The 57,671-nt window shown below is 39.4% G+C and carries 58 protein-coding genes and 1 tRNA gene (2 of these 59 cut by a window edge); 51 read left to right on the plus strand and 8 right to left on the minus strand.

The window, feature by feature from the left end; all coding sequences use genetic code 11:
- A protein-coding gene (locus VB083_RS03135) for an endonuclease III domain-containing protein (protein ID WP_307880019.1) crosses the window boundary here: on the plus strand, positions 1-417 show its 3' portion. 318 nt of this gene lie to the left of the window's left edge; the window shows 417 of its 735 coding nt (coding positions 319-735); its start codon lies beyond the left edge, outside the window; the stop codon is at positions 415-417.
- A gap of 65 nt (positions 418-482) precedes the next feature.
- Here VB083_RS03135 and VB083_RS03140 read toward each other — a convergent pair whose 3' ends face one another.
- Both VB083_RS03140 and VB083_RS03145 read right to left on the minus strand, forming a co-directional pair.
- Positions 483-797 (minus strand): YerC/YecD family TrpR-related protein, encoded by a 315-nt coding sequence (locus VB083_RS03140; RefSeq protein ID WP_213690184.1) that lies wholly within the window; start codon positions 795-797, stop codon positions 483-485.
- Positions 798-815: 18 nt separating this feature from the next.
- Positions 816-1,856 (minus strand): pyridoxal phosphate-dependent aminotransferase, encoded by a 1,041-nt coding sequence (locus VB083_RS03145; RefSeq protein ID WP_213690183.1) that lies wholly within the window; start codon positions 1,854-1,856, stop codon positions 816-818.
- A 164-nt stretch (positions 1,857-2,020) separates the two neighbouring features.
- Here VB083_RS03145 and VB083_RS03150 point away from each other — a divergent pair, with 164 nt between their 5' ends.
- The 31 genes from VB083_RS03150 to VB083_RS03300 all read left to right on the plus strand — a co-directional run bounded on the left by VB083_RS03150 (position 2,021) and on the right by VB083_RS03300 (position 31,791).
- A complete protein-coding gene (locus VB083_RS03150) occupies positions 2,021-3,193 on the plus strand; it encodes an HD-GYP domain-containing protein (RefSeq protein ID WP_213690182.1) in 1,173 nt (390 codons plus the stop codon).
- A gap of 104 nt (positions 3,194-3,297) precedes the next feature.
- The gene (gene efp / locus VB083_RS03155; protein ID WP_213690181.1) at positions 3,298-3,870 is read left to right on the plus strand and encodes an elongation factor P; all 573 of its coding nucleotides are present in this window, start codon (positions 3,298-3,300) and stop codon (positions 3,868-3,870) included.
- Between the two features lie 21 nt (positions 3,871-3,891).
- Entirely contained in the window at positions 3,892-4,314 is a 423-nt protein-coding gene (locus tag VB083_RS03160) for a CD1247 N-terminal domain-containing protein (RefSeq protein WP_213690180.1), read from the plus strand.
- Between the two features lie 20 nt (positions 4,315-4,334).
- Entirely contained in the window at positions 4,335-4,883 is a 549-nt protein-coding gene (locus VB083_RS03165) for an Asp23/Gls24 family envelope stress response protein (RefSeq protein WP_213690179.1), read from the plus strand.
- Positions 4,884-4,959: 76 nt separating this feature from the next.
- Positions 4,960-5,448, plus strand: coding sequence for a hypothetical protein (locus VB083_RS03170; protein ID WP_213690178.1), 489 nt, complete (start codon positions 4,960-4,962; stop codon positions 5,446-5,448).
- Positions 5,449-5,928 (plus strand): transcription antitermination factor NusB, encoded by a 480-nt coding sequence (nusB, locus tag VB083_RS03175; RefSeq protein WP_374047598.1) that lies wholly within the window; start codon positions 5,449-5,451, stop codon positions 5,926-5,928. It begins immediately after the preceding gene.
- A complete protein-coding gene (xseA, locus tag VB083_RS03180) occupies positions 5,894-7,117 on the plus strand; it encodes an exodeoxyribonuclease VII large subunit (protein WP_213690176.1) in 1,224 nt (407 codons plus the stop codon). Before nusB ends, xseA begins: the two co-directional genes overlap by 35 nt.
- 5 nt (positions 7,118-7,122) lie before the next feature.
- Complete coding sequence (mtnA, locus tag VB083_RS03185; RefSeq protein ID WP_213701116.1) at positions 7,123-8,127, plus strand: S-methyl-5-thioribose-1-phosphate isomerase; 1,005 nt, start codon at positions 7,123-7,125, stop codon at positions 8,125-8,127.
- 22 nt (positions 8,128-8,149) lie between these two features.
- Positions 8,150-9,391: an adenosylhomocysteinase gene (locus tag VB083_RS03190; RefSeq protein WP_213690175.1), complete on the plus strand. Its 1,242-nt coding sequence runs from the start codon at positions 8,150-8,152 to the stop codon at positions 9,389-9,391.
- Between the two features lie 5 nt (positions 9,392-9,396).
- The gene (locus VB083_RS03195; protein WP_307880020.1) at positions 9,397-10,677 is read left to right on the plus strand and encodes an amidohydrolase; all 1,281 of its coding nucleotides are present in this window, start codon (positions 9,397-9,399) and stop codon (positions 10,675-10,677) included.
- 25 nt (positions 10,678-10,702) lie between these two features.
- A complete protein-coding gene (gene alaS / locus VB083_RS03200; protein ID WP_213701076.1) occupies positions 10,703-13,348 on the plus strand; it encodes an alanine--tRNA ligase in 2,646 nt (881 codons plus the stop codon).
- Position 13,349: 1 nt separating this feature from the next.
- A complete protein-coding gene (gene ruvX / locus VB083_RS03205) occupies positions 13,350-13,766 on the plus strand; it encodes a Holliday junction resolvase RuvX (RefSeq protein ID WP_213690172.1) in 417 nt (138 codons plus the stop codon).
- Positions 13,767-13,769: 3 nt separating this feature from the next.
- Positions 13,770-16,346: a DNA mismatch repair protein MutS gene (mutS, locus tag VB083_RS03210; protein ID WP_213701077.1), complete on the plus strand. Its 2,577-nt coding sequence runs from the start codon at positions 13,770-13,772 to the stop codon at positions 16,344-16,346.
- On the plus strand, positions 16,333-18,075 hold the full coding sequence (mutL, locus tag VB083_RS03215) for a DNA mismatch repair endonuclease MutL (protein ID WP_213701078.1): 1,743 nt from the start codon (positions 16,333-16,335) through the stop codon (positions 18,073-18,075). The genes mutS and mutL overlap by 14 nt, the downstream gene beginning before the upstream one ends.
- The gene (miaA, locus tag VB083_RS03220; RefSeq protein WP_213701079.1) at positions 18,075-19,031 is read left to right on the plus strand and encodes a tRNA (adenosine(37)-N6)-dimethylallyltransferase MiaA; all 957 of its coding nucleotides are present in this window, start codon (positions 18,075-18,077) and stop codon (positions 19,029-19,031) included. The genes mutL and miaA overlap by 1 nt, the downstream gene beginning before the upstream one ends.
- 8 nt (positions 19,032-19,039) lie before the next feature.
- Positions 19,040-19,864 (plus strand): 4-hydroxy-3-methylbut-2-enyl diphosphate reductase, encoded by an 825-nt coding sequence (gene ispH, locus VB083_RS03225; protein ID WP_307880075.1) that lies wholly within the window; start codon positions 19,040-19,042, stop codon positions 19,862-19,864.
- 23 nt (positions 19,865-19,887) lie between these two features.
- Entirely contained in the window at positions 19,888-21,402 is a 1,515-nt protein-coding gene (locus VB083_RS03230) for a S1 RNA-binding domain-containing protein (RefSeq protein WP_213690168.1), read from the plus strand.
- Positions 21,403-21,484: 82 nt separating this feature from the next.
- On the plus strand, positions 21,485-21,985 hold the full coding sequence (def, locus tag VB083_RS03235) for a peptide deformylase (protein WP_213690167.1): 501 nt from the start codon (positions 21,485-21,487) through the stop codon (positions 21,983-21,985).
- Complete coding sequence (gene fmt / locus VB083_RS03240; protein ID WP_213690166.1) at positions 21,982-22,911, plus strand: methionyl-tRNA formyltransferase; 930 nt, start codon at positions 21,982-21,984, stop codon at positions 22,909-22,911. The genes def and fmt overlap by 4 nt, the downstream gene beginning before the upstream one ends.
- A complete protein-coding gene (locus VB083_RS03245) occupies positions 22,904-23,656 on the plus strand; it encodes a hypothetical protein (RefSeq protein WP_213690165.1) in 753 nt (250 codons plus the stop codon). Before fmt ends, VB083_RS03245 begins: the two co-directional genes overlap by 8 nt.
- A 23-nt stretch (positions 23,657-23,679) precedes the next feature.
- Complete coding sequence (locus VB083_RS03250) at positions 23,680-23,898, plus strand: 4Fe-4S dicluster domain-containing protein (RefSeq protein ID WP_213690164.1); 219 nt, start codon at positions 23,680-23,682, stop codon at positions 23,896-23,898.
- Positions 23,899-23,921: 23 nt separating this feature from the next.
- Complete coding sequence (gene vorB / locus VB083_RS03255) at positions 23,922-24,986, plus strand: 3-methyl-2-oxobutanoate dehydrogenase subunit VorB (protein WP_213690163.1); 1,065 nt, start codon at positions 23,922-23,924, stop codon at positions 24,984-24,986.
- A gap of 14 nt (positions 24,987-25,000) precedes the next feature.
- A complete protein-coding gene (locus tag VB083_RS03260; RefSeq protein ID WP_213690162.1) occupies positions 25,001-25,747 on the plus strand; it encodes a thiamine pyrophosphate-dependent enzyme in 747 nt (248 codons plus the stop codon).
- A 12-nt stretch (positions 25,748-25,759) separates the two neighbouring features.
- Positions 25,760-26,323, plus strand: a complete 564-nt coding sequence (locus VB083_RS03265) for a 2-oxoacid:acceptor oxidoreductase family protein (RefSeq protein WP_213690161.1) — start codon at positions 25,760-25,762, stop codon at positions 26,321-26,323.
- Positions 26,324-26,863: an NUDIX hydrolase gene (locus VB083_RS03270; protein ID WP_323401733.1), complete on the plus strand. Its 540-nt coding sequence runs from the start codon at positions 26,324-26,326 to the stop codon at positions 26,861-26,863. It begins immediately after the preceding gene.
- A gap of 51 nt (positions 26,864-26,914) precedes the next feature.
- Positions 26,915-27,802 carry a tyrosine-type recombinase/integrase gene (locus VB083_RS03275; RefSeq protein WP_213690159.1) on the plus strand — a complete coding sequence of 296 codons (888 nt, stop codon included), beginning with the start codon at positions 26,915-26,917 and terminating at the stop codon, positions 27,800-27,802.
- 17 nt (positions 27,803-27,819) lie between these two features.
- Positions 27,820-28,653 carry a purine-nucleoside phosphorylase gene (locus VB083_RS03280; RefSeq protein ID WP_213699376.1) on the plus strand — a complete coding sequence of 278 codons (834 nt, stop codon included), beginning with the start codon at positions 27,820-27,822 and terminating at the stop codon, positions 28,651-28,653.
- Positions 28,646-29,953, plus strand: coding sequence for a thymidine phosphorylase (locus VB083_RS03285; protein WP_213690157.1), 1,308 nt, complete (start codon positions 28,646-28,648; stop codon positions 29,951-29,953). Before VB083_RS03280 ends, VB083_RS03285 begins: the two co-directional genes overlap by 8 nt.
- On the plus strand, positions 29,953-30,879 hold the full coding sequence (locus VB083_RS03290; protein ID WP_307880023.1) for a M23 family metallopeptidase: 927 nt from the start codon (positions 29,953-29,955) through the stop codon (positions 30,877-30,879). The genes VB083_RS03285 and VB083_RS03290 overlap by 1 nt, the downstream gene beginning before the upstream one ends.
- A gap of 11 nt (positions 30,880-30,890) precedes the next feature.
- Positions 30,891-31,385, plus strand: a complete 495-nt coding sequence (locus tag VB083_RS03295; RefSeq protein WP_213690155.1) for an NUDIX hydrolase — start codon at positions 30,891-30,893, stop codon at positions 31,383-31,385.
- Positions 31,386-31,398: 13 nt separating this feature from the next.
- Entirely contained in the window at positions 31,399-31,791 is a 393-nt protein-coding gene (locus tag VB083_RS03300) for a translation initiation factor (protein ID WP_213690154.1), read from the plus strand.
- A 41-nt stretch (positions 31,792-31,832) separates the two neighbouring features.
- On the opposite strand, the gene VB083_RS03305 is transcribed toward VB083_RS03300, so the two are convergent.
- Together VB083_RS03305 and VB083_RS03310 are read right to left on the minus strand one after the other, a co-directional pair.
- Positions 31,833-32,387: a rubrerythrin family protein gene (locus VB083_RS03305; protein WP_213690153.1), complete on the minus strand. Its 555-nt coding sequence runs from the start codon at positions 32,385-32,387 to the stop codon at positions 31,833-31,835.
- A 586-nt stretch (positions 32,388-32,973) separates the two neighbouring features.
- Positions 32,974-33,570, minus strand: a complete 597-nt coding sequence (locus tag VB083_RS03310) for a hypothetical protein (protein WP_323401734.1) — start codon at positions 33,568-33,570, stop codon at positions 32,974-32,976.
- Positions 33,571-33,787: 217 nt separating this feature from the next.
- Between VB083_RS03310 and VB083_RS03315 the strand changes: the two genes are divergently transcribed.
- Positions 33,788-34,354, plus strand: a complete 567-nt coding sequence (locus tag VB083_RS03315; RefSeq protein WP_323401735.1) for a site-specific integrase — start codon at positions 33,788-33,790, stop codon at positions 34,352-34,354.
- Positions 34,355-35,157: 803 nt separating this feature from the next.
- Positions 35,158-35,943 carry a Bro-N domain-containing protein gene (locus VB083_RS03320; protein WP_323401736.1) on the plus strand — a complete coding sequence of 262 codons (786 nt, stop codon included), beginning with the start codon at positions 35,158-35,160 and terminating at the stop codon, positions 35,941-35,943.
- Between the two features lie 1,282 nt (positions 35,944-37,225).
- Here the strand turns inward: VB083_RS03320 and VB083_RS03325 are convergent.
- The 3 genes from VB083_RS03325 to VB083_RS03335 form a co-directional block, all read right to left on the minus strand.
- Positions 37,226-37,453: a hypothetical protein gene (locus VB083_RS03325; protein WP_303862080.1), complete on the minus strand. Its 228-nt coding sequence runs from the start codon at positions 37,451-37,453 to the stop codon at positions 37,226-37,228.
- Positions 37,454-37,484: 31 nt separating this feature from the next.
- Positions 37,485-39,275, minus strand: coding sequence for a site-specific integrase (locus VB083_RS03330; protein WP_323401737.1), 1,791 nt, complete (start codon positions 39,273-39,275; stop codon positions 37,485-37,487).
- 164 nt (positions 39,276-39,439) lie between these two features.
- A tRNA-Sec gene (locus VB083_RS03335) sits at positions 39,440-39,538 on the minus strand.
- Between the two features lie 171 nt (positions 39,539-39,709).
- Between VB083_RS03335 and VB083_RS03340 the strand changes: the two genes are divergently transcribed.
- Both VB083_RS03340 and VB083_RS03345 read left to right on the plus strand, forming a co-directional pair.
- On the plus strand, positions 39,710-40,954 hold the full coding sequence (locus VB083_RS03340; protein WP_323401738.1) for a Zn-dependent hydrolase: 1,245 nt from the start codon (positions 39,710-39,712) through the stop codon (positions 40,952-40,954).
- A 20-nt stretch (positions 40,955-40,974) separates the two neighbouring features.
- Positions 40,975-41,466 (plus strand): QueT transporter family protein, encoded by a 492-nt coding sequence (locus VB083_RS03345; protein WP_307880026.1) that lies wholly within the window; start codon positions 40,975-40,977, stop codon positions 41,464-41,466.
- Between the two features lie 27 nt (positions 41,467-41,493).
- Here the strand turns inward: VB083_RS03345 and cysS are convergent, their stop codons facing one another.
- On the minus strand, positions 41,494-42,909 hold the full coding sequence (gene cysS / locus VB083_RS03350; RefSeq protein WP_213690150.1) for a cysteine--tRNA ligase: 1,416 nt from the start codon (positions 42,907-42,909) through the stop codon (positions 41,494-41,496).
- Positions 42,910-43,030: 121 nt separating this feature from the next.
- Here cysS and VB083_RS03355 point away from each other — a divergent pair, with 121 nt between their 5' ends.
- From VB083_RS03355 to VB083_RS03425, 15 genes are all read left to right on the plus strand, one after another.
- The gene (locus tag VB083_RS03355; protein ID WP_213701086.1) at positions 43,031-44,506 is read left to right on the plus strand and encodes an excinuclease ABC subunit UvrC; all 1,476 of its coding nucleotides are present in this window, start codon (positions 43,031-43,033) and stop codon (positions 44,504-44,506) included.
- Positions 44,484-45,593, plus strand: coding sequence for a bifunctional diaminohydroxyphosphoribosylaminopyrimidine deaminase/5-amino-6-(5-phosphoribosylamino)uracil reductase RibD (gene ribD, locus VB083_RS03360; RefSeq protein ID WP_307880027.1), 1,110 nt, complete (start codon positions 44,484-44,486; stop codon positions 45,591-45,593). Before VB083_RS03355 ends, ribD begins: the two co-directional genes overlap by 23 nt.
- The gene (locus tag VB083_RS03365) at positions 45,575-46,225 is read left to right on the plus strand and encodes a riboflavin synthase (protein WP_213690147.1); all 651 of its coding nucleotides are present in this window, start codon (positions 45,575-45,577) and stop codon (positions 46,223-46,225) included. Before ribD ends, VB083_RS03365 begins: the two co-directional genes overlap by 19 nt.
- Before the next feature lie 37 nt (positions 46,226-46,262).
- Entirely contained in the window at positions 46,263-47,504 is a 1,242-nt protein-coding gene (locus VB083_RS03370; RefSeq protein ID WP_213701088.1) for a bifunctional 3,4-dihydroxy-2-butanone-4-phosphate synthase/GTP cyclohydrolase II, read from the plus strand.
- A 21-nt stretch (positions 47,505-47,525) separates the two neighbouring features.
- On the plus strand, positions 47,526-48,011 hold the full coding sequence (gene ribE, locus VB083_RS03375; RefSeq protein WP_213690145.1) for a 6,7-dimethyl-8-ribityllumazine synthase: 486 nt from the start codon (positions 47,526-47,528) through the stop codon (positions 48,009-48,011).
- Entirely contained in the window at positions 48,011-49,291 is a 1,281-nt protein-coding gene (gene serS / locus VB083_RS03380; protein WP_213695630.1) for a serine--tRNA ligase, read from the plus strand. Before ribE ends, serS begins: the two co-directional genes overlap by 1 nt.
- A 148-nt stretch (positions 49,292-49,439) precedes the next feature.
- Positions 49,440-51,191, plus strand: a complete 1,752-nt coding sequence (locus VB083_RS03385) for a WecB/TagA/CpsF family glycosyltransferase (protein ID WP_323401739.1) — start codon at positions 49,440-49,442, stop codon at positions 51,189-51,191.
- A gap of 7 nt (positions 51,192-51,198) precedes the next feature.
- Complete coding sequence (locus tag VB083_RS03390; RefSeq protein WP_213690143.1) at positions 51,199-51,657, plus strand: CBS domain-containing protein; 459 nt, start codon at positions 51,199-51,201, stop codon at positions 51,655-51,657.
- Positions 51,650-51,973, plus strand: coding sequence for a hypothetical protein (locus tag VB083_RS03395; protein WP_213690142.1), 324 nt, complete (start codon positions 51,650-51,652; stop codon positions 51,971-51,973). Before VB083_RS03390 ends, VB083_RS03395 begins: the two co-directional genes overlap by 8 nt.
- Before the next feature lie 59 nt (positions 51,974-52,032).
- The gene (locus VB083_RS03400) at positions 52,033-53,940 is read left to right on the plus strand and encodes a V-type ATP synthase subunit I (RefSeq protein WP_213695629.1); all 1,908 of its coding nucleotides are present in this window, start codon (positions 52,033-52,035) and stop codon (positions 53,938-53,940) included.
- Complete coding sequence (locus tag VB083_RS03405) at positions 53,925-54,143, plus strand: ATPase (RefSeq protein WP_013048378.1); 219 nt, start codon at positions 53,925-53,927, stop codon at positions 54,141-54,143. The genes VB083_RS03400 and VB083_RS03405 overlap by 16 nt, the downstream gene beginning before the upstream one ends.
- 11 nt (positions 54,144-54,154) lie before the next feature.
- Positions 54,155-54,796, plus strand: a complete 642-nt coding sequence (locus VB083_RS03410) for a V-type ATP synthase subunit E (protein WP_213690140.1) — start codon at positions 54,155-54,157, stop codon at positions 54,794-54,796.
- Positions 54,753-55,799 carry a V-type ATPase subunit gene (locus VB083_RS03415; RefSeq protein WP_213690139.1) on the plus strand — a complete coding sequence of 349 codons (1,047 nt, stop codon included), beginning with the start codon at positions 54,753-54,755 and terminating at the stop codon, positions 55,797-55,799. The genes VB083_RS03410 and VB083_RS03415 overlap by 44 nt, the downstream gene beginning before the upstream one ends.
- Positions 55,800-55,825: 26 nt before the next feature.
- Positions 55,826-56,092, plus strand: a complete 267-nt coding sequence (locus tag VB083_RS03420; protein ID WP_213690138.1) for a cell division protein — start codon at positions 55,826-55,828, stop codon at positions 56,090-56,092.
- Positions 56,093-56,102: 10 nt separating this feature from the next.
- Positions 56,103-57,671, plus strand: the 5' portion of a protein-coding gene (locus VB083_RS03425) for a V-type ATP synthase subunit A (RefSeq protein ID WP_213695628.1). It continues 198 nt past the right edge of the window; only the first 1,569 of its 1,767 coding nucleotides appear in the window; the start codon lies at positions 56,103-56,105; the stop codon falls past the right edge of the window.

Raw genomic sequence — 57,671 nt, forward strand, 5'->3', positions numbered from 1 at the left:
GACATCAAATCTAAACGAATGAAAGACATTCTTGAGGCTGTAAAGGCTTCTTTTGGCTCATATTCAATAAAGGCATTACGAGATAAAAGCTCTGAGGAGGCCAGATATTTTCTTTCTAGACTGCCTGGAGTGGGAGCTAAAACAATTGCATGTGTCTTACTCTTTGATTTGAGTTTTCCCGCTTTTCCTGTTGATACGCACATACAGCGCTTTTCAAAAAGAATTGGCTGGGCCCATGAACGATGTAAGCCAGAAGAAATTGAGACAATGCTTGAAAAAGTAGTTCCAGAAAGCCGGTTTTTAGGTGGGCATGTCAACATTATTACTCATGGCCGAAATATATGTCTTGCGAGACAACCTCAATGTTCTCATTGTGCTGTTCGTGATTTGTGCATGTTTGCTAAAAATATGGAATGAAGAAAAAGGAGGCAGCTTCTAAAGGCTGCCTCCTTCGTTTTTAGTATCAAAATTTATTGCAAAAATTAATCTTCCTGTGCTTTGTCGTCTTCTAATTTCTTGAGGTTGGCTAAAACGATTCTATACCCGTCAGCACCGTATTCAAGGAATTTCTTAACCCTGCTTATTGTTGCAGTACTAGCACCTGTTTGTTGCGCAATCTGAGGATATGTGTACCCTCCATCAAGCAATCTTGCAACTTCTAGGCGCTGTGCCAGAGCTCGTATTTCCCCAATAGTCGCTACGTCTTCAAGAAAACCGTACATTTCTTCCACTGAATTCAACGACAATAAAGCTTTGCAAAGCTGATCAGTTAATTGATCCTTCCATTTTTCTACCATAAACGCCATACCTCCTCGTTATTCGAAACGTTTTGATAGTTGAGAAAGGCAACTATAAACCTTGTCCATCTCACCTGAGAGACCAATTGAAACTCTGATCCAACTGCCTCCCATATCCGGTATTTTAAAAAATTTGATTGCAATGTCATTTTCTTCAAATAATGATTGAATAATTTTTTTCTCTTCATGAATATGTACTAATACAAAATTTGCATCACTTGAATACGCATGTATTGAGGGGAGCATATTACATTGGCGTATAAATGATTCACGATTGTCTTGAATTGATTTCTTACGTTCTTGAATCAAACCTGGGTATTTCAATACTATATTAACTATAGCTGCTGTAAGCTGATTGATATTAAAGGGACTTTTTATTGTATTGAGAGTATGTGCTACATCAGAGTTACAAATCCCATATCCAAAACGAATTCCTGCTAGTCCCCACGCTTTAGAAAGTGTTTTGAGGATAACTGTGCGGGCAGGAATATTATTTGCTTGAAGAGATTCTAAGAACGTCTCATTAGCAAACTCTCCATAGGCTTCATCTATAACTGTAATCCCTATGTTTTGTTCGATAACCTCTTGTAAGAACAAGCAAGGCAATGTCTGTCCAGTAGGGTTGTTGGGCGTGTCTATAAGAACTAAAACAGGTTTTTCTCTTCTTAAAGTATCTAGAAAGAGTTCTGTGTTGAAAAAACAATCCTTTTCAGTAAATGTTATGGGCACAGTAATGTGTTCAGCTCCATAAACACGGCATAAATGGGCGTATTCCGAAAAAGATGGCGAGAAAGTGAGTACTTTTGCCCCTGGTTTAACATATGCAGCAAAAAGCAACCATAAAACTTCATCTCCTCCGTTACCTAAAATGTAACTCTTTGTAGGGAAACCGGTAAAGTAGCTGAGTTGTTTTTTAATGTCACTATACCCTGGGTCTGGATATCTATTCAACTCCACATCTGTAAGAACAGAAAAAATTTCTTCTTTCAGAGATTGAGGAAGCTGAAAGGGATTTTCATTTTTATCAAGGCGTATTTTGGGGTTAATGTGTGTTAACATTTGTATGCCTCACTTCTTCTTAACTTCAACTAATTAGAGTGTAAAACTTATCGATTTATAACGCAGTCTAACATGGCTAGAAATACCTGTCAACAGATAGGATTTAGTGTAATATATAAGAAAGTGAATAATTATTAAAGAAGAGAAAAGGATAATGGGGGCCTATGAAGAAAATAAGAAAAGTACCCATATCAGAACTTAAAGATACAGAAGGAATTATTATAGAAGATGTTTTGGCGAAAGACATGGTTCTTGTTTCTAAAGGAACGGAGTTAAAGCGTCTTTTTGAGTTGAAGCCTGGAATAGAAGAAGATTTAAAACGTCATGGAATTGAATGGGTCAGAGTAAAGAGTATTACGCCCTCACTGGAGTCTTTTTCTCATGTACTTCCTGAACTTTTGCCCCCAATTCGTATTATCAATTCTCGTTTTGCCGAAGTTGTCTTTTACCAATTCGCTGCTTTTGCACAAAACATAAAGAATAAACGTCTTAGAAAAGAAGGAATTACAACATTTATTAATATGGGGGCCTCTCTTGTTGAAGAAATATATGAAACATCATCTATAACGTTATCTTTGACAGAAACTGATCACGAGGAAAAACAGCTTTTTTCTCACTTACTCAATGTAGCATTGTTAAGTGGTTATATTGCCAAGCAAATTTTCCCATATTGGAGAGAAACGGCGGAAAATGCAGTTATTACAGGTTTATTTCACGATATTGGGAAGATCCTCTATAAAGATTGCGAATCTGAGGAATGTAAAATGAATCACCCTATTCTCGGAGAAAGTATGCTTCGAGAAGCTGGAGTGGAGAATGAGAATATTCTTTATGGAGTTCGGGCCCATCATGAAAAATGGGATGGTTCGGGGCATCCTGATAGAATAAAGAATGAAAAAATTCCGTTGCTCGCTCGGATTGTGGCTGTAGCCAATAGTTTTTGTTCTTTGGAAGAAGAAAGCAACACATACTCGCAACGATTATCGAAGGTAGTGATGCATGTTAGTTCTTCTTATGATCCCTTCATTGTAAGAGGAATTGTTTCTTCTTTAGGACTCTACCCGCCAGGAAGCTTTGTTGAGCTTTCAAATAACAAGAAAGCAATCGTTCTTTCGACAGGAATAAATAATATTTTTCAACCTCGTATTTGTCTTATTGAAAATGAAGAAATTCAAGACGGAATAATTGATTTAAATGGAAACCCGTCTCTTTATATACGTCAGGTGTGGGATAATATAGATAAGAAGCCAGTAGCGGAACTTTCAAAAAAGGATATAAAAATAGAAAGCGCAACGGCATCACATGCCGGATATATATATAAAAAATACAAAGGTTAAATGGAGGTGTTTTTACCTCTCACTCTTTGCATCTAGAGCAATTATGCTGTATTCTTACAGCATGTATTTTAGAAGCGCTAATTTTAGTAGGAGGTAAGAAATGTATGAGTCAAGTTATTGACACCACTGATTTTTATTCCGGTATAAAAATGAAGTGGCAGGAGGGTATTTGGGAAGTAGTAGAATACCAACACCACAAAATGGGGCGTGGTGGCGCAGTAATTCGTACGAAGCTGAAGAATATAGAGAATGGATCTATTGTAGAAACAACTTTCCGTTCTGGCGAAAAATTTGAGCGAGTAATTTTCGATGATAAAGCTGCGCAGTTCCTTTATCAGGAGGGTGACAGTTACGTTTTTATGGATATGGAAAGCTACGACCAGCTCTATATTCATAAAGATGTTTTAGGTGATGTTGTTAACTACCTGACCGATAATTTAGAAGTTCAACTTGAATATTATGAAGGGCGCGTGATGGGGGTAGAACTTCCCAAGAGCGTAGAATTAAAAGTTATAGATACCCCTCCCGGTTATAAGGGGGACACTGTTTCCAGTAGTGGAAAACCAGCAACGTTAGAGACAGGCATTACTATTACCGTACCTATTTTTGTAAACGTAGGAGATACTGTAGTAGTTGATACTCGTTCGGGGGAATATCTCGAACGGGCTAAAAAATAAGGAATCCAGGAGGGTCGAACTATGAGCGCAAAAGAAAAAATAGCATACCTGAAAGGCTTATTGGCAGGGCTTGACATTCAGGATGAAACGACAGCTAAAGCGTTTAAGTCTGTTACTGAAGCTTTAGAGGCTCTTGCAGAAGAAGTAGAGGAACAGGCTGATATCATAGAAGAGCAGCAGGACCTTTATGAGGAGCTTGCTGATGATTTTTCCCTTCTAGACGAAGATCTCGATTCTCTCGAGAGATCCTTTGCTGAATATGTAGGCGAAGATTTTGACGAAACAGACGAGGATGAAGAAGCTGATTTTGATGAAACATACGAGTCAGTTGCTTGCCCAAAATGCGGACACATTTTTTATTATCAGCCAGAAGTATACGGTGAAGACGAATCTCTTCAGTGTCCCGATTGTGGGGAAACCTTCGCTCAACCTACAGAAGAGTAATTAGAAAAGGAGGTCTAGTGATGGATGACGTTCGTGAAGACCTGAACCTTGAATCTCAAGATCAGGATTTTGAGATGGGGGAGCCTGTGAGGGACGAACAGGAAGTAACAGAAGAGCGTTCTGTTCAGGGGAATGTTCACATAGCAGAAGATGTCATCACAGAGCTGGCCCGAAAAACATTGACTCTTGTCCCAGGAGTACAGCCGGCAAGTCCGGGACTTGTTTCTAAGTTAGGGTTGGTAGGCCGTAAGGCTATTGATGGGATTAAAGTTTCTGTAGAAGAAAATATTAATCCACCTCAAATTACTGTTGATGTTTTCGTTTTAGTGAAATATGGTTTGCGTATTCCAGATATAGCTTGGGATCTTCAAGAAGCTGTGAAGAATAATCTTGAGCAATATACCGGATATACAGTTAAAGCAGTAAATGTTAATGTGCAAGGAGTATTTTTTCATGAACGTTCTGTGCAGTCAGTAAACGCTGATACAGATAAGAATGTTGTGAAAGAACAGGTTGTGAGTGTAACTGAAACAGGATCTGAAACTGAAGCCGACGCAGAGTCTAAATAGCGTTTGGTTATATTGTGTGATAGGGAAGGCCGGCCTCATTTGTGCCGGCCTGTCTTAATCCCGGGGGTGGTTTGCGATGTATCTGTTTTGGAAAAATACAACCCTTGGCAGTATTCGTTTATCTCGGGAAGGGTTGACAGAATTTATTGATTCATTGCTTTTGCCTTCATATTCTTGCAAAGAAGTTGCCCTTTCCAGAATGGAAAATTCGTTGTATATTGTTTTATCTCTGCCTCAACCCCATAATGCTCTTGAAGTGAAGATGGTTGAGGAAAAACTCCAATCGTCCTTTGCTGATTTGGGATTAGGCGTTCATATTTCTTGGACAGAAGAGAAAATTACAAAAGATAAGAAGAAGATTCCAGAAATACTGCAAAATCCTTTATCTTGGGTGGCTTGTACCGCAGGAATAACCGCCTTGATTCATATGCGAATTAAAGGAATTCTCTGGACAGTTGCAGTAGGCGCTTTGACTTTTGTTGTTGCGCAATTTTTGCTGTCAGAACACGGGCAAAAATTGATAGATCGTTGTATAGATTACATAAGAAAAATCATCAGGAGGTAAATGTTGAATAAGAACATCCTTCCTCAAAAAAGACGTAGATCGAGGGAAATCGCTTTACAGGTTTTATACGCGTTAGATATACGTAATTGCGAAACAGTAGATCAGATTCTTGATTTTTATCCGGAGGTTGATGAAGATCCGGATGTGGCTTCTTATGCTACAGCTCTGGTCAATGGTGTGTGGAACTCTCGTTTTGAGATTGACACCCTTATTCGTGAGTATGTTGTAGGATGGAGACCGGAACGAATGGTTGCTGTAGACAGAGCAGCTCTCCGTCTTGCAATTTATGAAGGGATAATTAATCAAATGATTCCCATTCCTGTTGCTATTTCGGAAGCCGTTGAGCTTGCTAAAGCCTTTGGAACGGAAGAGTCAGGTCGTTTTGTTAATGGTGTACTTGGTAGAATCGTTCGAGCTCTTTCACCATCGGTAAAGGATGAAGAAGATGCAGGGAACAACTCTCCCCAGACTCACAGTTGATGAGGTTACAAACCGTATTCAAGGATTACTTTTTTCAGATCCGGTACTTCAAAATCTTGTAGTTGTTGGTGAGATAGTCGAAATAAAGAGACATACAAGTGGGCATGTTTATTTTACTTTAACAGGCGATGAGGGACGTTTAGCCTGTGTCCTTTTCAAATCTGATGCTATGCGAGTTCCTCTGTGGCCTCGTAAAGGAGATGAAGTACTCGCCGAAGGGCGAGTTGGACTTTACCCTCCGCGAGGTTCATATCAACTTTATGTTCGACGGTTGACGCCTTTAGGTGTTGGTGCAGCCGCACGAGCACGAGAGGAACTACGAATCAGACTTGAAAAAGAAGGACTGTTTGATCCCCGGTTAAAAAGAAAACTTCCACCTTTCCCTCAGAAAGTAGCAGTGATAACGTCAGCAACAGGGGCGGCTATAAGAGACGTTGTAAAGGTTTCCCGTAACAGGTTTCCTCAGTGTTCTCTTATAATTGTGCCTTGTTTAGTGCAAGGGTATGACGCCCCGGAGGAAATTTTTGCAGCTTTTTCGCAAATCCGTACATATGGTGATATTGATGCTGTAATGCTTGTTCGCGGAGGGGGAAGTCGCGATGATCTCACTCCTTTCGATGATGAGCGAGTCGTGAGAGCCATTCGTATGTGTCCCTTCCCGGTTGTAACTGGTGTAGGTCACGAAATTGATGTTACGCTAAGCGATTATGCAGCAGATGTTTCTGCTTCAACGCCCTCTGCTGCAGCAGAACGTCTCTTTCCTGATTATCGTGATTTATCTAGGCAAGTTAACCACTATTCGCAATCTATTATAAAAGCTTGTTTTCAAAGCATAGACAAAAAAAATGAACATTTGATCCAAATTGAACAACTTCTTAAAACGTTCTCTTTTAAAAATATAGAAATAACCGCCAAAAGTCTGACCGAAAGAAGACGACATATGAATCTTTTGATGAAGTCAAGATTTGAAGAAAAGAAAAGTGCTCTTTCCTCTGTCGCAGGAGCACTTAATGCACTTTCCCCTCTCTCAATTCTCTCTCGAGGATTTATTAGCTGTACCAAAGAAGGTGGGGAAGTAGTCACTTCTGTTGACCAACTAGAGTTAAATGAAAGGCTTACACTCTCTTTCATAGACGGACAGTCAAAAGTACGTGTTGAAAAAATTACAAAAACAGGGGAAAGTGAGTGAAATCAATGTTGCCTAATCCAGTAAGTTGGGATGAAGAGAAAAAGAAAGTTCGCATTTTAGACCAAAGATGTCTTCCTTGGGATGTAACTTTTGTCTCCTGTTCTACTTTTGAGGATGTTGCTAAAGCTATAGAGAGTATGGTTGTTCGTGGAGCTCCGGCTATCGGAGTAGCTGCTGCTTTTGGTGTAGCTCTAGCGTCTAAAAATGGCAAGCAAGAAGCTGATAAGGCTATTAGGCGGTTGGCCCAAACAAGGCCTACTGCTGTAAATCTTTTTTGGGCACTTAAGCGTATGGAAAATATAGTAAATCTATCGGAAGGCCAATCTCTTTATTCTGAAATGATAAAAGAGGCCTATTCTATTCTTGAAGAAGATATTGAAATAAATCGTCATATAGGGCATTGGGGACAAAGTTTACTTCCTGAGAATTCTATAGTTTTGACCCATTGTAATGCTGGAGCGTTGGCTACAGCAGGATATGGAACAGCTCTCGGTGTTGTTCGTGCGGCAAGAGAAGAAGGTAAAAATATTAAAATTTATGCGGATGAAACACGCCCTGTTTTTCAAGGAGCGCGTCTTACTGCATGGGAACTTATTGAAGATGGTTTTGATGTAACTGTCATATGTGACAATATGGCAGGAGCTCTCATGAAAAAAGAACATATCTCTGCCGTTTTGGTCGGAGCGGATAGAATAGCTCTTAATGGTGATACTGCCAATAAGATTGGAACCTATTCTCTTGCGGTTTTAGCGAAGTTTCATTTAGTGCCCTTTTATGTGGTGGCCCCAATATCTACGATAGATAAAGAAGCTAAAGATGGTTCTTATATTGAGATAGAGCAGCGAAATGGCAAAGAGGTCAGAGAACCTACTGGTCATCCTTTGATTCCTGAATCCTTTCCGGTATGGAACCCTGCCTTTGACGTTACTCCGCACTCATTAATAACGGCAATAATAACGGAAAAGGGAGTGCTTTACCCACCTTTTCTTAAAAAAATAAAGACTATCTAGATATGTAAAGGGAGGAATTTTCGTGGAAAATCGAATTGCTGATATACATCTTTCCTCGGAAGGAATGAAAAAAATTACATGGGCGTGGCAATTTATGCCAGTTCTTCGAAGTTTGTCTGAGGAATATACGTCTAAAGCTCCGTTGAAAGGATTAAAACTTGCTGCATGCCTTCATCTCGAGGCAAAAACGGCTTGTCTTCTCATTACACTCCATAAACTTGGAGCTGAAGTTTGGGCAGCAGGAAGCAATCCTCTTTCCACGCAAGATGATATTTGTGCAGCACTGGTTGATAATGGAGTTCACGTCTACAGTCATCACGGTATGACAACAGAAGAATACCATGAAAATCTACGTTTTGTTCTAAGCATTGCTCCCGATGTCATTGTTGATGATGGAGCAGATCTTATTGCTACTTTACATACCGAATTTCCTCAACTGATACCAAATGTACGAGGTGGGTCTGAAGAAACCACAACAGGAATTAAGCGTCTCAAAGCTATGGAAGCAGATGGAACGTTACAATTCCCTATGATTGCTGTAAACGATGCGTATAGTAAATACCTTTTTGATAATCGTTATGGTACCGGACAGTCAGTTATGGACGGTCTTATGCGAACGACAAATATGCTTATAGCGGGTAAGAAAGTTGTTGTAGTCGGATACGGATGGTGTGGCCGTGGAGTAGCTATGCGTGCTAAAAGCCTTGGTGCATCTGTTATCGTTGTAGAAGTAGATCCTCACAGAGCGTTTGAGGCCTTGATGGATGGACATGAAGTAATGAACATGACAGAAGCTGCTTCTGTCGGCGATATTTTCTTAACACTGACAGGGAATACAAAAGTTATCAGAAAAGAACATTTCGAAAAGATGAAAAGTGGCGTACTCCTTGCTAATGCAGGACACTTTGATGTTGAGATATGTAAGAAAGATCTCTCCCAAATGGCTTCATCTGTAGAGTCAACACGGGAAAATATAGAAACATATACGTTGACAGACGGAAGACGTCTTCATCTCTTAGGGGAAGGACGCCTTGTTAATTTAGCTTGTGCTGATGGACATCCTATAGAAATTATGGATTTAAGTTTTGCTCTTCAGCTTGAATCAGCTCTTCACGTTGCTCATAATAAATTGCAATCAGGAGTACACCCGGTTCCTTCCGCAATAGATAGACGAGTAATGGAGGTTAAATTAGAATCTCTTGGTATTTCTCTAGAGAAACTTACCGACGAACAAGAGCTTTATATGAAAAGTTGGGAGGAATAAATACGATGCGTTGCCTCTTTCAAAATACATATATTTATGACAGTCAGATGGAACGAAGCCGGTTATGTGACGTGCTTGTTGAAGACGGTTTGATAACAAAAATAGAAGCTCCAGAAAGTCTTCCTGAAGAGAATGTCTCACTTATTGATTGTGATGGTAAGAAACTTCTTTTGCCGGGTTTCGTTAACAGTCATACCCACGCAGCCATGTCTTTATTAAGAGGACTTGGTGAAGAAACCCCTCTTATGACATGGTTAAAAGAGCAGATATGGCCTGTGGAAGCTCGTCTGACTCCTGAATATATCTATTGGGGAACTGCTTTGGCACTTTTGGAAATGGCTTCTTGTGGCGTAACTTGTTTTGCTGATATGTATTTTGAAATGGATAAAGTTGCTGAGGCTTCCCAAGTAATGGGAATGAAGTGTGCACTTTCCAGAGGGCTTATCGGAGATGACAGGAAAAGAATTAATGAAAATATTAAATTAATTGAAGATTGGCACGGAAAAGACGGGTTCTTTACAGTTCAACTTGGGCCTCATTCCCCCTATACGGTTCCTATGAACAGTATGAAAGAAATTTGTGAAATTGCTACCGAAAAGGGCGTGCGTGTCCACACCCATTTCCTTGAAACGAAGTGGGAACGAGATTATCTTCATGATGAGCTTGGATTAGAACCAATGAAATATTTGGAACAGGCAGGGCTTTTAGATACTCTCGGGACAATTCTTGCCCACGGTGTATGGTTCTCTTCTGAAGAGATAAAGCAGTTAAAAGAGAAACCTGTTACAGTAGTTCATAATCCTAATAGCAATTTAAAATTAGGAAGTGGTGTCATGCGCCTTCTCGATATGATGGAAGCTGGAATATGTGTATCCCTTGGAACAGATGGTGCTGCAAGTAACAATCGACTGGATATTTGGGAGGAAATGAGACATGCCGCTCTTCTTCATAAAGGGATTCATCATGACCCCACAATAATAAAAGCAAAAGAGATACTTGCTATGGCGACAATTAACGGAGCGCGAAGCCTGGGCTTTGAAAAAACTGGCCTTATAAAAGAAGGATGGGATGCAGATCTTGTGTTAGTTGATCTTGATAAACCTCATTATTTAGGCTTTGACGTAGAAAATCTTCCCGTATATATTGTGTATGCGGGATCTTCAGCCGATGTTGAAGCCACGATGGTAAAAGGAGAATGGATTTATTTCAACGGTGAATTCCCTCGCGTGGATCGGGGAGAAATTTTAGAACAGGCAGCGTTGGCGCGCAAAGCCTTGACTTTGTAATTGCTGCGAAAGAAGGGGTAAACAAATGCAATGGAGAACAGGAAAAGAAATACGATCTCTTTTCATTGATTTCTGGGTATCGAAAGGAAGCAAACACTATCCTAGTTTTTCTTTGATTCCTAACGATCCTTCCTTGCTTTTTACTATAGCAGGCATGGTTCCTTTTAAACCATATTATTTAGGCATACAGCAGCCCGAGTTTACAAGAGCTGTAACGTCACAAAAATGTGTACGAACTAATGATATAGAAAATGTTGGCCGAACAGCACGTCATCATACCTTCTTCGAAATGCTGGGCAATTTTAGCTGGGGAGATTATTTTAAGAAGGAGGCCATAACATGGGGTTGGGAGTTTTTAACAGAAGTTATTGGTCTTGAACCTGATCGCTTATACGCTACGATTTATAAAGATGACGAAGAAGCTTATTCTGTATGGAAAAATCAAGTAGGACTTTCTGACGATAAAATCTATCGTTTCGATAAAGATGAAAACTTCTGGTTTATGGGAAATATGGGACCTTGTGGCCCTTGTTCAGAAATTATATACGATCAGGGACCAGATTTTTCCTGTGGAAAACCTACGTGTGGAGTTGGCTGTAATTGCGATCGTTATTTGGAAATATGGAATTTAGTTTTTACTCAATTCGACCTTCAGGAAGATGGATCGCTTATCCCCTTGCCGAAGAAAAATATAGACACAGGCATGGGATTAGAACGCTTAACATCCATTGCACAGCGAGTTCGCACTGATTTTGAAACGGATCTTTTCAGGCCACTTATAGATCATGTTTGTCAGATGGCTGGAATATCGTACGGCTCTTCTGCAGCAAATACTTTAGCGGTTCGTGTCATTGCTGACCATATTCGTTCAGTGGCGTTTATGATCGCTGACGGCATCTTACCTGCAAACGACGGTCGAGGATATGTCTTGCGTCGTCTTATCAGGCGAGCTGCTCGTTATGGAAAACTTCTAGGGTTTGACCAGCCATTCCTTTTGGAACTTTTCCCTGATGTTCTTGAACTTATGGCAGATCCTTATAGAGAATTGATCGATAACAGACCAATGATTGAGCAAATTGTAAGTATGGAAGAAAAACGTTTTGGTAAAACTCTTCAGCAGGGAACAGAATTAATCGATCAGGAAATAGCAACTTTGAAAAAACGTCAGGAAAAAACAGTTTCTGGCGCAGTAGCCTTCGAATTATATGATACTTTTGGCTTTCCACTTGAGCTAACAACTGAAATCTGCGCAGAAAACGATATAGAGGTTGACGAGGCTGGCTTTAAAGTTGAAATGGAAAAACAAAGAGAACGCGCACGGGCGTCCAGTAAACAGTTGAGTAGTGAGATGAAAGGTGATGTCTATTCTGATATTGCTTCAGAAGTAGGGAAAACCTCTTTCGAAGGATATGCATTGCCGGAACTGGATACTGAAATAGTTGCACTTATACAAGAAGGCGAGCGTATAGACTCTTTGTCTGCTGGTGAAAAAGGTGAAATCGTACTCAATAAAACCCCTTTCTATGCTGAACGTGGCGGACAAATTGGGGATCATGGTTTTCTCATGGCTCCAGGAGTAAAGGTTCACGTATGCGATACAAAAGCCCAAACCGCAGATTTGATTGTACATGTTGTAACCGTTCTTGAAGGCACTGTATCAAAAGGACTTTCTGTTCATGCTTCCGTTGATGTGGACAAGAGGAATGCCATACGAAGGAACCATACAGCAACTCATTTGCTTCATGAAGCCTTAGGTAGAGTTCTTGGAAATCATGTTCGCCAAGCTGGGTCTCTTGTAAATGAGAAACTGCTTCGATTTGATTTCACTCATTTTGAGCCCCTTACACGAGAGCAAATACATAGCGTTGAAGAAATTGTTAATACACAGATTCTTGAGAATATCCCTCTCGAAATAATCGAAAGTGACCTTGAACAGGCGCGAGCAATGGGGGCAAAGGCTCTTTTTGATGAAAAGTATGGTGATATAGTTCGCGTTGTGCGTATAGAAGATTTTTCTACTGAGCTATGCGGCGGACTCCATGTCGATGCAACAGGAGATATCGGAGCTTTTAAAATTATCAAAGAAGAAGGCATCGGCTCTGGAACTCGAAGGATTACAGCTCTGACGGGAATGAATGCATATGAATCATATCAACGTTCATTTAAAATAGTGGAAGAGCTATCAAATCTTTTAGCTACAGATTCCGAAGAACTCATTTCTCATGTAGAAGATATGCAAGCTGAGATACGGCAGCTATCTAGAAAAATAGAAGAGCTTAAATTAAATAATTTAGCGGCTAATCTCGATGAATCTGTTACAAAAGAAGAATTGCCTGACGGGTTTGCACTTTTCTTGGGCCAATTCAAGGGCGTAAATGCAGATATGCTAAGAGAACTTGGTGATCGCATAAAAGCTAAAAATGAAAAGGCAGTCATTATATTGGCTAGTCAAACTTCCGAGAGTAACGTCTTACTCATTGCTATGGCCAGTGATGACGCTGTTAAAGCAGGTATCCATGCAGGGAAAATAGTACGTGAAGCTGCCTCTGTTTTAGGCGGCGGTGGCGGCGGAAAACCTTCCATGGCTCAAGCCGGCGGAAAGAATCCTGAAAAAATGGAGGATGCATTTACCTCTGTTCGTAAAATTGTTAAGCAACAATTAGGGGAGTGACATGTCTCGGATTCTTGCTCTTGATATTGGTTCAAAAAGGATAGGAGTAGCTGTTTCCGATCCCTTGGGATGTTTTGCCCAGGGGATCGGTTTCATCCCAATGAATAAAAGTTGGTTTAATAAACTTGATGAGTATGTAGCCTCTTTAAACATTACAATGTTGTTAGTAGGCTACCCCTTACGTACGAACGGATCGCCGGGACCTGAAGCCGAAAAAATAAAAGGTATAGCTCAAGAATTAAAAGAAAGGTATCCTCATCTTTCACTTGAATTATGGGATGAGCGATTTACAACAGCTATAGCTCAGCAAGTGCTTTTAGAAGGAAATGTATCAAGAAAAAAGAGAAAGAATAAGGTAGATCAGTTAGCAGCGGCACTTATTCTTCAAAATTATTTAGATCATACGAGAGGTGTTTAGTTTTTGAAGCTTCCTTCCAATGTGAAAATGACACCCATGCTCTCTCAATATGTAAAATGGAAAGAGAAGTACCCTGATTGTTTGCTTTTCTTTCGTATGGGTGATTTCTATGAAATGTTTTTTGAAGATGCACAACAGGCGTCAGAGATTCTAGATATAGCGCTTACGAGCAGAGACCCGTCTAAAAGTATCCCTATGGCGGGAGTCCCATTTCATGCCGTTAATAATTATCTTGGCAAACTTGTAAAGGCTGGGCATAAAGTTGCTATATGCGAACAGGTGAGTGAGCCCGATGGGAAAACACTAGTTGATCGTAGGGTTATACGTATAGTCACCCCTGGAACCTATGTTCCTGAGGATTCTGGAGAGGAAGGGAGATTAGCTGCTCTAAAACCTCTGGATGATGAATCCATTGCGCTGGCGTTGCTTTCGGTTGATACTGGTCATTTAGAAGCTGGCGTGTTGAATAAGGATGAAGCTCTTGCCCTTTTAACTGGATTTAACCCAGGAGAAGTTCTAATCCCTGATACCTTTAAAAGGGAAAATCTTCCTGTTGAGCTACTTGATTTTTTTATTCTTCAAAGAACGAAGGAACAGTTTGAACCTCAATCTGCAACGGAATGGTTGACGAGAGTTTTTAACGTTCCTGTTATGACTGTCTTCGGTTTAGAAGATAACACGTCAGAAATCGGAGTGGCTGCAGCCGTTCTTCACTATCTTGAAGAAACTCAATTTGGTGCAATTCAACACATTACGCGAATTTATCCCTTGCGAGAAAAGTCTTTTTTACACTTAGATATGGCATCACAGTACAATCTTGAACTTATTCATGGAGATGGGCCTACTCTTTATTCAGTTTTGAATAAGTGTAAAAACCCTATGGGAAGACGTCTGTTAAAAGAATGGATACTCCGTCCATTGCTCCAGGTAGAGGAAATATCGAAAAGACAAAATGCCGTAGAATATCTTATCAACGACCCAGTTATACGACAAAAATTACAGAATTTGCTCGCACAATGCAAAGATATAGAGAGAGCATCTTCACGATTAAGTCTGGGAACGGGCAACCCCAGGGATTTAGCTGCAATACGCGATACTTTATTATTGCTTCCCGACTTACTTGTGTATTGTAAAGATAATCCTCTTTTCCAGTTTGTCTCGCAGGAAGAGACTTTAGACTCTTTTGCAAGACTCTTGGCGTCGGCTCTTTGCGATGAGGTTCCTCGAAATCTTCATAGTGGTGATGTTATTCGTTCTGGATATAGTCAAGAACTCGATTCTTGGAGAGATTTGCGAGAACATGGCGATCAATGGTTAGATCAGTATCTTGAGAAAGAAAAAGAAAAAACCGGCATTTCTAAGCTTAAAGTGGGAAGTAATAAAGTTTTTGGTTACTATTTAGAGATAAGCAAGGGGAATTTGGATAAAGTTCCTGAAAATTATATTCGCAAACAGACATTGGTTTCAGCAGAACGCTTTATAACGCCAGAGCTTAAGGAATTTGAGGAAAAAATGTCAGTTTCTGAACAGGAGATTACAAAATTAGAATCGAAATATTATGCAGATCTCGTTAGCAAAACATTAGAAAATATTCGTGGGATTCAAGACGCCGCAATCATGTTGAGTTGTATTGACGTCATTGCTGGATTAGCCCAGGTCGCGTGGGAAAGAGGCTATATTCGACCACAGTTAAATGATGGACTAAGTCTTTTTATCGAAGGTGGACGTCATCCTGTTATAGAAGCTACCTTTTTGGACCAACCTTTTGTCCCTAATGATATTACGCTTGATAACGACGATAAAAGAATAGCACTGATAACTGGTCCTAACATGGCCGGAAAATCTACCTACCTTCGGATGGCAGCATTACTTGTTATTATGGCGCAAATGGGTTCTTTTATTCCTGCATCTCAGGCCTCAATGGGAATTATGGACCGTGTTTTCACTCGTATTGGAGCAAGAGACGAGCTTGCACGTGGTAATAGCACTTTTATGGTAGAAATGATAGAAACAGCTAACATTCTGCATAATGTTACAGATAGAAGTATTGTTATACTTGACGAGGTTGGACGCGGAACATCGACCTATGATGGCATGAGCATTGCATGGGCAGTACTAGAATATCTGGATAGTGGTTGCGGAACAAAACCAAAGGTACTTTTCGCAACGCATTACCATGAACTTGTGGCATTAGAAGAGCACCTTACAAGTCTTAAAAATTTAAGTATGGCTGTACATGAAGGAACTGATGGCATAGCTTTTTTACATAAAGTGGTAGATGGTCCTGCGGATCGTTCGTATGGAATAGAAGTGGCACGTTTGGCAGGAATTCCTCCGGTGGTTCTAAAAAGAGCTTTTCAATTGCTTGAAACCTTTGAGCGAACAGAGGGAATAGAACCAGCACGAGTTGCTTCGCAAACAACTCAACAAATTCAGCTTTTCCCTGTCTCCAGCCAAGCTATAATAGAAGAATTGGCGTCTCTTGAGCCTAATAAAATAACGCCTTTTAGAGCATTGGAGCTTTTGTATAAAGTATCAGAAAAATGTAGAGAGGAGCTTCAGAATAATGGCAATTCATAAACTTCCCCAAGAAGTGGCGCTTAAAATTGCAGCAGGAGAAGTTGTAGAACGACCTGTTTCTGTAGTTAAAGAAGCTCTTGAAAATTCATTAGACGCAAACTCGAAGCGAGTGCAAGTAACATTAAAAGATGGGGGCAAAACTTCTATTGTCATAGAAGATAATGGTTCAGGTATTGTTTGGGATGAAATGCCTCTTGTTGTTACTCGTTATGCTACTAGTAAAATCAGCACCATTGAAGATTTAAATAAAATTAAGACTTTAGGATATCGTGGAGAAGCGATTGCAAGCATTGCAGCTGTGAGTAGAGTTGACCTTAGAAGTAAAATCTCTGGGGCTACAGAAGGAGGATTGCTGAAAGCGGAGGCTGGAGAGATTACCTGCCACGAAAAAATCCCTTGGAAGGAAGGCACACGTTTGCAGGTTGACGACCTTTTTTTCAATTTTCCAGCTCGTAAAAAATTTTTGAGAAGCAATCTTTCTGAGCTTAGGAAAATTTCATCTGTTGTTAGAGATTATGCAGTTGCTTATCCTGAAGTAGCTTTTTCACTTTATCATAATGGAAATAAAAATTTTGAAACAGATGGACGAGGAGAGCGTCATTATATTCTCTCTTTGCTTTGGGGTGTTTCTCCAGAAATTCGCTCAACTGTTGTTTCGTGCGGTTCCATAGAATTAGAATGTTGGTGGCAACCTACTCCAGGGCGTCAAAAAAATTCTATTACCTCTTTTGTTAATGGACGAAATGTCTCGGACCCTCTCATTCGTGGAGCTGCATCAGCTGCATGTAAAGATCTGTCTGGAAACTGGATGTTTTTCTTTAGCCTTTCGCCAGAGCTTGTAGATGTCAATATACATCCGGCTAAAGCAGAAATTCGATTTAGGTATCCTTCGGAAGTTTTTGAAGTTGTAAAAGTTGCAAGCTTGGATCTACAAAACAGACCTACAAAACTCACATTGCCGTCTTTTCCCGTATCATCTCATTTACAACAACAGTATGAAACGATAAAAGAACGAGAAGCTGAAAACCTTTTTTCGAGAGTTTCTTCGCCACTAATACAAGAAGAAACGTCACTTCATGATGACGTAGAAGAAATGAAAAACATTCTTGAAGAAAAAAGTAATTTTATTCAAAATGAAGATAGTAATGAAAATGAAACGTCTTACTTTTTTATAGCACAAATGCGTTCAGGATATCTTCTTTTCGAAAAAGAGGGGAATCTCATTCTAGTAGATCCCCACGCTGCCCATGAGCGTATTAATTATGAAAAAATTTTATCTCGGATTAAAGTCGGGGATGTTGCTTCTCAAAAAATGACAACACCTCTTGCTATTCCTCCAACATTGGCTACTGAAGTAGAAGAATATAAGGATGCCTTAATTAGCGCAGGCTTTATTTTTGAAGAAGAAGAGGGTCAGCTTTATCTTTCGGCATTTCCAGCCCTTCCGATTCAAGAGAGAGAAGGACCTTTATTCCTTGTTAGAACAACAATCCTGACGTGGAAAAGCACGGGGTCTCGAGATATTGATGACGTCTTGTGGCGAAAATGGGCTACTATAGCTTGTAAACAATCCATAAAACTTACAACGCATTGCGACGCATCTGAAGCGCTTCATTTGTTATCTGCATTGCACTATTGTGAGAATCCATCAGTGTGTCCCCATGGCCGACCAACCACACTAATTCTTGATAACCATCAGATTGAACAATATTTCGGGAGGGAGAAATAATGAGTGAAAATATCCCAGTTTTGGCCATTATAGGTCCAACAGCCGTAGGAAAAACCCAGCTGAGTTTGCATGTAGCCGAGGCGCTACATGCCGAGGTTATATCTGTTGATTCAAGGCAGGTTTACCGTTATATGGATGTTGGCACTGATAAAGTCTCACACCAAATTCGACAAAAAATCTTACACCATATGCTCGACGTGGTAGATCCAGACGAAATTTTTTCTGTCGCTGATTTTGTAGATAAAAGTGTGGCGGCTATAGAGCGAATTATTACTCGAGGTAAAATTCCTCTTTTTGTTGGAGGAACGCCATTTTATTATCATGCTTTGTTTGAGGAATCTTTAACACAAGATCTTCCGCGGGATAGAAATTTAACTGATGAATTAGAAGAGTATGCTTTAGTAAACGGAAATGAAGCTTTGCACACCCTTTTGGCTGAAGTTGATCCTGATAGAGCATCTCAACTACATATTAATGATGTACGTCGCGTGAGTAGAGCTTTAGAAATTTATCGATTAACTGGTCATACTGCTACATGGTGGTATGCTTCCGAAGAAGGAAAAACGAAGCGCTATGATGTTCTCTACATAGGTTTAAATCGACCGAGATCACTCCTTTTCGAAGGAATTACAAAGCGAGTCCACCAGCAATTTTCTGGTGGTTTTATAGAAGAAGTGGAGTGGTTGCTTCATCATGGCTTTGATGAACGATATCCTTCAATGCAGGGTTTTGGGTATAAAGAAATAGCTCTTTACCTTAGAGGCAAGATGACCAAGGAAGAAGCATTAGAGGGAGATATAAGTGCTACAAAAAAATTTTGTCGAAGACAAATGACGTGGTTTAAGAAGTTTTCACCTACTCTGTGGTATGATATTTCTACTTATGAAGAAAAAGATTTAGAACGTAATGTTTTAGACGTGTGCTTTAAGCATCTTGAAAGGGGCAACATAATCTGAAAGAAATAATAGTTGCAGATCCTACGGGTTTTTGCTTTGGCGTACGTAGGGCTATTGAAACGCTAGAAAAAATATTAAAAGAAGAAGGCCCCGTGTATTCTCTTGGGATGCCGATACACAATCCACAAGAAGTAGAGAGACTTACGAAGAAGGGCCTTGTTGTTGTAGACTCTCCTGACTTAATCCCTCTTGCATCACGTACATTTGTTCGAGCTCATGGGGTATCACCTGAATTGTTAAAATCTCTTCATGAACGTTGCACACAGGTAACTGATGGAACATGTCCTTTCGTAAAAATTGCACAAGAACGGGCCAAAGTTTTAGCTCAAGAAGGTTTTGAAGTTTGTATTGTTGGAAATGGTAACCATCCGGAAGTTAAGGCTCTTAAGGGAATCGCTGGAGATAAATCTTTTATCATAGATAGTAAAGAGTGTGTTATAAATGTTGGTAAAATCTCCAAAATAGGGGTAATATCTCAAACGACACAAGATAGCAGAGATTTTGCTGCAATTGTTTCAGAGCTCGCGCTCAAATCAGAGGAAATGCGCGTCTACAACACAATCTGCAATGCAACTCGTGAACGTCAGGATGCGACACGCAAATTAGCTCAACGGGTAGAAGGCATTATCGTAGTAGGTGGTAGAAACAGTGCCAATACCGGGAAGTTATACGAAATTGCTCGCTCTACCGGAGTTGATGTTGTGTGGATAGAACACGCTGAAGAATTAGACAGGAGGTGGTTACTGGATAAGGCGCGAGTAGGAATTACAGCCGGAGCTAGCACTCCGGATTGGCTGATTAATCAGCTAAAAAAAATTATGGTCATCACGTAGGTAGCCAAGGGGGATGGAAGGTTATGATGGAAGAAGAAAAGATGAACAATGAGCTTGAAGCAAATGAAAACCTTGAGAGCATGGAGTCAATGCTCAAAAATTACGAGGTAGAAGAAATTCACAAAGGTAAAGTTGTCACAGGAACAATCGTCGGAGCTAATGATGATGGTTGGTTGGTTGACGTAGGATATAAATGTGAAGGTTTTCTTCCTCGAAGAGAATGGACTCATAAGATATTGGTTGAAGAGGACGAAGAGCCTTCAATTAACGATGAAATCCAAGTGCAGGTCATCAACGTACGACATGGCGAAGATGCTCAACTTTTAGTGAGCCGCTGGCGTTCTGAATTCGACAGACGATGGGCAGAGTTAGAGTCATATTTGTCTTCTCATGAACTTATATCTGTTCGGGGTCTTCGTAAGGTTAAAGGCGGATTGATGGTGAACTGCTTTAATCTCGAAGGGTTTATTCCCATCTCTCACTTAGCTGAGGAAGGACGAGGAGTTAACCCGGGTAAATTTGTTGGAGAAGTTTTTGATGTTAAGCTCTTAGAAAAAGATCGTCGCAAGAGACGTCTTGTTCTTTCAAGAAGATTGCTTGTTGAAGAGGCTGTTGAAGAATTGCGAGATAAATTCTATGCAACCGTTTCCGAAGGTGACATTCTTGAAGGTAAAGTAAGTAGCATTACTTCTTTTGGCGTCTTCATTAATCTTGGACCTATCGATGGTCTTGTTCATATCAGCGAGCTTTCTTGGAAACGCAATGTGAAACCCAAAGAAGTTGTTAAAAAGGGCGAAACTGTCAAAGTAAAGGTCATTGGCATTGACAAAGATGAGAATAGAATTTCTCTAAGTATTAAGCAGACACAGCCCGATCCATGGAGCATCGTGGAAGAAAATTGGAAAGCCGGAGATCGTGGTACAGGCATAGTTACCAACGTAACCGATTTTGGCGTGTTTGTTGAAGTTGAACCTGGCGTTGAGGGCCTTATCCATATTGGCGATTTGAGCTGGGCTCGTATAAAACATCCAAGAGATGTTCTCAGAAAGGGTCAGGAAGTTGAAGTTATGGTGCTTGAAGTCGATGCTGAGAAGAAACGTATGAGCCTCGGCTATAAGCAGCTTCATGATCCCTGGTCTGGAATTGAAGATCGTTATTCCAAAGGACAGGACATTACAGTAAAAGTGGTAAGACTTGCTGATTTTGGTGCTTTCGTAGAGATAGAGGAAGGTGTTGAAGGACTCATTCACATCTCTCAACTTAGCACAAAACGTGTAGATAAACCTGAAGATGTTTTATCTGAGGGCGAAGAAGTTTTGGCGCGAGTTATTGAAATTAATCCGGCAGAGCGGAGAATGAGACTTAGTATTAGCGCCCTTTACGAAGAGGAAATAAGAAAGAATCGTGAAGAAGAGAAGAAAAAACGTCTCGCTCAGAAAGCTTCTGACGAAAATAGAAACAAACAGCAGCCAGCGTTCCACGAAGAGGAACCTTCCGTTACCATCGGAGATGTTTTAAAAGATTTTCTTAATCGTTAAAATATAAAAGGGGCTGCTGGTTTCAGCAGCCCCTTTTACTGAATATAATTTTGAAAAGTTGCAATTTGAAGGAGCGAGTTTTTTGAAAAACTTACAAATAAGAACGTATCCAGATCCTATACTTAGAAAAGAGACGGAACCTGTCGAAATATTTGACTCTGAACTTATGGATTTAATTGAGGAAATGAAAGTTATTATGCTGGAGTCGGATGGAGTTGGGCTTGCTGCTCCACAGGTTGGTTTGTCAAAAAAACTTGCCGTAGTTTTCTATGATGATACTCTTTATGTTCTTATCAACCCGGTTTTACTATCCAGCGAAGGAGAGCAAGTTGGAGAAGAAGGTTGTCTAAGCTTCCCTGGTATCTTTGGAAATGTAAAACGTTCTCGAAATGTCGTTATAGAAGCATATAACGAACATGGAGAAAAAAGGAAGATTGAAGCCGAAGGATTTCTTGCCCGAGCTTTTCTTCATGAAATGGATCATTTAGAGGGAAAACTACTTATAGATCATTTTTCGCCACTAAAAAAGAACATCATTCGTAAAAAAATGAGACAATACGAAAAGGAAGAACGTAAACGATGACAATGTGGTTTATTGGAGCAGGACCATTCGCTGCTTTATGCCTTGAGAATCTTACATCTGAAAATGTGCGTTTTGATCGGATTATTACAAGTATGCCTACTCGCGCTGGCAGGGGTATGAAAGAAACGATCTCTTGTGTAGAGGAGACAGCCCTGAAACTCGATTTAACGGTTTCCAGAACGAACAAACTTTCTCAGGATGAGATTATTACAAATGCACTCTTAACGTCTCCTCCTGATGGTATTGTTGTCGTTGACTTTGGGCAAAAAGTAAAAGAACCCTTCTTAAGTACTCCTAAAATGGGATGTTTGAATATCCATCCTTCATTATTACCTCAGTATCGTGGAGCAGCTCCCATACAGAGAGCAGTGATGGATGGTCAAGAGGAAACAGGGGTAACTGTGTTCAGATTGGTAGAGGAAATGGATGCCGGTCCAATCTGGGGGCAGACCAAAATTGTGATTGATCCGAACGAAACATCGGGAGATTTATTTAAGAGATTAGCTAAAGAGGGTAGCAATTTACTGAAAGTAGTTGTAAAATCTTATAATGATGGAACTAATAAGACTACGCTACAAAATTCTGAACTTGTCTCTTATGCTTTAAAAATAGAAAAAAGTGAAACTCAGCTTGATTGGAATACCAATGCATGGTATTTTCATAATAAAGTGAGAGCTTTAAATCCTCAGCCAGGTGCCTTTATTCACTACAAAAAACGTCGACTAAAAATTTGGAAAACAACTGTTCATGAAGAAGCTGGAACTCCTGGCGAAGTTCTAGATTTCATAAATGGATTTCCTCTTATAGCCTTAGGGAAACAAGCTGTTCTTCTTCTTGAAGTTCAACCTGAAGGACGGCGAGTTCAATCAGGGGCAGATTGGAGCAGGGGCATTCATTTGAAGAAAGGAGACAATCTACGTGAATAAGGTTCACTCCCACCTTGCAAACTTGATTCGTCGTTACCAATGGCCCAAGGCAATAGCCGTAACGGGTGCTCTCGGTTCTGGAAAGACAGAATGGGTTTTAAATATGGCGCAAGGACTTCAGGCTAATGGAGATAAAGTAACGATAGCTGATATTGATATTATCAACCCCTATTTTTGCATTCGCCAAGTAAGTGAGACTTTAGAAAAACAAGGATTATCTGTAATTACCATGCCAGAACAGGCTAAATGGCTTGATATGGCTCTTGTTACGCCCAAAGTAGATTGGGCCCTTCATGATGAAAGCTCCCGCCTTCTTATGGATATTGGTGGGGATGCGGAGGGAGCCTTGGCTCTTAAACAGTTCGAGCCTATTATCAAAAAAGTTGGTTATAGGCTTATTCTTGTCGTTAATGCTTTTCGCCCTCAAACTTCAACAGTTTCCAGAATTAAAAAAATGATGACTAAAATGGAAAGTATTTGTGGCCTTGAAATAAACGCACTCATTTGTAACTCCCATCTTATGCACGAAACAACCGCCCAAGACGCTGCAGAAGGAATTGAAACTGTTTATCAAGCAGGCCAATCTCTTGACCTGCCAGTTCTCTATGCTGGAGTCAATCCATCCCTTGTTTCTGATGTGAGTAAAATCTTGGGAGAAGGCTATCCTGTTCCCATATGGCCCCTGTCAAGATTTATGCTTCTTCCTTGGGAAGAAGGTTTTATGTGGTCTCGTCAATCGAATTAAAAGTGGAAGGGGTGTGTCTCGTAATGGCAAAAGGACGTATTAACGTTCTTGAGGAGTATTGTAAGAGCTGTGGTCTCTGCGTGGCTGCCTGCCCTGTAAAGGTGCTTAGGATATCAGAGAAGATCAATAGCAGAGGGCACAGACCGGTTGAGCAGTTTAAAGATGGGTGTATTGGTTGCTCTATGTGTGCAACTAGTTGCCCTGATGCAGCGATCGAAGTTTATAAGATCGTTGAAGGCTAACGTTTTCTGGAGGTGGAAATCTAATGGGACGCGTACTTATGAAAGGAACTGAAGCCATTGCAGAAGCCGCTATTCAGGCCGGCTGCAAGTTCTTCTTTGGATATCCCATCACGCCGCAAAATGAAATTCCTGAATACATGTCAGCCCATCTGCCAGAGGTCGGGGGAACCTTTGTTCAAGCAGAAAGTGAAGTGGCTGCAAGTTATATGATCATGGGAGGCGGTGCAACTGGGCATAAGGTAATGACAACGTCTTCCAGCCCTGGAATTTCTCTTATGTCAGAAGGTATCAGCTATATGGCTGGTGCTGAAATTCCTGTAGTTATTGTCAATGTTATGCGTGGTGGCCCAGGTCTTGGTGGTATCCTTCCTTCTCAGGCTGATTATCTTCAGGCTACAAAGGGTGGAGGAAATGGCGATTATAATTTGATAGTTTTGGCTCCTAGCACGTTGCAGGAAGCAGTTGATTTGACGCAACAGGCTTTCGAGCTTTCTCAACGTTACCGTAACCCTGTCATTATTCTTGCTGATGGCTTTATGGGTCAGATGATGGAAGCTGTTGAGATAAAAACTTATACAGATAAGAATGTTCCAGACAATACCACATGGGCTTTAGGGTATATGGGAGAAAGAAGAGGAAAACGAAGTTCTTTAAAGAGCTTATACCTCTCTCCGGAAGCCCTTGAGGATCATAATAGAGATCTTCAGGCAAAATACGCGAAAATTAAGGAGAATGAAGTTCGTTGTGAAACGTACATGACTGATGATGCTGAGTTGGTTATAGCTTCATATGGAACTACCGCACGAATTTCACGCTCCGTTATAAACTCTTTGAGAGAAGAGGGACATAAAGTGGGACTTATTCGCCCTATTACTTTATGGCCTTATCCCTACGATGAATTTGCCAAATTACCAGGATCGGTAAAACATATTCTTGTAACTGAAATGAACTGCGGTCAAATGGTGGACGATGTCAAGGTCGCGACTGGATGCAACATTCCTATTAGTTTTTATGGTCGCTCTGGCGGTATGTCGCCCTCAGTAAAAGATATAGAGATGCAGTGCAGAAAATTGCTCGGCCTGGAGTAGGGAGGGATATTACAATGAAAGAAGTTAAAGTGTATGAACGTCCCAAAACATGGATGCCTAAAGTCCATACCCACTATTGTCCAGGATGTGGACATGGTATCGCTCATCGCTTGATTTGTGAAGTTATAGATGAGCTGGGGATTCAGAATAATACAATAGGTGTAGCTCCTGTTGGATGTGCTGCTATGATGTATGACTATGTTGATACAGATTTCTGCGAAGCAGCCCATGGACGTGCTCCGGCAGTGGCAACCGGTTTGAAACGTGTTCGCCCAGATAAAGTAGTATTTACATATCAGGGTGATGGAGACCTTGCTTCCATCGGAACAGCAGAAATAATTCATGCTGCGAATAGAAGCGAAAATATTACGGTTGTGTTCATCAACAATGCAATTTATGGTATGACTGGCGGTCAGATGGCTCCAACGACGCTTATCGGACAAAAAGCAACAACATGTCCTCTTGGTAGAGATCCAAAGGTTAACGGATATCCAATCCGGGTGTGTGAGTTACTTAATGCCTTGGCAGCTCCTGCATATATTGAGCGCGTTTCCGTAGCGCAGCCCAAATATATAATTAAAGCAAAACAGGCTTTAAAAAAGGCTTTCCAATATCAACTTGATGGGAAAGGCTTTTCTTTTGTAGAGATTCTGTCCTCCTGCCCAACAAACTGGGGAATGAGACCTGTGGAAGCTTTTGAATGGACAGTAAATACAATGATGCCTTACTATCCACTCGGGTTGTTTAAAGATTACGAGTAGGAGGCAGACACGATGACTGAAAAAATGAATAAAAGCCTCATTGCAGCAGGATTTGGCGGACAGGGCGTTATGGTTCTGGGCCAGCTTGTGGCTTATACAGGAATAGCACAGGGGTTACACGTAACGTGGATTCCTTCATATGGGCCTGAAATGCGCGGTGGTACTGCTAACTGTGGAGTAGTTCTTAGTAGCGAAGAAATAGCGTCACCAGTTGTAGCAGAAGCTGATGCTGCTGTTATTATGAACCAGCCTTCTTTGACTAAATTTGAGAATTCAGTTAAAAAGGGTGGAGTTCTTATTTACAACAGTGATCTCGTTACCTATGAAAATCCACGAACAGATATACATGTGATAGCTGTACCTGCAAACTCTCTTGCAGTAGAACTTGGAAGTGACAAAGTTGCCAATATAGTAGCTTTGGGAACACTTGTTGAGGCTACTGGTATTGTTGAGAGTGATACGTGTATCGAAACAATTAAAGAAAAACTGGGGAAAAGAAAACCCAAGTTTTTACCTATGAACCTTGAAGCCTTTGAAAAAGGGAAGGAATTAGCCAGAAAGGTACTTGAAAAATAAATGGAAGATATCGGAAAAGTTCTATCACGAAATCTTATATATAGAGGAAAGATTTTAGACCTCAGAGTCGATAATATACGTCTTGCTTCTGGTCGTAAAACAATGAGAGAAGTGGTAGAACATGAGCCAGCTGTTGCCATAATTCCTTTAACAGAGGCAAATGAAGTGCTGCTGGTGAAACAGTACAGATATCCATTGGATCAAGAAATACTTGAGATTCCGGCTGGAATTGTTGAAGAGGGCGAAACTTTTAAAGATACGGCAATACGTGAACTTCAAGAGGAAATAGGTTATTATCCTGGTAAGCTTGAAGAGGTAGGGCGTTTTTATACTTCTCCAGGTTTCAGTGATGAAGTTATAGCGCTTTTCTTAGCCCAAAACCTTTCTCCTTCCTCTCTTGAACAAGATGAAGATGAGGATATTGAAGTGAAAGCTGTTCCTGTAAAAAAAATATCAGCCCTCTTAAAAGATGGATCAATTCGGGATTGTAAAACCTTTGGAGCTTTAGCCTGGCTTTTAAACTACCTAAACAATAACTAAAAAATAGCACAGGGAGGAGGGGCTGGTAAATCCAGCCCCTTTTTAATAATCATGTCGAAGTTAGATGAAGAACTATTACTTGATGATTTTCTTGATTACCTCTTTTTAGAAAGAGGATGTAGTGAAAATACTATTCAAGCTTACAATCGGGATATTAAGGCGTGGATAGATTTTTGTAACAAAAACAACAAACCTGCATACCCCCCTAATTCAACGATTTTAGAAAGATATCAACGTTACCTACATAATGAAGGGAAAAAACGGTCCTCGCAGCAACGTGCCATTGCTGCCCTTCGATCATGGTTACGTTATCTTGATACGGAAAACATTGTTGATGAAGAGATTTCTTTGCCAACACTCCCTTATAAAGGAACGGATTTGCCTCGTATCTTAAGTGAAGGTGAAGTAGAGCGGATTTTAGAAGCGTGTGCTGGGAATTCTTTTTTTGACATCCGCGATAGAGCTCTTCTTGAAACTGCATATAGCTGTGGCTTGAGAGCCAGCGAACTTTGTGCAATATGTATAAGGGATATAGATTTTTCAGGTCGCACATTACGCATCTTGGGTAAGGGCGAAAAGGAGAGAAGCATACCCTTTTTAGGTGAAGTTAGTCGTCGCGTGCGTTTTTACATCGAAACGGCACGACCACAAAATTCTCGTTCCCAAGAAGTGTTTCTTTCTAAAACATCAAAACCATTACGGCGTGAAGATATATGGAGAATTATAAAAAAGAGAGGGAAGATCGCTGGAATAGCTACTTCACGTTTGTTCCCTCATATAATGAGGCATTCCTTCGCTACTCATTTACTAAGGCGAGGGATGGATCTTCGTACGTTACAAGAGCTATTAGGACATGCCTCTATTGCCACTACGGAAAAATATGTACATTTTGACCTGGAACTAAGAGACATATATGATAGGGCTCATCCACGAGCATAAATTCGGAGGTGTTCCATATGAGCTATAACGAAAATATTCTTGAAGCTCTCTCTTACATTCAAAAAAAAGTTTCTTGTCTTCCAGAGGCAGTTCTTGTCTTAGGTTCTGGACTTGGTGGTTTAGCAGATTCTATTGAGGATCCTATTATAGTTCCTTATAAGGAGATTCCTCATTGGCCACTTTCTACAGCCCCAGGTCATGCAGGGCGTTTAGTTTTTGGACTTTTGGATAATACGTATGTAGCTGTTATGCAGGGACGCATTCATTTTTATGAAGGCTATTCCATGAAAGATGTTACCTTCCCTGTGCGTGTTTTTGGAGAATGGGGTGTCCCCTATTATTTAGCAAGCAATGCCTCTGGTGGAATTAATCTCTCTTATCTCCCCGGTGATATGGTTATGCTATACGATCATATCAATTTTATGGGAACTAATCCGCTTGTCGGGCCTGTTATTTCTGCTAAAGAAGAAAGATTTCCCGATATGTCATATACCTACGATAGAGACATTCTTCGATTGGCAGATGAAGTTGCAAAAGAAAACAACTTGCTAGTTCATCGAGGAGTATATATAGCCTTTTCTGGCCCTTCGTATGAAACTCCTGCTGAAATTCGTATGGCTCGTGTTATGGGAGCCGATGTGGTAGGTATGTCTACCGTTCCTGAAACAATTGTCGCTCACGCCATGGGAATGAAAGTCTTTGCTGTTTCGTGCGTTGCTAATTATGCTGCAGGAGTAACGTCTCAAAAACTCTCTGAAGAAGAAGTGATAAGAGAGATGGGCAAAGCAACGGGAAAGCTGACAACATTATTGCGAGGACTTTTGCAAAAAATTGGTGATCTAAATGTTTGATATTCTCTCTTTTCTTGAAGAGAAAAGAGAAGGTATCTCTCATAAATCTGAGGACATAGAGTTCTTTGTTAACGAATTTCACAAAGGTAAAATCCCTGATTATCAGGTTAGCGCGTGGTTGACATCTGTTTTTCACAAAGGAATGAGTCAGCAAGAGATAAAAAGTTTTACTCTGGCTCTTGCTCACTCTGGGGACATTGTACCTTTTCCTCGCGGTTTTAATGCTGTAGATAAGCATAGTACTGGAGGTGTAGGAGACAAAACGACACTTATAGTTGTGCCTCTTGTCGCTGCGTCAGGTCTTCCTGTAGCTAAGTTGTCTGGTCGCGGACTGGGATTTACGGGAGGAACAGTAGATAAACTTGAGTCTATTCCTAATATGAATGTGCACCTTTCTACAGAAACTTTTTTAAAACAAGTAGAAAGAATCGGATGTGCAATATCTGGTCATTCCATGGAGTTGGCTCCAGCAGAGGGGAAATTTTACGCTCTACGCGATGTGACAGCTACAGTTCCTTCTCTTCCTCTTATCTGCAGTAGTATTGTAAGCAAAAAAATGGCGGGAGGAGCATCTAAGTTCGTTTTTGATGTGAAATGTGGGCAAGGAGCTTTTATGCAGACTTTTCCTGAAGCACGCGCCTTAGCTCAGGCTTTGGTCTCCCTTTCAGCATCGTTAAACCATCCAAGCATGGCTATTATAAGTGCTATGGATCAACCTTTGGGTGAATGGATTGGAAATAGTATGGAGGTATATGAAGCTATCAAAACACTTCAAGGAGAGGGGCCATCTGATACGGAGTTATTATCTTTACATCTCGCAGGAGCCATGATTGTTCTGGGTGGAAAAGCAACTTCTCTCGAAGAAGGAGTAGCAATTGCCCATGAAAATCTTGTAAATGGTCAAGCATTGCAAAAGATGGAAGACCTTATAGAGGCACAAGAAGGAGAGAAAAAAGTTTGTATTTCTCCAGAAAAGTATCTGAGACCAGCAAAAGAGAAATACACTCTTTATGCCTCAAAAAGTGGTTTCTTAGCTGAACTTAACGCCAGAAAAATAGGTGAGGGAGTTAAGAGAATAGGTGGGGGACGCACAGAACAAGGCGATCATATTGATCTCTCTGTATCTGTTCATTTACGAGCAAAACAAGGTGATTTTGTAGAAAAAGGTAATCCAATTTTTGATGTTTACTATACAGATAATAAAAAATTACAACGAGCTAAACCCTTTTTTGAACGTTCTATACATTTGGTTGACATAAAGCCTTCAATTCAAAATCTAATAATGGAGATAGTTTCTTAATGCAGAAAAAAAATCTTTTCTTTTTTAAAAACGTCGTATATTGCGTTATCGCTTTATTTTTTCTCGGGAATGTAGCTTATGGGGGTGAAATGAAAGTGCTGGCACCTTCATCTGTGAAGATAGGAGTTCCTTTTTTGATTCGATTTAAAACAGAAGCGACAGATGTTCAAGGAACTCTTTATTGGTGTGATCAAAAAATCCCATTGTATCTCGCAGAAAAAAACGATTTTACACAAACTCTTCTTTTGGGAACAAGTGTTAAAACTGCTGTGCCAGGTAGAGCAACGCTTCGTATTGAAACCCTTATGGGGAATGGTATAAAAAATTTTGCACTTCCTATTGAAGTTCTATTTAAAGCGTATCCTGAAGAACATTTATCGTTGCCACAAAAGATGGTTACGCCTCCTTCGGAGGTTATTCCAAGAATAAAACGTGAGCGACAGGAAGTACGGAAAGTCTTACTCGATATTAATAACGAGAACTACTTGGAATTACCTTTGCAAAAGCCAGTAATAGGAGACATTACAAGTACCTATGGAAAGAAACGTGTGCTTAATGGGCGTCCTTCTAATCCCCATACAGGAATCGATTTAAGAGCATCGATAGGAACGGAAGTACGTGCAGTAGCAAATGGAACGGTTACCCTTGTAGCTGATCATTATTTTAGTGGAAAAACTATTTATATAAATTCAGGTTATGGTGTTGTTGCAATGTATTGTCATCTCTCAGAATTTCTTGTGCAAACAGGAGATTCTGTCTCAAAAGGGGATATTATTGCAAAAACAGGAGTAACTGGTCGAATAACAGGACCACATCTTCATTTTAGTCTTGCGCTGCAAGGGCAACTTGTAGACCCTATATCGCTCTTTTCTCTTGATGAACAGACGTTTTTAGAGAAAAATAAAGAAGTTCTTTTTAACTGGTAGGAGGGTTGAGGATGAATAGTGAGGAGTATGCATATACGTCAATTATCGTTTTTTGTTTCATTGTTGATAAGAATAAAATTCTCTTGATACGAAGAAACAAGGAACCATACGCAGCGACACTTACTGTTCCTGGCGGAAAAAAAGAAAAAAGAGAAAGTCTTACTCAGGCATGCATTAGAGAAGTTCAGGAAGAAACAGGACTTACTCCATGTTCTCTTGAGCTAGCTGGTATAGTCCATAATTTTCAGGAAAACAATTCAAATGAGACTCTTACTTTTTATTTTACCTGCCGTTCATATTCGGGAGAATTAAGGAGCGGAGAAGAAGGAACAGTTGAATGGTTCGACATAGATGAAAGTTTTACCCTTCACGATGTGAACCTGTTCTATTTACAGATTGCACCATTTGTTTTTTCAGGCAAAAAAATCCCCTTTGAAGGTCAAATTGTGCTTTCTGAAGAAGGCGAAATAATACAGACAACGATTGATTATTTGAAAGCTTTATAAAGGTGAATGTAAAATGACCCGACAGAAAAAAAAGACTGCGCCTATAGATAACGAAGAGCTCTATAATCCTATTTTCAAAAATACCTTTAAGGTTACTGATGCTCATTCATCGCAGCAAGAAAAAAAAGTGAAAGAAGAAAAAAAAGTACTAACAACATACCAAGAAGTTCTAAAGGGCAAAATAGTTTTGAGAATAGAACGGAAGGGACGAGCGGGTAAAACTGTTACTCTTATAGAAACATCTTTTGGAAACCAAGACGAAAAAAATCTACTCGCAAAATTTTTGAGAAAACAACTTGGATGTGGTAGTTCTTTAGAGGGGTATATCATAGTAGTGCAGGGCGATCAACGGGAACGAATAAAAGAACTCCTGATAGAAGAAGGAGCTAAACAAGTAAAATTGTAAAAAAGAGGGGCGTTTTTGTATTCCACGCCCCTTTTTCCCTTTTAAAATTTTAAATACTTCTCTTTAGCTAATCCACAAACAGGACATTTATCGGGTGCATCGTTAAGTATAGTATGCCCACATACAGGGCAGACGTACACATCTTTAAATTCCATATCTTTGCCACTACGTGCAGCATTTTGTGCTTTTGAGAAAAGTTTGGAATGAAGCTTCTCAGCTTCTAAAGCGTAGGTAAAAGAACGAACTGCATCTTTTTCTCCTTGAAATCGGGCAGTTTCAAGATAAACAGGGTACATTTGATCGATTTCAAAATCTTCTCCCATAATAGCTCCAGTGAGGTTTTCTGCAGTCTCTTTATTGCCAAAAACACCACCGGCCGTTACTGGGTGATCTGTAACATCCCCATCAAGAACAGTAAAATGATTTCGAGCATGAACCAACTCAGCATACGCTATAGCCTCAAAAAGTTTGGCAATGTTTGGGAAACCTTCTTTACGGGCTACTTCCCCCCATAATAAGTAACGCATATGGGCCATGCTTTCACCACCATATGCTGAGCGAAGGAAATCAATTGTCATTGGATTTTTAACAGCCATTCCTCAAACCTCCTTGATATATAAAGATACCAACGATGGTCTAATTATGGTAAAAACTCTATTTATTAATAATATCATAAAGGGAAAATTTATTATTTCTTGGGGTAAAGTTTAGATATAAAGATATACAGATATTAGTCAAGGGGAGATATTCCATAGGGACAAACTCAATTGTACCACAATTTAATAAAAGAATAGAACAGGACGTTACCTTTTTAATCACAACTTAACTACACTGTGGTAAGTGTGTGTAGCAATCTGTGTAGCAAAGTGTTTATAAGGCTTTAAGGGTGCAAATTCCAGTAATCGGCTTCTGAAAAGTCTGTAATATCAAGGCTCCATAAAAAAATGGCGGAGGCGTGTGAGAGACCTTACAAAAGCGTTGCAATTACTGCATTTGCAACACCTTAACGGACGATAGTGTAACAGCTAATGTCATAAAAAGCAAGAACAACCCCTACTATTATCATCTTAAAAAAGACAGATACTCAATAAAAAGATTAGCTCATTCCCAAAAGTTATTAAACTTATTATCGTATAGTTTTTGTCTAATTCCCTTTTAAGATATTCAAGCCACACCTTAATATCATTTATAAGGCATATCAGCTAAATATTGCTTATGAAGTATCTCATTTCCTATCCATGTTGCACGTTTTGCACAATCAATGGCTTTAGAATCTTCTATATAATCCTTTATACAATTAGTAAGAGACATTCCCTTGATTTTTTCTTCATCATCATCTCCATTGTTCGATATAGCGTAATCCTTGATTAAAAATTCAAGAGCTTTCCGGTAAGCAGGGCCAACTATTTGTTTCAGATCTAAACTTTCTGCATGGCTAGCCTCATTATAAATTTCAGTAAATGTTGTTGATGTTGACTGTATATATTCAGAAAACTCCCGCTTTTTGTACCCTTTAGGTTTAACATCATAAAGACAATAACATTTTCCCCCTATATGACGTTTATAGTAACCTATGAATATCTCAGTACAACCGCTGTTTGGACACTGAAAAAATACTCGAATTTCTTCACCTCCCTCATCAACACAAAAGCTATTTTGTAAAATACAAGCATCTATCTTAAGGCCACAAAAAGGACATAAATCTGGTTTCTTATCAATGCCTACTGGCCCAATTGATGTTGACCCATGAACTCCTCCAAAAACGTTAACTACATCCATTAGAATATATCCTCCTATCACTATTTGAATGCCACTTAATTACATTATGTTGCATTCGTTAAAACCATCTAAAGCCAGTTATAGCAATAGTTTACATCACTTTTAGACATCAATCATTGTTCAATGTTGATTTTAAATGACTCATAATGTATTATGACAAGCATTGAATGCCATTCAAACACCCTTTAATATCTAGCTTGAAAGGAGCGTATCAACATTGAAATTTGTTCAGCCTATTAGAGACAAGCGCAAGATTGAGGCCATGAAAAAAGTTTTAAAGAGTGAAAGTGTGAGGGATTACGCACTCTTTGTCTTAGGAATCAATTCAGGTCTCCGTATTTCAGACCTCCTTGCTTTATCAGTTGATGATGTAACAACAGAGACAGGAAACATAAAGGAACGGATTACACTAAAAGAGAATAAGACAGGCAAGACAAAAGACTTTCCAATAGGAACATCCGCACATAAAGCCCTTAAAGAATATTTAGATACATCCAGTTTAGAAACAACATCACCTCTCTTTCTTTCAAGAAAAGGAACTAAGGCCATACGAAGAGAGCAAGCTTACCGAATCCTTAACAACGCAGCCAGAACAGTAGGTATTAAAGACAAGATAGGAACCCATACGTTAAGAAAAACATTTGCATATCATGCCTACAAGAGTGGCTACGACCTGTCTATGATACAGAAGTTATTGAATCATTCAGCACCTTCTGTAACGCTAAGATACATAGGCATTACTCAAGAAGAGATGGACGACGTTTACTTGACGTTGAACCTTTAAGATAAAGAAAGAAGAGAAGAGAATAACTTATTTACTTTAAGTCGTATTCTTTTGTATTAAGAACACCCCCGCACTTGGGGGGTTAGAGAAAAGAGACGTTACACTATATAAAGGCGCTCATAAAAATTTATGCCTAATTTTAACGACATTGTACCTCAATTTAACAATGACATGTCATCTGTTTTCCCTTCTTATTTCAATAAAATGAAATTCAATTAGATATATTGGCTATTCAAGTTGTTCTGCTCACTTTTACCTTTATTTCGACCTGCCAGAATCGCTCACAACATGCCTAACTTTACATAAAGGTATGTTGATATATCTCATAAAACAGCCTTATTTACTACAAAGAAAAGAGACAGAGCAGTTATTCATCTGCTTACTTTATTGAATTCAGTATTTAACTACCATGAATATATTATGAGGTTTATCTAAAAAAGACTTTAATATCAACGCTAAGAGGTCTATCTACTGTTAAGCCAGTCTTTATATTCCTTGGTTGAATAATTGTCATAGAAATGATTTTGAAGGCTTAATGTCGCCTTGAATTAAATATAACAAGGTATGAATTAATATCTTTACTATTTTTGTCTTGTATTCAAGTTGGGTAGGATTAAAGAGAACCCTTGTAGCTTTAAGTTACAAAGGCTCTCTTCATTAAATTTTGGAGGGAGTTTATTTTGAAAGGTGTTTATGTTAGGAATGACATTTACTTCCATTGCTTTTGAATCATGTTGTTGGACTATGGCGTAAAGCTGTAGTCCTCTTTTATTTTATCTAAACTTAAAAAGGAGTGTTTTAAAATGACAGAATTAACAGGAGCAAATGCAATGGAGATTTTTAATTTCGAAGATGATATAGAGAAGCGGGTAAGAGTTATTGTAGATGGAAAAGGTGAGCCTTGGTTCTTGGCTAATGATATAGCAAGAGTGTTGGGATACTCAAATTTATATAACGCAATTTCAACACATTGTAAGAATGTACAGCAATATACTATACATATAGGGTCCCCTGTTTTGAGGGGCACAAAAGGTAGGGGTGGGTTAAGACCGAATACAACTACAAGTATAATTCCTACAAGTGATGTTTGCAGACTTATTGTTGGGTCTAAGCTACCTTCAGCACAACGTTTTGAACGTTGGGTATTTGATGAAGTCTTGCCTACTATACTTAAACATGGTGTTTACGCCACACCAGTGACACTAGAGAAAATGCTCGATGATCCGGACGCTATGATATCAATGCTGAATGTTATTAAAGAAGAGCGAAAAAAGAGAGCCGAAATTGAACAGGAGAACGCCACACTAAAACCTAAAGCTCTTGTCTTTGATACACACTATGCTCAAGGGAAAGTAGTGTCAGCTTGTGAGTTTGTAAGAACACTTGATGGTATAGATAAAATAAAGTTTAAACGTAGAATGGCAGAGTTAGGCTATTTCTATAAGCTGCCTACACGTAGTACATATCGTGTATATTCTAAATACTTAGGCCCCGATAAGCTGTTCTTGGAGAAACATCATGTACGTTATGATCAATTTACTGTTCGTATTTCTTATGTCCTAATACCTACTAGAATAATGAGACACTAGTCTATTATCATCATTGTCTATTAGCAGAATAGAGCAATGAGAGTAGAAAAAACAGGCACTAAGGTTTACCAAGGACACTCTTACATGAGCGTTATTGCTAACGAAAAATAAAAGCCCCTGTAGCGTAATGAGACTACAAGAGGCCATCTATGATGTTAATAAAGGTGTCATAATAGCCCTTAAGTTAAAATGATAGGGATTAATGACATCTGATTAAAAGAGTTCTACAACAACAAGATAATGAATGTCTTTAAAATGTAGTAGTGAAGGACTGTAAGTAATAACAAGTCTTGTCCTGTCTCCAGGCTTATTAAGCTAGACTTAGCTATCTTAATCTTAAGAAGGGTAAAGTATGTTGATATGATGTTGATTGTCTTATCCATTTGTATATGACAATCTGTCTTTAGTTCAGTTATACAAGCAAGAGTGAGAGTCAAGCATATCTAAAGTTTTCTTCATGTCTTTTAGTGTAACTAACTAATCATGAAGATTGCTTTACTACTTCTTGAGAATTCTCTTATTAAGGAAGTTATTAATACATATTATTTAATACATCATAATCATCATTACCTTAGATACACTTAAGTACACTTAAGTATCTTAAGTAATCTTAAGTTTTCTTTTTGTTCTCTTTTGTTTACCCCTATAGGTGTCCACTAATTTAAATCCACGTCTTTTTATAGCTAAAAGAAGATACTAAAAAATTAGTGTTTATCTTTTATTTGACATGTCCATTATCACTGTTCTTTACTGGTCATTATTTCTTTTAAGACACGTTCTTGCCTTAAGGATATCTTACATATTTGTTATTCTTTTTACTTCTTATTTTCTCAATCATCATCTTTTTTTCTTTTGTCATTTTTCTTACCCCTTTCGTTCTCTTTAGTTTTCTTTTTGTTTATTCATAAGGTGTCCATTAATTCATAACCCAGTATTCATGAGGTTTCACATGATTATGAATACAATGAAATAAAATAGCCATTTGTGCTATGTAATTTAAACAAGTTTAGTTAGCTATGAAATATTGATTCATGGAGGACACAGTTAATAGGTGATGTCATTTTGATTATATTTCTCTAAAAAGGGTATCAGGATGCCTCTAGGATGTTCAAGGTTGATTTGTTGGTGTAATTAATCGTCTTGAGAAAAGAAAGAGTGCTTGGGGCTATTTTGAGATGTTAAGAAAAAATAGAAGAGGCCAGTTTATCATAATTCCGTACCTCTTCTATCTGATTACAACTACTTGTAAGATCCTACGTGGCCTGGGTGAAACGTCTTGTAGCTAATTCCTAGCAATTCCTAAGTTAGCTCTTGAAAAGACAATATGGAGTCTACCAATCCAGAAACAATCGTCTAAGTAGTTTTTATTCTTGTAATTTTCATGGTGATAAAACTCTAAGCCTTTGACTTCATTTTTAGGGAGAACGTCAATAAAAAAATCAGCTTGTTTTACTCCTGTAAGTTGAGCAAAAAATGAGAGCGTTAATTCAGTAAGTCTTGTAATAGTCATGGCTTATAGTTGCCTCCTAATTATTTTTTAGTCAGTAGGAGAAATAATTGTTATATCCTCCTTGTTCTTTAATTGCTTGTACAAGTGGCTCTAAGTTAACTTCCGGTGTAACCTTAATTGTTAGTTCTTTATAAATTATTCTGATATCGTAATCTTTGCCGTAACGATCAAGAGTAATGTCTTTACCTTGTTCATGTCCGATTACTTGCTTAATGAACCTTGGCTTTATCTGTTTTTGTTTACATAGGTTTGCAAAAGTATGCCTAAAGCTGTGAAAGACTTTTTTCCCTACTTTCTCTTCCTCTTTCTTGTCCTTGACTCCTATTTTTTCAATATACCTATTGAACCATTTGCTGATGTTGTCGCTATACTTTCCATTAGCTCCTCTTTTTTCAAGAGTAGGGAAGAGGCGTTCTTCTTTTCTTGTTCTCATGTTTTCTACATATTCAAGAAAATTAAGCTGATAAAGAACAGGAGGAAGAGGGACTAAGCGTTCAGAGGCTAAACTCTTTACGTGTTTATCATTTTTCCCATTGATGTAAAAACAGAGTATATTTTTCTCTTCTCTAATATCTGTTAAATAGAGTTGACATATTTCCTCTATACGCATTCCAGAAACAAGAGAGATGATAGGAACCCAATATCTCGCTGGATCACCTTTAGCAGCTTTTAAATAACTTTTAGGATTAAATATTTTGCCTAAGTCTTCTGGTGTAAATACTGCTCTTTGTTGAGATTGTCTTCTTTTAGGCTGTTTGAATTTCATTACTGTTGCTAAACCCTCTTTTACAGGATAGCCTCTGTCTCTAGCCCAATTAAGAAACCCTCCTATTTTTACTGACCGATTGGATAGAGTACAAGGTGATAACTTATCCTTTTCGGGAATATCCATATCACTTAGTTCTCTTAAGCCTTTATCTGCATATTTAGGATTTTTGACTCTGTTTTTAGGTATTCTTAAAAAGCGGTTTCTAGCGTCTCTCATATGTTCAGAAGATAACTTCCCAATAGGCATATCTCCTATCATTTCTATAAAATCTTTAACCATAGGCTCATTATCTTGTCTTGTTCGTTCAGTCCATTCTTTTAGTTGTAGTTTGTCTTTAACAAACTCTTCAAGAACGACAGACAACAAAGGCCCCTTATCAACTTCTTTTTCTTCTTCATGAGATAAGGAAATAGGCTGAACCATAGAAAAATTATCTTGAGTTTCAGGGAAAAATAAAGCCTTACTTTCAATTGGTGAATAATCTCCTAATGTCCTTTTTTGCAAGACCTCAAGTGCTTGAATTTGGGCCTTAAGCATTTCTCGACAAAGGATAGAGAATGAATCACTATCTTCTGGTATATCAATGTTTTGCTCTTTCAATAGCTCTTGAGCATGAAATTTCATTCTCCTATGATCACTTAAAGTGAGAGCTTCCCAACTATCCTGTTTAAGAGAAGACCATACTTCACTTTGTCTTTCAATATCCCCTAGCGTGATTCCTGTCTTTCTTGTAGTGGCCCGTTCTCGCTCATCATTATCAAGATTATCTTTTAACCATTGATTGACAAGGACTCTTATTTCATCCTTGCTTAGCTCTTTCATTGCCCTATATTTCCCCCTTCGTATGTCTTTAAAGAATATCGAAAGTTCCCACGCAAGATGTTGAGCTTTCTTTTCTGCTTTTTTGAGTCGTGAAGTCTTGAGAGAGATATTAATTTCTGTCATTTTTAAATGCTCTTTGATGTCTTTGGGAACCCTCATTCTAAAGTGAAGGATTTCGCCTCTTTGGACAAGATAGAGTGGGAATGATGATAAAGAAAAGCCGACTACCATATGAATTTTTACCCTCCTTTCTTCACCTTTTTAATCACAACTTAACTACACTGTGGTAAGTGTGTGTAGCAATGTGTGTAGCAAAGTGTTTATAAGGCTTTAAGAGTACAAATTCCAGTAATCGGCTTCTGAAAAGTCTGTAATATCAAGGCTCCGTAAAAAAATGGCGGAGGCGTGTGAGAATCGAACTCACCAAAGACGGCCAACGCCGCCTCTCGACCGGGTTTGAAGCCCGGGGGCCTCACCAGAGACCACTCGCCTCCATAGAACAATTGAATATTGTAAAGGGCGATTGAGAAAAAGTCCAGTCATGATAAGTTTTATAATTATTCTTCCTTTCTCTAAATGGTTTTTTCATATAAGGTTTCCCTCTTGAAAGACATATGGCATAATTCATTGAAATAGCTGGAATAAAAGAAAGGGGAGACACATAAATGCTTGAGAGTAAAGTTTCAAGAATACAGCGCGATATAGAGACAATGGCTCGTTTTACAGCCACTCCCGGTTTAGGAATGACAAGACTTTCCTTTACAGAAGAAGACAAAAAAACGAGAGAGTTTATTTGTTCAGAAATGGAAAAAGCAGGGTTGCATGTTTATACTGATGCGGCAGGTAGTATCTTTGGACGCAGAGAGGGAACACAAAAAGATGCTCCTTTAGTTATGATTGGCTCTCATTTTGACTCTGTTAAAAATGGTGGTAATTTTGATGGACCCGCTGGTATTGTTACAGCCCTTGAAATAGCCAGAATTTTGTACGAAAACAATATTTCAACGGCAAATCCTATAGAATTTGTAGCAATGATTGAAGAAGAAGGAACACGTTTCGGCGCAGGTTTGTATGGCAGCAGAGCAATGACAGGCAAAGTTCCTCATAGTGAAATAGAGTCTTTTCGCGACGCTGATGGAGTTTCTCTTGGAGAAGCTATGGAAAAATTTGGCCTTGATCCACTTAAAATAAAGGATGCTATTCGAAACCCTGAAGATTTAAAAGCGTTTATAGAATTGCACATTGAGCAAGGGCCAGTTTTGGAATCGGAGAGTCTGGACGTGGGGTTTGTTAGCACCATCGTCGGAATCACTCGTTATGACATAGAAATTGAGGGACGAGCAGACCACGCAGGAACCACCCCTATGCATATGAGAAAAGATGCTCTTCTTGCTTCTTTTGAGGTTGCTAAAGCGATACATGATGCAGCCTATGCAAAGGGTGAAGGAACAGTTGGAACTGTCGGGAAACTTGTGGTTTATCCAGGTGGAGCTAACATCGTTCCTGGTAAGGTGTTCTTTACTGTCGATATCCGTTCAGTAGAACAAGGAAATATAGAAGATGTAGTGAAAGAAATGAAAGAGACTCTTGAGTATGTTTCTCATCAGATGGGTGTTTCTGTCCATATGGAGCAAAAACTTGCTATTCCTCCTGTACATCTTGCAGATGAAATACGAGGTATTTTTGAAGAGGAAGCCGTTGGAAGAAATATTCGTTATAGACATATGGTTAGCGGAGCAGGGCACGATGCAATGATTATGGCTTCTCTTACAAATGTTGGACTTATATTCGTGCCAAGTAAAGATGGACGAAGTCATTGTCCAGAAGAATGGACAGATTATGAACAACTCAAAAAGGGAATAGACATAGCTTTAGGAGCTATCTTAAGATTATCAGAGGCAAATATATAGCTTTAAGGAGATTTAGTTTAATGAATAAAAAGATAGAAGAATTTTTGACAGTGAAAAATATAGTTATTGCATCTCTCATCGCTGCAATCTATGCCACAACAACAATACTTTTGGCCCCTATCTCCTATGGCCCCATACAGGTGCGAGTTGCTGAGGCCTTGACTTTGCTACCATATCTTTGGCCTCAGGCGATTCCAGGGCTCTTCATTGGCTGTCTGATTTCAAATTTTGCAGGAGGGTTTGGGCTTATCGATGTCGTTTTTGGAAGTTTAGCGACGTTGCTTGCCGCTTTGGTAACAAGTCGTATGCCTAATCCTTACTTGGCGGCTCTTCCCCCGGTCATTTTTAATGCGCTCATTGTCGGTGGATACCTTTCAGTACTTGCAAAAATGCCTTTTCTTTACACTGCAATGTATGTAGGATTGGGAGAAATCATCGCTTGTGGTTTCCTGGGAATTCCACTTATTATTTTCTTGGAGAAAAAATTTATAAAAGAAAAGCGAGAACGTTAAACGCTCCCGCTTTTCTTAATTTTATATTTATAGTTGTTTTTTCCACTTCGTTCCTTCTGGGGTGTCTTCCAGTATTATTCCTTTTTTTGCAAGTTCATCTCTGATAGCATCTGATTTTGCGAAGTCTTTCGATTTTCTGGCTGCTGTTCTTTCTTCTATCATGGCTTCTATTTCAGAAACATTCAATGTTTCTTCTTGCGCTTCAAAACCTAAAATCCCCATGATATTATCAATTTTTCTAAAGAATTGTTCCGCCGCTTTGCATGCCTCTTCATCGAGAGTTGTATTTTCTTTAAGATACGTATTAACTGAGCGAACAACTTCAAATACAGCTCCTAAGGCTCCTGCTGTATTGAAATCGTCATTCATCTCTTCATAAAACTTATTCTCAGCCTGTTTGATTTCATCAACAAAAACTTGAGTTCCCTCTTTTTTTGTCATCTCTCGATTTTGAAGAGCATATTGGAGGTCTGTCCAGCAGTTCCTTAAACGCTCTACTGCTCCAGTTGCCTGGCTTAATCCTTCTTCAGAGAAGTTAATGGGTGAGCGATAGTGCGCACTAAGCATAAAATATCTAATCGCAAGGGGAGAAAATTTCTTACGTGCATTTCTCACTGTCAAGAAATTTCCTAGAGATTTAGACATCTTTTCTTTGTTGATCAAAAGATATCCATTGTGGAGCCAATAACGGACAAATTGAACACCTGTTGCCGCCTCTGCCTGTGCAACCTCGTTTTCATGATGAGGAAAAATAAGGTCACATCCACCAGAGTGAATATCAAAAGTATCCCCTAAATATTTAGTTGACATAACACTGCACTCGATATGCCAACCAGGTCGTCCCATTCCCCATGGGCTCTCCCATGCTGGTTCACCTGGTTTTTGAGATTTCCACAAAGCAAAATCAAGAGGATGACGTTTCCGCTCATTAATATCAATACGAGCTCCTGATTGCAGATCCTCAATACTTTGTTTTGAAAGCTTGCCATACTCAGTGAAACTTTCTACGCTGAAAAAGACATCCCCGTTAACAACATAAGCATGTCCCTTCTCGACAAGAATTTCAACTGTACGAACAATATCTTCCATATGCTCTGTAGCGCGAGGATGGATAGTAGCTCGTCTGACACCGAGAGAGTCAGTATCTTCAAAGTATTCTTTGATAAATCTGTCAGCTAGCTCTTTTACAGTTATACCCTCTTCATTAGCGCGATTTATCATTTTGTCATCAATATCTGTAAAATTTTGTACGAAAGTTACCTTATACCCAAGATCTTCCAGATAGCGACGAAATACATCAAAAACGATAAACGGACGAGCGTTCCCTATATGAAAATAATCGTACACTGTAGGGCCGCAACTATAAAAACCGACCTCTCCCTCTTTTAAAGGAACGAATGGTTCTTTTTTTCGAGTTAGATCATTGTAAATCACAAGACCCAATCTATACACCTCCATTTGCTAGAATACATTATAATGTAGTGTTACATATATAAAAATATGATATTTACGCAAAAGGAATTACTTTATATAACGATACCATAATTTAAACAGTGGTGGACTAATGATAAAACAAAATTTGAAAAATACGATTAAAAATCTTCCTCTTCGTCCAGGTGTTTATATCATGCGCGATGAGGAAGGTAATATAATTTATGTGGGAAAGGCAAAATCTTTACGAAAAAGGGTTTCTTCCTATTTCAGACATCAAGGTTTTGCCTCTCCTCGATTGCGTAAACTTGTAGAAACTATCGCTGATATTTCTATTATACGAACTGAGTCAGAAGCAGAAGCGCTTATTGTAGAATCAAGACTTATTAAAAAATACAAACCATTTTTTAATATAGACCTAAAAATGAATGAACGTTATCCGTACATAAAGATAACGGACGAAACCTTTCCTCGCCTTATCATTACTCGACACCGAGATAATGATGGGTCTACTTATTTAGGCCCTTTTATTAGTGCAAAGGACGTTCGAGCACTATTAAGAGTTGCAGAGCGATATTTTCCGTTGCGAAGTTGTAAGTCAGAGGTGAAGCCTGATAAGAAGAGGCGTCCATGTCTAGATTATTCTTTAGGGAGATGTCTTGCCCCATGTGCAGGTTTATGCAGTGAAGCAGAATATAGAGAAAGAGTGGATGATGTTATTCTTTTATTAACGGGCAAATCATCTGAGCTTGTAGAACGTATTCGTAAAAGAATGGATGAAGCGGCTCTCAATCTTGATTTTGAAAAAGCGGCCCGACATCGCGATGCTATACGAGCAATTTGGCGTTTATCTCGTCAAAGAGTGGCTTCTAGTCTTCAAGAAGATATAGATATTGAAACATGGGATGCACTGAATAAATTACAAAATCTTCTCCATATGGATATCCTGCCATGGCGAATTGATGGTTTTGATATTTCACACATGTCTGGACATGAAACGTATGGAGTAGCTGTTGTTTTTGAACAAGGTGTATCTAATCCTTCTCTCTATCGTCGCTTTAAAATACGGACAGTTGAAGGAATAGACGACTTCAGATCTATAGAAGAAGTTGTAAAACGTCGTTATACCAAAGTATTAGAGAATAATGAACCTCTTCCTCAGCTTATTCTTATAGATGGTGGTCCCGTGCAGTTAGAATTTGCAAAAAAGGCGCTACAAGATTTGGATATAATCAATATCCCAGTTATTTCTCTGGCGAAAAGAGAGGAACTGATATACCATAACGAAAAAGAATCTCCAATTAGGCTTGAGTGGACTGACCCTGTGCTTCAACTTCTGCAGAGAGTTCGTGATGAATCTCACCGTTTTGCTGTGAAAAGTCACAGACGAGGACGAAGTGTCGCTCTGACACGATCAGTTTTAGAAGAAATTCCCGGAGTTGGCAAACACACTGCAGCCATGTTGCTTTCTAATTTTGGCAGCGTAAAAAAGATAGCAGTTCTCTCTCCTGATGAGTTAATGAAAGTTAAAGGTATCGGACCCGCTTTAGCATTAAAAATAGCTACATTTTTTAGAGGTGAAGACAATGAGCCTGAAGCAGACTCGTGATGACGAATACTATATGCGAAGAGCATTGAGCTTGGCACGAAGAGGAACAGGGCATACATCTCCTAACCCTCTTGTCGGATGTGTGATAGTCAAAAATGAACAAATAATAGCTGAAGGGTATCATCATGCTTATGGTATGCCCCATGCTGAAGTGGAAGCGTTGAGACAAGCTGGCAATAGGGCAGAAGGTGCTACTGCTTATGTAAACTTGGAACCATGTGCTCATTATGGTAAAACTCCTCCGTGCGCGCCTCAACTTGTAGAAGCAGGTGTAAAACGTGTTGTTATAGGAATGGTTGATCCTCATGCTGTAGTAAATGGGAAAGGGATTGATATTCTTAAGTTGCACAATGTTGAAGTAAAAACAGGAATAATAGAGGAAGAATGTAAATGGTTAAATAGAGGGTTCATAAGAAGAATAAAAAATAATAGACCATGGTTTACACTTAAAACTGCCTCTACAATAGATGGGAAAATTGCCCTTCCCAATGGTGAAAGCCAATGGATTACGTCAGATGAAGCTAGAAACAGAGCCCATTTGCTTAGAGCAGAACATGATGCCATTCTTGTTGGCATCCAGACCGTACTTTGTGACGATCCATCGTTAACAGTTCGACACACTTGCGGAAAATCGCCACTTCGTGTTGTTGTTGATACACACTTAAGAACTCCTCAAAACGCTTCCATACTTAAAAATGAAGCAGCAGTTATTTTAGCCGGAGAGTCAGCTCGAAATACAAAAGAACATTATATTTTAGAAAAAGCAGGAGCTGAGTTGTTTTTTATTCCTGAAAGAGATAATCATGTTGATTTATTACACGCTGTAAAGGTTTTGGGGAATAGAGGCATTAATTCAGTTCTTGTAGAAGGTGGAGCTACAATAGCCTCTGCCTTTTTTAAAGAAAATTTAGTTGATGGAGTTTCTCTTTTTATCGCACCAACCATAATGGGGCAAGGCATTTCTCTTTTTGAAAGAATTGTAGTACCATCACTAGATAAACTCATTCGTATAACTGTCCGTAATGTTTCTAAAGCAGGACAGGACATATGGATAGAGGGGGTGCCTGAATGTTCACTGGACTTGTAGAGAGTATAGGCAAGCTTGTTTCTATAACGCCTTCAAAAGATGTTTATCATCTTAAGATTGAGGCTCCAGATATTGCTAGTGAACTTATTTTTGGTCAGTCGGTAGCTGTTTCTGGTGCTTGCGTGACTGTGACTTCTCACGATAATCGCTTTTTCAGCGCTGACATTATGCCGGAAACACAGAAACGAACTAAATTCCGTCTTTCAAAGCCAGGCAGCCTTGTTAATCTCGAGCGAGCGTTAACGGCTTCAGGGCGTTTTGATGGTCACATAGTAAGTGGGCACATTGATGGCATCGGAAGAGTTGCAGAAATTATTTCAATGGGAATAACTCACGTTATGAGAGTCGAGACAGATGAGTCTATTGCACAAATGATTGTAGAAAAAGGATCTATAGCTATTGACGGAGTCAGTTTGACGGTTATAGATGCGATGTCAAATTCTTTCTCTGTCGGTCTTATTCCTACAACATTACAAGAATGTACATTGGGTACTATTCAAGAAGGAGAAATTTTAAATATAGAAACAGACATTTTGGGCAAATATGTTTTAAAATTTATGAATCTACAAAGAAGTAATAAGCCCGTATCATCAAACTTGACAATGGAACAATTAAGAGAAATGGGTTGGTAGCAATTTATTATAGAGAGAGGAAAGGATCGAGGCTCTAATGAATAAAAGATGTGAACATGATTTTAGCTTAATAGAGGAAGCCATTGAAGATGTTAAAAATGGCAAGATGGTTATTGTTGTTGATGACGATAACAGAGAGAATGAGGGAGATATCGTTGTAGCTGCAGAAAAAGCTACAACGGAAATTATAAACTTCATGACCAAAGAGGCCAGAGGATTGGTCTGTGTTCCTATTACTGCTGATAGAGCACAATGTCTCCATTTGGAGCCAATGTCAAAAGATAATACTGATCGTCATGGAACAGCTTTCCTTATTAGCGTAGATGCAAAAGAAGGAACTACGACAGGTATCTCAGCTTCGGAAAGAGCCATAACTGCTCGGCTCCTTGCAAATCCCGAAGCCAAGCCAGACGATTTTTTACGTCCAGGACATATGTTTCCTCTCGCTGCAAAAAAAGGTGGCGTTCTGAAACGTGCAGGACATACAGAAGCTGCTGTTGATTTAGCTTGGATGGCAGGATTAACACCTGCTGGCGTTATTTGTGAGATTATGAACTCAGATGGAAGCATGGCACGTTTACCTGAACTCAAAGAGTTTGCTAAAGCTCATGGAATTCGTATTATATCAATCGAAGACTTGATTCGTTATAGAAGTTGCCGCGAAAAACTTGTAGAAAAAGTGGCGGAAGTTAAACTTCCTACGGCTTATGGTGATTTTACTGCCTATGCCTACCACAACATTCTCGATGAAGATCAGGATCGTGTTCATATAGCCTTAGTAAAAGGCGATGTTCGAGATGTAGAAGATGTTCTTGTTCGAGTACACTCTGAATGTTTAACTGGCGATGTCTTCGGATCACTTCGCTGTGATTGTGGCCCTCAACTTCATGCAGCTATGCAAAGAGTCGAAGAAGAAGGACGAGGAGTTGTCTTATATATGAGACAAGAGGGACGGGGAATAGGTATTGTCAATAAATTGAAGGCCTACCAACTACAAGAGAAGGGGCTAGATACTGTAGAGGCTAATGAAGCCTTGGGATACGCCGCAGATTTACGAGATTACGGTGTAGGTGCTCAGATTTTACAAGATCTTGGATTGAGTTCTATTCGATTAATGACAAATAATCCCAGAAAAGTTGTTGGCTTGCAAGGGTATGGATTAAAAATTACGGCACGTGTTCCTCTCGTAATTGAACCTAACAAATTTAATCAGCGTTACTTGAATACGAAAGAAGAAAAACTTGGTCACGTGCTTCATCTTAAGGATATACTCCGCTAGAGAAGGAAAGGGGGAACATGTATGAAGATTTCAGAGGGAAAGCTTATAGGTACTGGTTTAAGGTTTTGTATTGTAGCGTCACGTTTTAATGAATTAATTACTTCAAAACTCATTGACGGCGCAAAGGACATTTTGTTGCGCCATGGTGTTTCACATCAAAATATTGAAATTATGTGGATTCCGGGAGCTTGGGAAATTCCTTTAATAGCACAAGAGGCAGCTTTATCAGGTAAGTATGACGGAATTATCGCTTTGGGTGCTGTTATTCGAGGGGATACTCCACATTTCGAATATGTATCATCAGAAATGGCAAAGGGACTTGCTCATGTAGGGCTGACGCAAAGAATCCCCGTTGCCTTTGGAGTGTTGACATGTGACACCTTGGAACAAGCTCTTTTGCGTGCTGGAAGCAAAGCTGGGAATAAAGGAGCGGAGTCGGCTCTAGCTGTTATCGAAACCGCCAATCTATTAAAGGTTCTTCGAACGGGAAAGGAGCAAGAAGCATAATGCTTGAAATTAAATGGATACGTAACAATATAGAAGAAGTAAAGACCTTTTTAAAAAACAGAAATAACGATTTTGATGTTGAGAAAATTGTCACATTAGATGAAGAGAAAAGATCGTTGCTTGCAGAAACAGAAACACTAAAAGCACAGCGAAATGAAGGTTCTCGCAAAGTGGCCGAGGCCAAAGCGTCTGGAACTGATGCTGCTGCGCTTATGGAGGAAATGAAAACTTTAGGTCAGAAAGTTAAAGAAATTGATAACAAAATTTCTGAAATTGACAATGAGCTTCAGGCTCTGCTTTTACAAGTACCTAATAGACCTCACGATTCTGTTCCTGTGGGGAAGGATGAAAATGACAACATAGAAATTCGAAAATGGGGAACGCCTCACAAATTTTCTTTTGACCCCCAAGCACACTGGGATTTGGGAGAGCATTTAGGCATTCTTGACTTTGAAAAGGGTGCAGCTCTCGCTCAAAGTCGGTTTACTGTTCTCAAGGGAGCAGGAGCACGACTCGAAAGAGCTCTCATGAACTTTATGCTTGATCTTCATACAACTCAGCATGGTTATAAGGAAATTCAGCCTCCCTTCATGGTCTCTTCCCAGACAATGTTAGGTACAGGACAGCTCCCCAAATTTGCAGAAGATCTGTATAAGTGCGAGAACGAAGACCTCTGGCTTATTCCTACTGCCGAAGTTCCACTTACAAACCTTCATGCAGGTGAACTGCTTGCTGAGGAAAACTTGCCTTTATACTACACAGCATATACTCCTTGTTTTAGAAAAGAGGCAGGTAGCTACGGACGTGACGTAAGAGGAATGATGCGTCAGCATCAATTTGACAAAGTAGAAATGGTAAAGCTTTGCAAACCTGAAGAAAGCTACAATGAACTTGAAAAATTAACATCTAATGCAGAAGAAGTATTACAAAAGCTTGGACTCCCATACAGAGTTATCTGTTTGTGTACAGGTGACATGGGATTTGGCGCCAGCAAGACATATGATCTTGAAGTATGGCTTCCTTCTCAGGATAAGTATCGCGAGATTAGTTCTTGCAGTAACTGTGAGGATTTCCAAGCAAGAAGGATGGGCACACGGTATAAACCGGCAGATGGGGGAAAACCTCGATATGTACATACTCTCAACGGTTCCGGCATAGCAATTGGTAGAACACTTATTGCCGTTCTTGAAAATTACCAGAGAGAAGATGGATCGATAGAAATACCTGAAGCCCTCGTTCCTTATATGGGTGGCATGAAAGAAATTAAGCCCCTTTCATAAAAAAATCGTTTTTTTATGTAAAATGTAGATAAAGAAGATCATCTCAAATGAGATGATCTTCCTTAATTTTTAAATAAATAATGCAAAAGCTTTGTAAAATTGGTAGAATAGCTCGGAGAGCTTGTTTTTACTTATTTTAGAAGGAAGGGTGGGGCTTGCCATAGTCAAAATAATGTCTCTCATTGCAGAGATAAACCTTTATACTCTATTGCTTGTACTCGTCGTTGCTTGCTTCTTGTTTCAAAGACTATGCAGGCGTTCTCTAGAAAATAGCCAATATAACTATCTTAGGGATATTTTGCTTGTGGGAGCCTGGATGCTTAGTGGTATTTGGTCAGGCGATCCCGAAGTTACGCTTATCACTGGTATAGCAGTTATAGCTGCTGTGGTAGGTATGTATCAGCATTTTTATCCGCACAAAAAGCTTAGGTGGATTTATTTCATAATTGGAATTATTTTTGCTCTCTCTGGACCTAGAATAACGTTTTTAGGTTTGCCACAAGGCGAATACCTCTATTTATCTAACTTTATATCCATAGCCATTACTGGAATATGGATATCAGTTTTTCCTATTCTTATTCAGGAACTCGATAATATTCCAGGTATGGCTGGTCACCTTTTAGCTGTAACATTCTCCATTTTACTTTTAGCGACAGCATTTTCGGGGCAATATCTGCCAGATGCTTTCTATACAAGTATGACTGGTTTACTTATGCTGGGTGTTTTTTGGAGCCGGCATGGACATATGTATCGTCGATTAGGGGAGTCTTTGTCTGCTTTTTGGGGAGTTCTTGTTGCTGGAACATCTTTGTTAGGTGTAAGTAAGGGAATTACTTTTAGTACAATGATGGTGTTGCCTTTAGGGCTTTTTGCTATTCCTCTAATGGAAACATCACTTCATTTTGCCAGCACAATACTTTCTGCAAATCCAAAGGGTGCAATGGTAATTTACCGCAGTCTTGTTGCAAGAGGTATCGATCATCCCAGTGCAGTTAAATTTATTACATCAATTTGTGCCTTAGTAGGAGTTCTTATAGCCATGTTTCAACTTACCGCAGGAAAACAAGCCATATTGTTAGTGAGCGTTACCGTCTTTTTTGCTGGTTTGACACTTATACCGGTATTTTCCAGACTTCTGCGTCAAAAGAAAATTTCTGGAGAGCGTCCTGAGCTATGGGGAGTTTCTCTAGACAATGTTTCAATGAATTATGCCATAGCTAAAGTCAAATCTCTTTTGGGGCAAAACAATGGATGCTCTCTCATCTCTACTGTAAACTCATTAGCTGTTCAAACGGCTTTGAAAGATAGAGAATATAAAAAGATTGTATCTCAAGCTGCCTTAACTTTAGCGGATGGTACTGGGTTAATGTGGGCTTTGCGTTTTCTTGGCAGACCTGTGCAAGAACGAATTACCGGCATAGATTTCCTAATTCAGTTGTGTCGTACGGCAAGTGTTGAAGGTTGGCCTGTTTATTTTTTAGGAGGAAAACCTGGTGTTGCTAATGCAGCAGTAGAAAAATTGAAAGGACAATACTCCGATTTAAAAATATCGGGAGTGCATGATGGATATTTTTCTTCTGGTACAGAGGAGGAGGGCATCATTCGAGAGATTAAAGAAAATAAAACATGCCTTCTCTTTGTTGGCATGGGGCTTCCTCGCCAAGAGAAATGGATTTATGCCCATCGTGAAGATTTGGGAAATCTTGTTGCCATAGGTGTAGGCGGCTCTTTTGATGTTATTTCAGGGAAATTAACTCGGGCACCTCTTCTCATACAGAAAGCAGGACTTGAATGGTTATATCGTCTTGTGCAAGAACCTTGGAGGTGGAAAAGGGATCTTGAACTTTTTACCTTTGCGGTTCGAGTTCTTTTGACAAAAATAGGTATAGTTAGGAGGTAACAGCACATTGAACACTTGCGCCAGAGAATTAATGCATCGTGATCTTACCGCAGTCATGGAAGAAGATTCTATACAAGATGCTGTTCATATTCTTTATAGTCACAACTTATCCGGGTTGCCCGTAGTGAGGGAAGATTGGGAACTTGTCGGGTATTTATCTGAATCTGATATTCTGCAAGCAGCAATTCCGACATATCTGGAAATTCTTGCACAAAGCTCCTTCCTGAATAATGGTGAAATTCATCTCGTTGATCGTTTCAAAAATTTAGGCAAAAGACTCGTCAGGGATTTTATGACAAAAGATCCATTTTATGTAGAACCTTCTGCAAGTCTCATGACAGTCGCAGATCTTATGTTAAGGAAGAGTATTAAAAGACTTCCTGTAGTTGAAAATGATAAATTCATCGGCATTATCAACAGAGAAGCATTTTGCGAGTTTGTAATGGAGGAACGGGAAAGTGAGTAACAATGAGGTCCAATCTGTGGAAGAACAGATTGAAGCCCTTCGTTGCCAACTCGAAAATGAATATAAAACGGAAGAAAAGAGATTGTTAGAAGAGAAACAAAAAGCCTACGAACGTCTTGATGAAATGGAAAAACAGACGATCCAGGAAATAGAAAATGAGTGGCAAAACAAAGAAGCTCGGGTAAAACAACAAACCATCGATTATGAAAAAGAAATTCGTCAAGATCTTTCAAGCCTAATGAACGATATAAGTAAATCCATAAAAATAAAAAGTTTAGTAGAAGAGGCAGTTGCTCTCGTACTAAATAAAAAATAACAACAGAATAGCATTATTACTGTGGAGGGGGGTGGGCTGAGAGAAAGGAAGATGCTCTCTTGATTCGTGATATGCTCAGACTTGCCATATGGGGAGTTACAAGTCGAAAAACCGAAATCATAGAAAAATTACATGATTTCGGCGTTTTGCATCTTGAGTTCCCACGTTCCACAGAAATGACAACACCTCAGCTTGATCAGCTCAGACTTTTAAGAGGAAAGCTTTTGGGGATGTTAGAATCATTAGAATGGAAAGAATGGTCTGAACTAACAGAAAATGATATAACTACATCTCGCGAAAAAATCAAATTACCCTTTAATGAAATAATGACTGAGATAAATGAAAGTCTCGATAAATTTTCTGAGCGACTTACTCAGACGATAGAAGAGAGAAATTCTTTACGTGAGTTATATCTCAAATTGAAGAGATCACAAGACATTCTTTATCATTTTCATTCCTTTGTGAAAGAAGAAGCAGATCAAGGTAATGTTGCTTCGTTGTGGTGGGTTGATAAAAAAGAGATATCGGAAATACTCACCTCTCTTCGTACCGAAATTGTACGTGTGACACCTGTAAAAGATAGAGAATACCTTCGTTATCATTCGTATACTCCTAATGAAAATGAGACACTTCTTGCTATAAGCGTTCAGGATTTAGCTCGTGAAATAGTGACAAATTCTTTGCGTTCATATGGTGCCATACATTGGAAAGCCCCTGCAGGATATGAGCGAGATGTGTTACTTGACTCAACGGAAGCTATAACAGAAGGATTACGATGGATACCCCTGCGCCTTGAAGAATTGCAAGCTAACTTAAAAGAGACGGCTCGCGTTTGGGGGCCTCATTTCGCATCATTATATATTTTGGCAGACGAGCGCTTAGAAGAGCTCCTCGTTGAAAAATCAGCTCATTCTTTTGATAGTGCTTTTCTTATTGAAGGATGGCTTCCTGCGGATGAGCTAGAAGCCACACTTACCAATCTAAAAGGAACTTTCGGGAATGAAGTATTTGTTCAGTGGAGATATCCCTCCACTGAAGAATGGAATAAGGTACCTATATCCCTTTCGAATAAAGCTTTCTTCCGGCCTTACGAGCTTTTTTTAAAATTGCTGCAACCACCTCGTTATAAAACTGCTGACCCTACAGCTATGATTGCCTTGTTTTTCCCCTTTTTTGGGGGATGTATGGTAGGAGATATGGGGTACGGAGCTATAATTTTGTTATTAGGATGGTGGCTCTACCGAAAAAAAGAGAAAAGAATTATATCTGATCTAGGATATATACTCATTTCTTTATCGATTTGGAGCATCATTTGGGGACTTGCTTACGGCGAATTTTTTGGTGATGTAGCCCATCGTCTTTTCCACCTTGAACCTCTATGGGTAGAACGGTCTCACGCCGTTATGCCTGTCATGGCTTTTACAATAGCATTGGGTGCTGCTCATATTATATTAGGGTTACTGATAGGTTTTTATGAAGGAATAAAAGCGAAAAATAAACATATATGGATGGAAAAATCTGGAAATCTGCTGGTACTTATTGCTTTGATAAGTACCCTAGTGAGTTTGAAAGGATGGCTTCCCCATAGTTTCTTTACAATATCTATGTCTATTTTAATCGTTGGTCTTGTTCTTCTTGTTGTTGGGGGAGGAATAGGTGGTCTTGTAGAATCTTTCGGTGCTGTGGGAAACATTTTAAGTTACGTGCGTATCGCCGCAATAGGACTTTCATCTGCTATACTTGCTCTTGTTGCATCAAAGTTTGTTGATGTTTTTGGCCTTTCGATCTTAGGTTTATTCCTTGCTTTATGTATTCATTTACTCAATTTTGTTCTAGCTATAGGTGGGGCAAGTATACACTCAGCCCGATTACATTATGTAGAGTTTATGGGGAAATTTTACTCTGGTGGCGGTAAAGACTACAAACCATTTTCACGGAGGAGGGAACTTCGATGGAAAAAGGAATAATAGCACTTGCAGCAGCCTTGGCTGTTGGAATCCCTGCTTTTGCTACAGCTATGGCGCAGGCCAAGATAGGTAGTGCAGGAGCAGGAACAATAGCTGAAAAGCCTGAAACGGCTGGTGTAATGATTATTCTTGAAGCTATACCCGAAACTATGGTTATACTTGGTTTCGTTGTAGCTATCATGTTGATTTTACAATTTGCCTAGGGGAGATACTCTTGGGAGATTTAGTAGCGAGCCAGAATTTGGCCCAATTTATGGATGCTCTGCGAAAAGAACACGAAGAAAGAATCGAAACTTTAAAAAAACAGGTCGAAAATGATATTGCTGATGCTATCTCGCTTCGCCGTAGAAGTGTCGAAAAGCGTATTGTCGAGATTCGATCTGCACATGATTTAGAAGCAGAAAGATTATTTCAGCGGAATCAACAGAACATCTGTAATCAATTGCGAAAGGATTTTTTTGTTGAATATAATCGCTTAGCGTCAGAAATAGAGATGCAGGTAGAAACTGAACTTAAAGAGCTTAAACGCCAACCAGCAAAATATAAAAAGGTTATGGAAAGCATGTTGAATGAAGCTCTTTCTGTTTGTCCTGCTCCATGTGATGTTATCGTTCACCCCGGGGATGAACCTTTTTTCAATCAAAAGAAAGAGGTTCGCACCGTGAAAGTTGATACAGCCTTAGAATCATGGGGTGGCTGTATAGTTATGTCAGAAAAGGGTGACTTTATTGTTGATAACACCTTCAAAACAAGATGGGAAAAGCTTGCGCCCTCTATCATTAGGAAATTTGCGATACAAGTTGGGCAGATTCTTGGGAAAACTGAGCTTCTCTCACGAAAATTACGGTTATCTTAACGCCTGCCTTCGAGGGAGAGTTTCTCGCCTTTTTAAAACAGATGATTATGAAACTATCGCTCGTGGTGACCTAAAGGCTTTTGAACAATTTTTGCTAGAAAGTCCTTATGCTGAGAGTTTTCGCCAAAAGTTGGTAACACTTCGAAGTGGAACACTGCGACGAATAGAATCGGCGATAGCTCGTGAAGTTTCTCTCCAATTGCGTTTTCTTGGAGATACGGCGCAAGGGGAAGCAAAAGACCTTTTAGGAGTAATTTTAGCCCGTTCTGACCTAATGAACGGGCGGCTTCTTTTGCGCGCTCTATACACTGACAGTAAACATGGAGAAGAACCACAATGGCATGATTATGGGAACTTATCAGCAAACTTCTACAGTGATATATGGCAGAATACAGCAACAGCAACGGATATTATCTCTCGATGTCGGATACAAGCCCATCCATACGCTCTTGCTTTAAGCTCTTCTTTTGTGGAACTTGAACGGACAAAAGATCTCATGAAAGCAGAAAGAGTATTACTAACATCAATGCTTAAGCTTTTTCAGGAGAATGTAAATAAATATTCTTCCAGCAATAGTACTATCCTTTGTGAGTATCTCGGACGATCTATAGATATGTGGAATCTTGGTATATGGCTTCGGCAACGCTCGGGCTTTATTCCATCTGAGACAGCTTTAAAACTATATCTTCAAAATGGCCAATGGCTTACTATTAAAAAATTATCTCAAGCTACAGTTTTGATGGAGCTTGTACATCAGACTCCATGGCAAGCAATTATTAGAGCTATTGAGAATAGCACTCCTCAAGAATTTCAGCGCGCACTGTTTGTTCAATTTATAAAATGGCAAGCTGATCTTTTTCGAGCTAATCCTCTTGGCGTCGAAGTGGGAATGGGATATATAGCCAAATACATTATTGAATGGCAGAATTTAAATCTTTTATCTGTTGGAATCTCAATGGGGTTACCGGAAAAAGAACTTTTATCTCGTCTTATTCCAGTTTAAAGTTAACTTGAAGGACGTGGTTATAAATGGTTACGCAAGAAAAAAGAGCTATAGCCGTAGGTTCGCAGTTATTTGTAGATCTCTGGAGTCTCGAAGGTTTTGAAGGAATTATATGTGAGAACCCTTCGGAGATACATGTTGTTTATCGAGAATTACTTGATGAATCTATAGCTTTTATTATTGCGGAAGAGACATGGTTTAGAAATCTGCCCGATAATTACAGAAAACGATTTGAAAAAATGCAAAATCCTGTTTGGATACCTTTCCCATCGTTACAGATAGAAACGGACTGAGGTGAAAATAATGAGTACACCTTCTTCTGGAATTATAACTGGTATATCTGGTCCTGTTATACGTGCTTTTATTCATGCGCCAGTTAAGATGTTTGAAGTTGCTTACGTAGGAAAAAGCAAACTTCTCGGTGAAGTTATCAGAATCCAGGAAGAATATGTAGATATACAAGTTTATGAAGATACTGGTGGAGTTGCTAAAGGGGAACCTGTTTCTTTTACAGGTGAACTTTTAGCCGTGGATTTAGGCCCTGGTATTCTTAGCAGCGTACTTGATGGAATAGGTCGTCCATTAAAAGTATTAGGGAAAGATAATATTTACCTTCAAAAAGGAATACACCTTGCAACTATAGATTTTAAGAAAAAATGGCACTTTATCCCTTTAGTCAAAGCGGGCGATAGAGTTGAATCGGGATCGTTTCTTGGATATGTCATAGAAGGTTCTTATTTACGCCACACTATTATGGCTCCTCCCGGTACTCGTTCGTCAACTGTTCTTTGGGTTGCTTCAGAAGGGGAATATACTGTAGAAGAAAGAATATGCCATCTTGATACTGGCGAAGAATTATCCATGAAGCAACGATGGGAAGTTCGCCATGCGCGGCCTGTATTAAATAGACTTCCTTTCGATAAACCACTCTTAACTGGACAACGGATTCTTGACACGCTATTTCCTATTGCTATAGGAGGAGCCGCAGTACTTCCTGGAGGCTTTGGCACAGGGAAAACAGTGACTCAACAGTCATTGGCTAAATGGTGTAATGCTGACATTATCGTCTATATAGGTTGTGGAGAACGGGGAAATGAGATGACAGAAGTTCTTGAAGAATTTCCAGAGCTTACAGATCCATTTCATGACGCTCCTCTTATGGAACGAATGGTACTTATTGCAAATACTTCTAACATGCCTGTTGCTGCGCGCGAAGCCAGTATCTATCTTGGTATGACGTTGGCAGAATATTTTAGAGACATGGGGTATAACGTTGCTATAATGGCAGATTCTACCTCTCGATGGGCAGAAGCACTCAGAGAAATAGGGGGAAGGCTTGAAGAAATGCCCGGGGAAGAGGGATATCCCGCATACCTGGGAACCCGCCTTGCGCAATATTACGAACGGGCAGGTAGAGCGACATTGTTGGGATTCCCCGAACGAGAAGGTTCTGTAACTGTTATTAATGCAGTATCACCTCCAGGAGGAGATTTTTCTGAACCTGTCACTCAGGCAAGTCTCCGCTTATCCGGTGCCTTTTGGGGGCTTGATAAGCGTTTAGCTCAACAACGTCATTTCCCAGCGATAAATTGGCAACAAAGTTATACTCTTTATGACGACAGCCTAGCTCCAGTTTTTGAAAAAGAATTAGGTCCCGAATGGAAAAAACTGAAAAGTTATTTAAAAGGAATGCTTGATCGAGAAAAAGTTCTTACAGACCTTGTTCAGCTTGTAGGTCGGGATGGCCTTTCTGAGAAAGATAAATGGTTATTGGCTCAAGTTGAAACGATAAAAGTTGTATATTTGCAGCAAAATGCTTTTAGCGATATAGACGCAAGCTGTTCTATGAAAAAACAGCTTATGCTCCTTAAA

The sequence above is a fragment of the Aminobacterium sp. genome, assembly GCF_034926885.1.
GTDB lineage: Bacteria > Synergistota > Synergistia > Synergistales > Aminobacteriaceae > Aminobacterium.

Bases quoted from the DNA above. Each gene is read 5' to 3' on its own strand.
- VB083_RS03230 (WP_213690168.1), top strand. From the start codon at position 19,888: ATGATGGAAGAAGAAAAGATGAACAATGAGCTTGAAGCAAATGAAAAC.
- VB083_RS03140 (WP_213690184.1), bottom strand. From the start codon at position 797: ATGGTAGAAAAATGGAAGGATCAATTAACTGATCAGCTTTGCAAAGCT.
- VB083_RS03370 (WP_213701088.1), top strand. From the start codon at position 46,263: ATGAATAAAAGATGTGAACATGATTTTAGCTTAATAGAGGAAGCCATT.
- VB083_RS03300 (WP_213690154.1), top strand. From the start codon at position 31,399: ATGACCCGACAGAAAAAAAAGACTGCGCCTATAGATAACGAAGAGCTC.
- VB083_RS03305 (WP_213690153.1), bottom strand. From the start codon at position 32,387: ATGGCTGTTAAAAATCCAATGACAATTGATTTCCTTCGCTCAGCATAT.
- mtnA (WP_213701116.1), top strand. From the start codon at position 7,123: ATGTTGCCTAATCCAGTAAGTTGGGATGAAGAGAAAAAGAAAGTTCGC.
- serS (WP_213695630.1), top strand. From the start codon at position 48,011: ATGCTTGAAATTAAATGGATACGTAACAATATAGAAGAAGTAAAGACC.
- VB083_RS03160 (WP_213690180.1), top strand. From the start codon at position 3,892: ATGAGCGCAAAAGAAAAAATAGCATACCTGAAAGGCTTATTGGCAGGG.
- fmt (WP_213690166.1), top strand. From the start codon at position 21,982: ATGACAATGTGGTTTATTGGAGCAGGACCATTCGCTGCTTTATGCCTT.
- VB083_RS03320 (WP_323401736.1), top strand. From the start codon at position 35,158: ATGACAGAATTAACAGGAGCAAATGCAATGGAGATTTTTAATTTCGAA.
- efp (WP_213690181.1), top strand. From the start codon at position 3,298: ATGAGTCAAGTTATTGACACCACTGATTTTTATTCCGGTATAAAAATG.
- ribD (WP_307880027.1), top strand. From the start codon at position 44,484: ATGAGCCTGAAGCAGACTCGTGATGACGAATACTATATGCGAAGAGCA.
- VB083_RS03265 (WP_213690161.1), top strand. From the start codon at position 25,760: ATGACTGAAAAAATGAATAAAAGCCTCATTGCAGCAGGATTTGGCGGA.
- VB083_RS03285 (WP_213690157.1), top strand. From the start codon at position 28,646: ATGTTTGATATTCTCTCTTTTCTTGAAGAGAAAAGAGAAGGTATCTCT.
- VB083_RS03310 (WP_323401734.1), bottom strand. From the start codon at position 33,570: ATGGATGTAGTTAACGTTTTTGGAGGAGTTCATGGGTCAACATCAATT.
- VB083_RS03365 (WP_213690147.1), top strand. From the start codon at position 45,575: ATGTTCACTGGACTTGTAGAGAGTATAGGCAAGCTTGTTTCTATAACG.
- VB083_RS03290 (WP_307880023.1), top strand. From the start codon at position 29,953: ATGCAGAAAAAAAATCTTTTCTTTTTTAAAAACGTCGTATATTGCGTT.
- nusB (WP_374047598.1), top strand. From the start codon at position 5,449: ATGTTGAATAAGAACATCCTTCCTCAAAAAAGACGTAGATCGAGGGAA.
- VB083_RS03195 (WP_307880020.1), top strand. From the start codon at position 9,397: ATGCGTTGCCTCTTTCAAAATACATATATTTATGACAGTCAGATGGAA.
- VB083_RS03355 (WP_213701086.1), top strand. From the start codon at position 43,031: ATGATAAAACAAAATTTGAAAAATACGATTAAAAATCTTCCTCTTCGT.
- VB083_RS03325 (WP_303862080.1), bottom strand. From the start codon at position 37,453: ATGACTATTACAAGACTTACTGAATTAACGCTCTCATTTTTTGCTCAA.
- mutL (WP_213701078.1), top strand. From the start codon at position 16,333: ATGGCAATTCATAAACTTCCCCAAGAAGTGGCGCTTAAAATTGCAGCA.
- miaA (WP_213701079.1), top strand. From the start codon at position 18,075: ATGAGTGAAAATATCCCAGTTTTGGCCATTATAGGTCCAACAGCCGTA.
- VB083_RS03150 (WP_213690182.1), top strand. From the start codon at position 2,021: ATGAAGAAAATAAGAAAAGTACCCATATCAGAACTTAAAGATACAGAA.
- VB083_RS03345 (WP_307880026.1), top strand. From the start codon at position 40,975: ATGAATAAAAAGATAGAAGAATTTTTGACAGTGAAAAATATAGTTATT.
- alaS (WP_213701076.1), top strand. From the start codon at position 10,703: ATGCAATGGAGAACAGGAAAAGAAATACGATCTCTTTTCATTGATTTC.
- xseA (WP_213690176.1), top strand. From the start codon at position 5,894: ATGCAGGGAACAACTCTCCCCAGACTCACAGTTGATGAGGTTACAAAC.
- VB083_RS03145 (WP_213690183.1), bottom strand. From the start codon at position 1,856: ATGTTAACACACATTAACCCCAAAATACGCCTTGATAAAAATGAAAAT.
- VB083_RS03420 (WP_213690138.1), top strand. From the start codon at position 55,826: ATGGTTACGCAAGAAAAAAGAGCTATAGCCGTAGGTTCGCAGTTATTT.
- VB083_RS03250 (WP_213690164.1), top strand. From the start codon at position 23,680: ATGGCAAAAGGACGTATTAACGTTCTTGAGGAGTATTGTAAGAGCTGT.
- VB083_RS03280 (WP_213699376.1), top strand. From the start codon at position 27,820: ATGAGCTATAACGAAAATATTCTTGAAGCTCTCTCTTACATTCAAAAA.
- ruvX (WP_213690172.1), top strand. From the start codon at position 13,350: ATGTCTCGGATTCTTGCTCTTGATATTGGTTCAAAAAGGATAGGAGTA.
- VB083_RS03275 (WP_213690159.1), top strand. From the start codon at position 26,915: ATGTCGAAGTTAGATGAAGAACTATTACTTGATGATTTTCTTGATTAC.
- VB083_RS03295 (WP_213690155.1), top strand. From the start codon at position 30,891: ATGAATAGTGAGGAGTATGCATATACGTCAATTATCGTTTTTTGTTTC.
- VB083_RS03165 (WP_213690179.1), top strand. From the start codon at position 4,335: ATGGATGACGTTCGTGAAGACCTGAACCTTGAATCTCAAGATCAGGAT.
- VB083_RS03405 (WP_013048378.1), top strand. From the start codon at position 53,925: ATGGAAAAAGGAATAATAGCACTTGCAGCAGCCTTGGCTGTTGGAATC.
- VB083_RS03330 (WP_323401737.1), bottom strand. From the start codon at position 39,275: ATGGTAGTCGGCTTTTCTTTATCATCATTCCCACTCTATCTTGTCCAA.
- ribE (WP_213690145.1), top strand. From the start codon at position 47,526: ATGAAGATTTCAGAGGGAAAGCTTATAGGTACTGGTTTAAGGTTTTGT.
- VB083_RS03260 (WP_213690162.1), top strand. From the start codon at position 25,001: ATGAAAGAAGTTAAAGTGTATGAACGTCCCAAAACATGGATGCCTAAA.
- VB083_RS03270 (WP_323401733.1), top strand. From the start codon at position 26,324: ATGGAAGATATCGGAAAAGTTCTATCACGAAATCTTATATATAGAGGA.
- VB083_RS03340 (WP_323401738.1), top strand. From the start codon at position 39,710: ATGCTTGAGAGTAAAGTTTCAAGAATACAGCGCGATATAGAGACAATG.
- vorB (WP_213690163.1), top strand. From the start codon at position 23,922: ATGGGACGCGTACTTATGAAAGGAACTGAAGCCATTGCAGAAGCCGCT.
- VB083_RS03170 (WP_213690178.1), top strand. From the start codon at position 4,960: ATGTATCTGTTTTGGAAAAATACAACCCTTGGCAGTATTCGTTTATCT.